This window comes from Microvirga sp. GN3, from assembly GCF_055792825.1.
On record NZ_JBVVAK010000011.1, the window covers coordinates 1 to 54,915 of the forward strand.

A 54,915-nucleotide genomic window follows, 5' to 3' on the forward strand; every position below is an offset into this window, starting at 1 on the left:
TACGCACTCTCGAAGCCTTGGAAGCCGAACTCAAACCAGCCCTCGACACCATCACCGCAAACGATGCCAAAGGCTGGATCAGGCACGCCGGCTATGTCCTACACTGAAACCAAAAACGCTTTAGGTGCTCAGGTATAGGCATTGCGCAGATCGAGCGTGCTTTCCTGCCCGATGAACCGGTAGTTCTTGGCAAGCCATGTGCGGGCAGCATTTCTGCCAAGATCCTTGAGCTCCTTGAAGAAACTCCATTGAGCACTGAGGCGGGACGCGGCGGTGAACTCATCAAGCTCCTGCCCGCCATGGATCCGGTGCATGAAGACGTGCTTGTAATCCTTGGTCGAAAGCTTTCCCTCATCGATCAGCCGCGTCACGAACTCGACCGATCTGAGCTGCTGCAGCAGATTGGCATTGAACGTGATTTCGGTCAGCCGGTTCTGGATTTCCTGCACGGTTCGCGGCGTCGTCCGGCGCTCGATCGGATTGATCTGCACCAGTAGGATATCGTCCGTTTGTGTTTCATAGAAAAGCGGGAAGAGCGCCGGATTGCCCGTATAGCCGCCATCCCAGTAAGGCTCTCCGTCGATCTCGACTGCCTTGAAGAGCATCGGCAGGCAAGCTGAGGCGAGCACATGGTCCACGGTCAGCTCAGGACCGGTAAAGATTCGGATCTTTCCGGACCAGACGTTGGTCGCGGCGATGAACAGCTTTGCATCCTTGCAGGCCCTCACCCGCTCGAAATTGATCAGGCTGTTGAGGGCATCGCGCAGAGGATTGATGTCGAGCGGATTTAGGTCGTAGGGACTCGCGACGCGCGACCAAGCATCGAACCAAAGATGAGACGAGGAGCCATTGAAGCTCCAATAGCTCAACAGGCGATCGAACAGTGAACGCTGGAGCGGCGAGAGCACACCGTCGAGGCTCACGCGCTTCCAGAACTTGCGCAACTGCTCGCGCGCCCCGTCACGTCCGCCCTCAAGCCAGCCTTCGAAAAGCACTACCGCATTCATCGAACCGGCGCTCGCGCCCGTGATCGCCTCGATGGTGAGCCGGCCATCTTCAAGAAGATAATCGAGAACGCCCCAGGTGAAGGCACCATGCGCGCCACCGCCCTGCAGCGCCAGCGAGACGGATTTCTCGGCATTCGGGCACACCAGCCCACGCACAGGGTTTTTACGGCTCTCTGTTCGACCAGTCATTCCGGGCTCCCGTCATCGCTTGGGAGATTACCATGACGGAAGCTTCGGAGCGCAAGTCGGAACGTTACGCCGTGAATGCGACGAGGGCCGCGATCATGCTGTCCCGAGAAGCGATCCGGATAAGCTTGGCTTTGCGCCCAAGGCGCATTATTTGTGACATAGAGGCGAGGGCCACCGCCGATGGGCCAGTATTTTACCGACCTGATCACCTTGTGGGTCGTGATCGACCCGATTGGAACACTTCCGGTATTTCTGGCCGTCACGGCCGGCATGAGCGCCGTCGCGGCGAGGCGGACCGCCTTCAGGGCAACAGTGGCGGCCTTCTTCGTCCTCTTGTTTTTCGTCGTTGCGGGCCAGGCGCTGCTTCAGGCCCTGGAGATCGACCTCGATGCCTTCCAGATCGCCGGCAGCGTGGTTCTCTTCCTGTTCGCACTGACGATGATTTTCGGGGAGCCGAAGATCGAAGCCGAGGAGAAGGATATCGAGACCTCGGATATCGACCGGTCGATCTACCCGCTTGCCATTCCCTCCATCGCGAGTCCGGGCGCCATGCTGGCCGTCGTCTCGCTCACGGATAACACCAAGTTCAGCATTGCACAGCAGGCTGAAACCGTAGCTCAGATGGCTCTCATCCTGCTCATCACGCTGATCCTCATGCTTATGGCCTCCCGGATCATCAAGATCATCGGCGACGCCGGCGCCAGCGTCATCAGCCGGGTCATGGGCCTCATCCTCGCCAGCGTGGCCGTGAACGGCATCGTTCTGGGCATCAAGCATGCGTTCAACCTCCCGCCGTAGTGCGGGCTGAGTTGCCACTGAAAACCAACGCATTGGAGAGTGGTGGGCCTGGCAGGACTCGAACCTGCAACCAGACCGTTATGAGCGGCCGGCTCTAACCATTGAGCTACAGGCCCTTCCGAGGAAGGCAAGGGAACCTCTAACGGAGGGAAAGCCTTTCGTCACCCCTTGTCGTGGCGGAAGGCTGCGCCCTTTTCCGGGAATCGAAGCTCAGAGAGAGGGGCAGTCCGGGACAAACCTGGACCCTTCATGTTCCTGTAATACATCTCAAATCCCGTCAAGCCGGTTTTGCCCTCCTCTTCCGGGCCGGCTGTCGCATGCGCTCTCGAGGCATCGGAGATCCAGGATGCCTCTTGACCCCTGCCGGGTTCGACCATCTGTCTGCTTTCACGCTCGAATCGGGTCTCCCGGACGAGATTGGAGATGGAGGATGGGATGGGGTTGCTGATCAACGGCGTCTGGCAGGATCGATGGTACGACACCAAGAGCACCGGCGGGCGCTTTGTGCGCAAGCCTTCCGCCTTCCGGAACTGGGTCACCATCGACGGATCTCCTGGTCCGACGGGAGGTGGCGGGTTCAAGGCGGAGCCCGGGCGCTACCATCTCTATGTCTCGCTCGCCTGCCCCTGGGCGCATCGCACGCTGATCATGCGCAAGCTCAAAGGCCTGGAGAGGATGATCGGCATCTCCGTCGTGCACTGGCGCATGCTGGAGCATGGCTGGACCTTCGAGGACGGCCCCGGCGTCATTCCGGATCCCATCAACAACGCGCAGTATCTCCATCAGGTCTACACCGCGGCCGAGTCCGATTACACCGGCCGCGTGACGGTGCCTGTGCTCTGGGACAAGGCGACCGGCACCATCGTGAACAACGAATCCGCCGAGATCATCCGCATGATGAACTCCGCCTTCGACGACCTCGGGGCGAAGCCGGGCGATTACTGTCCGGAGGAACTGCGGGACGAGATCGACAGCCTGAACGCGCGCGTCTACGACACTCTGAACAACGGCGTCTACAAGGCGGGCTTTGCGACGACGCAGCAGGCTTATGAAGAAGCGCTCCATCCGCTTTTCGAAACGCTCGATTTTCTCGACGAGCGCCTGTCGTCACGCCGCTATCTCTGCGGCGACAGGATGACCGAAGCCGATATCCGTCTCTTCACCACGCTGCTGCGCTTCGATCCGGTTTATGTCGGCCATTTCAAATGCAACCTGCGCCGCGTCGCGGATTATCCGCACCTTGCAGACTATGTGCGTGATCTCTACCAGACGGACGGCATCGCCGAAACGGTCAGCATGGCTCACATCAAAGGGCATTATTACGAAAGCCACAGGACCATCAATCCCAGCGGCATCGTGCCGCTCGGGCCGATCATCAATCTCGACGCGCCGCATGGACGCGATAGCTTTTAAGGCTTGTAGACCTCGACTGCCTCGGCAAAACCCTGGACCGCGTGCGCGCCGAGCGGCGAAGGGTTGCCCCACAGATGTTCGACGAAGGGCTTCGACATGAGCAGCGGCTCGCCGAGGCTCTTGTTCAACTCCGCAATGCGGCTCGCAAGATTCACGTCGCGGCCGATCACCGTGAAATCCAGGCGCTGACCGGAGCCGACATTGCCGTAGGCCGCATCGCCATGATGGAGCGCGAAGCCGACATTGATCGGCACGGGAAAGCGTCCTTCATTGTTGGCCGCCTCGATGCGACGCAGAGCCTTGGTGGCGGCGGTGAGCGCCGATTGCGCCGCACCGCCCGTATCGTCGCCCTTGTCGCGCACGATGGCGAGAAGCCCGTCGCCCAGATACTTCAGCACCTCTCCGCCCTCATCCTCGATGGGCGGCACGAGGCAATCGAAATAGTTGTTCAACAGCTCGACCGCGTTTTCAGGGCTCAGCGTCGAGGAGATATGCGTGTAGTCGCGCATGTCGGCGAACAGAATGGCCGAGCGTATCCGCGTCACCTGTCCGCGCTGGATGGCGCCCGACAGAATCGCCTTGTGCGGATCGTCCCCCACATAGATGCGCAGCACCTCGTCGAGCCGGTTGCTCGTGGCACGCAGCTCGGTCACGAGCGCGAAGGACGGCATGACCATGCGCAGGATCGTCAGTTCACGCATGCCGAATCCTTCCGGCGACCTCGTTGCAAACGAGATCGCGTTCTCGGCCCCGTTGGTGAAGCGGATCGGGATGGTGACGTAATGACGGTAGCCCGCTTCCTTCAGCTCCGGGACGATCGGAAAGAGATCGTCGGGCGTGATCGCGAGATCGAGGATCAGCCACTCGCCGGTGCGGTTGACATGGGCGAAGGGGCTGGTCTGATAAATCGCCTCGCGACGGTCCCCGTGAGGAAGGTAGCGCACGATGGTGCCCTCCTCCCGGGTCCAGAAGCGGCCGATCCCGGCATATTCCGAATGCAGCGTCTCGATGGCCGAGACAGCCCGGTCAATCGGCAGGCCAAGATCGATCAGACGGGTGAGAAAGCCGGCCAGGACCTCGTTCGAATCCTCCATCTGGCCTGCGGCCGTGATCAGCCAGTCCCGCAGAGCGATGACACGTGCGAGGCTTTCGGCATCGAGGCTTCGAGCCATGGTCAGAAGATCGCTTGAAGCGGTCGGGACGAGGGAGGACGACATCATGAGGCCAAGGTGTGTTGCCCTCATGGATCCTTCAAGCCATGAGGAAACTTTCCAACATGAAAGCTGGGATGCCCGTCCCGAAAGAGCAATGGCTTTGACAGAAACCGGCTGCCGGAATAGAGCCAAGCTATGGCAAGTATCGACACGCTTTTCGTCACCAAAGTCTACCGCGCCGAGCTGACCGGCGCCAAGGCCGAGAGCCGCAATGCGGAGCTCGAAGCCGCCTGCCTGTCCATTGCCGAGGATGACGAGGCGGGCCAGCGCTGGTGCGCCAAGCATGGCTATCCGGGCTACACATCCTACGCCTCCCTGAACGACCTGCCTTGGCGGGTGCCGGTCTTCGGCGAGCTTCTGAAGGAGCTCGACAAGCATGTGGCGGCCTTCGCCAAGGAGCTGGAATTCGATCTCCAGGGCCGCAAGCTTGTCCTCGACAGCCTGTGGATCAACATCCTCCCGCCCGGAGGCATCCACACCTCGCACATCCACCCGCATTCGGTGGTGAGCGGCACCTATTACGTGACAATTCCGGAAGGCGCGAGCGCGCTCAAGCTTGAGGATCCGCGCCTCGGCTTCATGATGGCCGCCCCGCCACGCAAGGCCAAGGCCAAGCAGGAGAACCGGCAATTCGCCTATATGAAGCCTGCCACCGGCACGGTGCTGCTCTGGGAAAGCTGGCTGCGCCACGAGGTGCCCCTGAACGAGGCCGAAAGCGAGCGCATCAGCATCAGCTTCAACCACTCCTGGCAGTAGGACTCAGCGGGTCCAGGCAAATCCGACTCCATATCAACCTGCACCTCCTCAGGATGGGAGCGGAGTGATAGCCGGACTGGGAAGCCGGACACTTACACCTCCGCCCACATCCGAAAAAGATTGGCGGTGCTTTTCGCCAGGAGGTCGAATTCCGGTGTCTTGCCGGATTGAGCGAACAGACTGCGCTTGGCGGTTTCGAGATCGAACAGAAGCTCGCGCCGGGCGCTCTCGCGGACATAGCTCTGCGCCCAGCCGACCGCCACCAAGCGCTCGCCGCGGGTGACCGGTGCCACCCGATGCAGGCTCGTCGAATCATAGGCGACGAGGTGGCCCGCGGGCAGCTTCACCTCCTCCTCGCCGGCGACGGATTCGATGACGAGTTCGCCGCCATCGTAAGATTCCGGATCGGCCAGGAAGAGCGTGAAGGACACGTCCGTGCGAATACCGTTCATCAGCGGATTGTCCACATGGGAGCCGTATTCCTTGCCTTGTCCATAACGGGCAAAGGTCAGCAGCGTCAGCGCTTTCGGGCGCACGGCGAGGCTGAAGACCTCGTTGCCGAGAATGGCCTTCGACACCTTCTCCCGAAGCAGCGCCAGAGTGGCCCCCTCGCGGGCCTGCTCGTTGTCCTTGACGAGTCTGGCGCTCCAGCCCGCCGTCGCGCGGCCATCCTCAAAGCGCATGGAGCCCAGCATTGTGCGGACTTCTTCGAGTTCACCTTGGGGCAGGACGTCCGCAATCGTGATCAGCATGGGAAGACCCCTTCAGGCTTGTCAGAAATCCCCATAAGATGTAGCTAAATCCTTGTAAAGAAAGACAGTTTTTAATTTTTCTAAACTGGCCGCGGCGACCTTGTCCTGCCGAGGGGAGATGTCATGAAGAAACGGAAGATTTGGGCGGGCCTGAGCACCGCCGTCCTGGTCGCAGCACCCGCAGCTTCTCAAGCAACGATCCTGCACGCTCCTCCCCAGGCCGGGATCGAGGCCAAGGCCGATCAGCCCCTGCTTCACCTCGCCCAGCACCAGGGCCACGCCGCGTCTGCCGCCACGGCTGGTGGCGAGGGAGAAGGCGAAGGTGGAGGCGCCGCGCAGCTGGAGCCTTCCCTCCATCTCTATCGCGGCATCGAGATGATCCGCGGCCATCTCCTGGTCGGCGCCGAGCTCATCGAGGCCGGGCGTTGGGCAGATGCCCTGCCCCATTTCCTGCATCCGGAAGAGGAAATCTATGCCAGCATCCGCGATCAGCTGAAGACCTTCAACGTCGCGCCGTTCCAGGTCGCCCTGAAGGCCCTTTCGCAGACCGTGAAAGCCAAGAACAAGGAGGCCTACGCGCGCGCCCGCGCGGCTCTCGACGAGCGTCTGGCTGCGGCCGAAACCGCCGTGAAGGCGAAGGAAGAGAACGGCCCCTATTTCGTACTCGAAACGGCTCTCGAGGTGCTGCAGCAGGCGGCCGACGAATATGAAGAGGCCGTCGAAAAAGGCCGTATCGCCAACGTGGTCGAATATCAGGATGCACGCGGCTTCGTGCTGGAAGTGGACCGCCTCGTCGGAACGGTCATGCCCGCCGCCACCGCGAAAAATGCCGATGCGGCCAAGGCTCTGCAGGCGAGCCTCAACGAGCTGAAGGCGACCTTCCCGTCCGTGACGCCGCCGAAGCAGGCCGTCAAGGATTCGGGAGAGTTCCTGAGCAGCGTGTCGAAGTTCGAGCTGCAGCTCGGGAATCTTCGCTAACATTCATGACGCGTGAAGGTTTTGCCAAAGCCGGCCGAGTGCTTGCGAGCCTTCTGCTTGCAAGCCTCGTCGGCGGAGCAGCGGACAAGCCCGCTCCGTTCGACACGGAACATTGGCGAAAAGTTTTCGCGCGTCCCGATCATACGCCGACGCCTGCAGACAATCCCACCACCCCGGAAAAGATTGTTCTCGGGGCGAAGCTGTTTGAAGATACGCGCCTGTCGGGCTCCGGCGATATGGCGTGTTCGACCTGCCATCAGGCTGACCTGTCGTTCTCCGATGGCGTCGACCGGCATATCGGCCACGACGGACAACCTCTCGACCGTCGCACTCCTGCCCTCTGGAACCTGGCCTGGGGCCTGTCCTTCTTCTGGGACGGCCGGGCATCGAGCCTGGAAACGCAGGCCATGGTGCCGATCGAGAACGAGCGCGAGATGGCCGGCAATCTGCAGACGGCCTTGCGTGCGCTTGGCTCAGATCCGCAGATGCGCCAAGCCTTCGCTGCTGCCTTCCCGGACGATCCCGCGGTGAAGCAAGACAATCTCGCAAAGGCGCTTGCCGCCTTTCAGCGAACGCTCGTATCACCGGAAACCCGCTTTGATCGCTGGGTGAAGGGCGACGACAGGGCTCTGGAGCCGGACGAGATGGCAGGCTTTGCGCTCTTTGTCGGCAAGGCCGGCTGCATCGCCTGCCATCAGGGCTGGCGCTTCACCGATGAAGCGTTCCACGACATCGGCCTGCCGAGCGAGGACAAGGGCCGCGGGCCCATTCTCGGTTTGAAGACCGTCAACCATGCCTTCAAGACGCCGAGCCTGCGCGAGCGCGTCTGGTCCGCGCCCTATATGCATGACGGTTCGCTCGCAACCTTCGAGGATGTGGTGGATCACTACGCGAAACGCATCGTGCAGCGCCCTACCCTTTCAGCGGATCTGCCGCAGCGGATCGAACTCAGCACGACGGAGCGGGCGCAGCTCGTCGCGTTCCTCAACACCCTCTCCAGCGATGATCCTCCCCGTCCGGCAAGCCTGCCTCCGAAGACGATGGTCTGGGGCACGAGTTCGGAGGCGGTCGCCATCTCCACCGTCAGCCAGAAGGACCGGCGCTTCACGCCCGGTGCCGTTCTCCTGAAGGTGGGCGAGGCCCTGCGCATCCTCAACGATGATACGCGCGTCCACAACGTCCGTCTCGACGGGCCCGGCAAGAGCTTCAACTCGGACGCTCAGAATCCCGGCGACACCGTTGCCATTGGTTTCGACCAGCCGGGCCATTACGACGTGATCTGCGGCATTCATCCGGAGATGCGCCTGAGCGTGGACGTTGCCCAGATCCCTTGAACGGGGTTCTGCGAAAAGAAAAATACACGCCTCGTTTCCGGCGACAGGGGCCTAAGGGTTGCGCTAAAACAGGGTCATGCCGATGCTCCGTGACGACGACACCCTCTTTGCCGCCCTGATCGCCCGCGATCCTTCCTATGAGGGGTTCGCCTATGTGGGCGTGAAGACGACCGGCATCTTCTGCCGCCTGACCTGCCCGGCCCGCAAGCCGAAGCGCGACAATGTGGTGTTCTTCTCCTGCAGGGACGCGGCGCAGGATGCAGGCTTTCGCGCCTGCCTACGCTGCAAGCCCCTCGACATCAAACGGCCGACGAGCGGCGCGTTTGATGCCTTGAAGGACAGGATCAGGGCCGAGCCGGAACGGCGGTGGAGCGCCGAGGATGTCAAAGCTCTCGGCTACGATCCCTCCACTGTCCGCCGCGCCTTCCAGCGCGAATACGGCATCACCTTCGCGCAATACGCGAGATCGCAGCGTCTGGGGCTCGCGGTGAACACATTGCAACAGGGAGGCTCCGTGATGGATGCCCAACTCGATGCCGGCTATGAGTCCGGTAGCGGCTTTCGCGATGCGATCAGCAAGCTCATCGGCGACGCACCGATCCGCATGACGACGCGCCAGATCCTGACTGCACAATGGCTCGACACGCCCATCGGCGCGATGCTCGCGGTGGCGGACGATGCCGGTGTGCATCTGCTCGAATTCGCGGAACGCAAGGCACTTCCAACCGAGATCGAGCGGTTGCGTAAACGCGTCGGGCCAATCTGTTTCGGGCAGCATCCGATGCTCGACACCCTCGCCCGTCAGGTGGAAGAGTATTTTGCCGGCCGGTCGATCTCCTTTAATGTGCCCATCGTTCAGAAGGGCACGCCGTTCGAAGCAACGGTCTGGGATGCCCTGCGCCAGATTCCGACCGGGGTGACGCGCAGCTACGGCGAGATCGCGCGCCTCCTCGACCGTCCCGATGCGGCCCGCGCCGTGGCGCGGGCAAACGGCGCCAATCAGGTCGCCATCATCGTGCCCTGCCATCGTGTGATCGGTGCGGATGGATCTTTGACCGGCTATGGTGGCAAGATCTGGCGCAAGCAGTGGCTGCTCGAACACGAGCGCCGCCTCGCAGCGACATTCTCCAAGGGGTGAAGGACATGACCGATCAAGTCACGAAGGCCAAGACGTTCAGGGCTCTCAACATTCCCGGACAACCGATCATCCTGTTCAATGTCTGGGATGCGGGCAGCGCCAAGGCCGTAGCGGCCAGCGGCGCGAAGGCCCTTGCGACCGGCAGCTGGTCGGTTGCGGCGGCGCATGGCTTCGAGGACGGTGAGTTCATGCCGTTCGATCTTGCCATCGCCAATCTCGAACGCATCGTGGCGGCCACCGATCTTCCGGTCACCATCGATCTGGAAACCGGCTACGGTGCCAACCCGGATGAGGTCGGCGCAACGATTGCCCGCGCCATCGAGGCCGGCGCCATCGGCTACAATATCGAGGACAGCTTTCGCGAATCCGGACCGTTGCGCGAGATCTCCGATCAGGCTGCGCGTCTCAACGGCGCCAAAAAAGCGGCCGACCGGCTCGGCATCCCCGCGTTCCTCAATGCGCGCACCGACGTGTTCCTGCTCGCGGCTCCGTATCAGCACGACGAGAGCCATGTCGCGACAGCCCTGGAGCGCGGCCGCGCCTATGCCGATGCCGGTGCGGATGGCTTCTTCGTCCCGGGCCTTGTCGACGAAAAGCTCATCGCGCGTGTCGTCGAAGGTTCGCCTCTGCCGGTGAACATCATGGCAAGCAAATCAACGCCTTCGGTCGCGCGCCTCGCCGAACTCGGCGTCGCCCGCATCAGCCACGGGCCGGGACCGTATCGCATGGCGATGAAGGCTCTGGAGGACGCCGCAAGGGCGGCGCTGGGCTGACGAGCCGTTCAAGGTCTTCAAGAGCGAACTCATCTGCTGTCGTGAAGCGCGGACATGTCGCCCTCCCCTTGTGGGGAGGAAGGCTCAGGTGGCGCTTCACTCTTTTACGACCCCAACCTTCAAACCCGCGGCTTTTCGATCTTCGGCAGGAAATACGCGAGAAGCCCGAGCGCCGGCAGGAACGAGCAGATCGTATAGACGGTCGCGATGCTCGTGATGTCGGCGAGATGTCCGAGCGCCGCGGCGCCGAGGCCCGCCATGCCGAATGAGAAGCCGAAGAAGAAGCCGGCGATCATGCCGACGCGGCCCGGCACCAGCTCGATGGCATAGACCAGGATGGACGAGAAGGCGGAGGCCAGGACCACGCCCACGATGACGCTCAGCACGGTCGTCCAGAACAGGTCGGCGAAGGGCAGCGCGAGGGTGAAGGGCAGGACTCCCAGGATCGAGAGCCAGATCACGTAACGCCGTCCGATCCTGTCTCCGATGGGCCCGCCGAGCAGCGTGCCGACGGCCAGCGCTCCGAGGAAGATGAAGAGGTGGATCTGCGCGTCCTGCACGGACAGCTGGAACTTGGAGATCAGGTAGAAGGTGAAATAGTTGGTGAAGCTCGCGACGTAGAAATCCTTCGAGAAGATCAGCAGCATCAGGATTCCGATCGAGACCACAACGCGCCGCTTCGAGAACATCGATCCAGCCTCGCTCATGCGCGGCTTGGCGCGCAGATCCGCGAGCTTGGCCTGATACCACCGCCCCACGACAAACAGGATCAGCATCGCCAGCAGAGCCACTGCGGAAAACCAGGCGATGCTCGGCTGCCCGAAGGGAACGACGATGAAGGCGGCAAGCAAGGGCCCGAGCGCACTTCCGGCATTGCCGCCGACCTGGAACACCGACTGCGCCAGTCCGTGCTGTCCGCCGGAGGCCAGGCGTGCGACACGGGAGGATTCCGGATGGAACACCGAAGAGCCCATGCCGATGAGCGCCGCCGCCAAGAGCAGGACCGGATAGGATCCCGCCTGCGACAGCGTCAGCAACCCGATCAGGGTGAAGCCCATGCCGACCACGAGGGAGAACGGCTGCGGCCGCCGGTCCGTGAACGTGCCGATCATGGGCTGGAGCAGCGATGCGGTGCACTGGAAGGTCAGCGTGAGCAGCCCGATCTGGCCGAAATCGAGGTGAAAATTGCTCTTGAGGATCGGATAGATCGCCGGCAGCAGCGATTGGATGAGATCGTTCAGCAGATGCGAAATGCTGATGGCAACCAGGATCGGGACCGCGACCCTCTCCGCCGAGACGGGACGGGACGCAACGGACATGGCGGACGTTTGGTTGGTCATCGGCATTCTTCGTTATGCTGCCAAGCTTGGCATAAGGCGTTTCCGGGTTCCGCTATAGACCAGAATGCGGCCCCGATCTCCATCTCATGCTGCAGAGCAGGGTTACAGCGCAGGTAGGGCAAAGTTCCTCTCGACCATACGTCAATAGGCGCGCCAGACAGCCCGAAACTCTATAACGATCGAGCCACAACTTCTTCCCATTTAGCCTCTAAGCCCCAGGCCATTAGCCCGGACAACGGGAGAACGAATAAACACCAAGGGGTATCTGATGTCGCAAGCCACGGCCTATGAGCAGTTCATGCTCGAGCTGGTGAACCGTGAACGGGCGAAGACGGGCGCCCAGCCGCTCACCTTCAACGGCGACCTCAACGAATCGGCGGATTCGCACAGCAATTGGATGATCGCGACCGACACGTTCTCCCATACGGGAGCAGGCGGGTCTTCCCCGCACCAGCGGATGATTCAGGCGGGCTACACCTTCTCGGGCTCCTGGACCTCGGCGGAGAATATCGCGTGGGCCAGCATGCGCGCTCCTGCGGGCCTCCAGGACGAGGTGGAGCTGCTGCACACGAACCTGATGAACAGCCCGGGCCACAAGGCGAATATCCTCAACGGGACCTTCCGCGAGATCGGCATCGGCTTCGACACCGGTCCGTACCAGACCTGGGACGGGGCCTTCGTCACGCAGAACTTCGCCAAGTCCGGCACGAAGGTGTTTCTGACCGGCGTCAGCATGGACGACAAGGACGGCGATCTTTTCTACGACATCGGCGAGGGCCTCGGTGGATTGACGGTGACGGCCGTGAGTTCGACCGGCGTCCGATACAGCACGACGACGGAAAGCGCCGGCGGCTACGGCCTGGCGCTGGCAGCCGGCACCTATGCGGTCACGTTCTCCGGCGGCGGCTTTGCCGCGGTGACCAAGCAGGTGACGATTGGCGCCTCGAACGTGAAGCTCGATCTCATCGACCCGACGACGGGGACTTCCTCCACGCCGACCTCGACCACGATCAGTGGCACCGCGAGCAACAACACCCTCAAGGGAACGTCCGCAGCCAACACGATCAAGGGCAATGGCGGTAACGACAAGCTCTACGGCAACGGCGGCAACGACAAGCTCTATGGCGGAACCGGCAATGATGCCCTCACCGGCAATGCCGGGAACGACCGGCTCTATGGCGACAGCGGAAAGGACACTCTTTCCGGCAGCAGCGGCAACGACATCCTGACCGGCGGCACGAACACGGACACGTTCCGCTTCTCGAGCCAATGGGGCAAGGACAAGATCACCGATTTCAGGAACGCCAGCGACCGCATCGATCTGCGCGCCACCGATCTGAGCTTCAACGATCTCAGCATCCGCAAATTCAACGCGGACAGCGACGGCAAAGTTGACGACGTGCTGATCAACGCCGACGGACAGTCGATCACGCTCATCAACGTGAAGCTCTCGCTGATCGGTGCTTCGGACTTCCTGTTCTGAGCCGGGACGAAATCAAAAAGAAAGGCGGGCCCGACGGTCCGCCTTTTTGTTTGCTCGCTTGCAGCGAATGATTATTCGGCGGCAACCAGAACCGCCTCACCAGCCGGCGTATGAGTCTCGACGTTGCCGTCATAGACGGCCTGATCGAGAATGCGCTCCTCCTTCGCGACGATCACCGGCACGAGGATCTGGCCTGTCACGTTGGTCATGGTGCGCATCATGTCGACGACGCGGTCGATGGCGATGATGTAGCCGATACCTTCGAGCGGCAGACCTGCGGTGCTTAAGGTCAGCGTGAGCATGACGATGGAGGTGCCGGGCACGCCTGCCGTGCCGAGCGAGCCCAGAACCGCCGTCAAGCCGATGAGTACGTACTGCGTCAGCGAGAGATCGAGACCGAAATACTGCGCGATGAAGATCGACGCGATGGCGGGATAGATCGCGCCGCAGCCATCCATCTTCACGTTGGCGCCAAGCGGCAAAGCGAAGCTCGCATAGCTCTGCGGCACGCCGAGCTTCTCGACCGCGACGCGCAGGGACATCGGCAGCGTGGCAAGGCTCGACGAGGTGGCGAAGGCCATCTGCATCGCCGGCGCAGCGCCGCGGAAGAAGCGTCCGACCTTCAGGCCGTGCAGTTTCAACAGGCCGCCATAGACCACGACGATGTGGAACAGGCAGGCGAGATACATGGCCACGATGAACTTGCCGAGCGGCAGCAGCGAGGCCAGGCCGTAGCGCCCGACAACCCAGGCAATCAGGCCGAAGGTGCCGATGGGGGTGAGTTGCAGCACCCAGCGCGTGATGCGGAAGACAACGGTCGCGCCCTGATCGACGAGGGTGCGGATGCCGGCCGTCTTCTCGCCGAGCGAGACGAGAGCAGCGCCGACGATGCCGGCGAAGAAGAGAACCTGCAGCACGTTGGTATCGGCCATGGCCTTGATCGGGTTCGTCGGCACGATGCCGATCAGCACCTCGAGCGGCGTTGGGATCGTGCGCGGCTTCACCTCGCCGAGCGGCAGGTTCGACAGGCCAAGGCCGGGATCGATGAGATGCCCGAAGGCGATGCCCACGAGCACGGCGATGGCCGAGGTGGCAATGAACCAGAACAGGGTGCGCAACCCTAAGCTCGCCACGTTACCTGCTTCGGCAAGCTTCGCCACGCTGGACGTGATGGTGAAGAACACCAGCGGGATCACGATCATCCGCACGAGGTTCAGGTAGAGGTCGCCGAGCGGCTTGAACCATACGGCCGCCTGCTCGCCGGCCAGCACGCCGGCAAGGATGCCGAGGGCAAAGCCTACGGCGACCCGCTGCCAGAGCGGGCGGGTAAACCACGATTTCAACATGTTGATTGCCTTAGATTTACAAATTTATCTGCAAATAAGAGATTGGCGGCAAGGGCACCAATGCCGCCGGCGCAGGGCTGGGGGCGAGCTGCCGCATGGATGGCCGATGCTCACAATGGCGTGTGAGGTGTTGCCCCGCCGGAACGCCCGTCCATCTCGGTTCTTGTCCGACAGCAACACAATGTCAGAACTCTCTATGCTCTGCCTCTCAAGCTTCACCCTCCCCAAAGCCGGTTTGGCTTTTCTCCTGATGCTGACCAGCGCCGTTGGCGCATTGGCCCAGCCCGCCTCCCCTCCACCGGCGCCGGTACCCGATGCGAAGCTGATCGAAGAAGCGGCCACGCGCGCCAGCGACCTTCCGAACCTCCGTTCCCTGATCGTGTCCCACAATGGAAGCGTCCTGGTGGAGCGGGGATTCAGCGGTGCACGGCTTGACCGTCCGACAAACATCAAGTCCGCCTCGAAGACCATCATGTCGGCTCTGGTCGGCATCGCTATCGAGCGCGGCGTTCTCAAGGGTGTTGACCAGCCGGTTGCCTCGATCCTCGGGCAAAGCATTCCCTCCGATGCCGATGCGCGGATCCGGCAGGTCACCATCGGCCATCTGCTCTCCATGCAGGCCGGGCTGGGGCGCACCTCGGGCCGCAACTACGGCGCATGGATCAGCAGCGACAATTGGGTGCGCTACATTCTCTCGCGCCCGTTCATCGACGAGCCCGGTGGGCGCATGCTCTATTCGACCGGCAGTACGCATCTCTTGTCGGCTGCGCTGACACGGGCCTCGAAGCGCAGCACGCTGGAGCTGGCGCGCGACTGGCTCGGCGAGCCGCTCGAAGTCGATGTCGCACCCTGGACGCGCGATCCGCAGGGCATCTATCTCGGCGGCAACGAGATGGCGCTCTCACCGCGCGCGCTTTTGCGCTTCGGCGAGATGTATCGTCAGGGCGGCATGATCGACGGCAAGCGCGTCGTGCCGGAAAACTGGATCAGGGAATCCTGGACGCCGCGCACCTCCTCGCCCTTCACCGGCAATGCTTACGGCTATGGCTGGTTCATGCGCGAGATGCACGGGCACAGAGCCCATTATGCTTGGGGCTTCGGCGGACAGATGCTCTACGTCATCCCGAGCCTCGGGCTCACGGTTGTCATGACCTCCAATTCGACCGAGCCGTCGCGTGAAGACAATTATGTCGGGCAGCTTCATGCCCTCGTCACGAACGGCATCGTTCCGGCGTTCCTGCCGAGACAAAGCGAGACGACGGGCAGCTTGGGGACGAACGGTTCGCAGACGGAGAAGCCACTTTAGGCAAAGGCGTGTTGTCCGAGGAACTGCGGGTCAGGATCGGAGAGTGGACCCTGTTATTGGACTCACCAAGGAAGCAGCGGCCAGATTGTAACAGACTTCATTTCTGCATAGCATCGGCCCAAGCCTTTTTTGAGGAACTTAGGGAGATCCTGCAGCATGGCGAAGCTGGTGTTCGCTTTGAACCAGTCCTTGGACGGCTATGTCGATCACATGGAATTTGCGCCTGATCCTGCGCTCTTTCGTCATTTCATCGACGACGTGCGCGGCCTGGCCGGCAGCGTGTACGGTCGCCGCATGTACGAGGTGATGCGATATTGGGACGAAGACCATTCCGAGTGGGACGAGGCGCAACGCGACTATGCAGCGGCGTGGCGGAGCCAACCGAAATGGGTCGCATCGCGCTCGCTGAAGTCCGTCGGCCCGAATGCCACTCTTATTGGGGAAGACATCGAGGCGGCGATCCGCGGGCTGAAGGCCCAACTGGACGGGGAGATTGAAGTTTCCGGACCTGAGCTAGCGCAAAGTCTGACCGAACTTGGTCTGGTCGATGAATATCGACTGTACATCAATCCCGTCGTGCTTGGTCGCGGCAAGCCTTTCTTCGCCGGCCCGCGGCCGCCGCTGCGCCTCATGGCAAGCGATCGCATTGGTGGGGACGTGATCAGGTTAACATACGTTCCTGCATAGTCGCGGACTAACCCGACGTTCGTACGTGGTGCGACCTGCCAGAGTCCTATGGCCCCCGCACATCTGCTCCACCTCGCATGAGGGAAAAGCGGTGCCTGCGTTTTTATGTTTCAGCCGCCGACTTCCCTTTACGGCTGCCCACCTTCTTCGCCACGTTCAGCGCCACAGCCGCACGAATGAGCGCCTTCAATGCCTCTTCATCGATCGCATCGCCTTCATGAAAATCGATGGCGCGCCGCGTATTGCCCTCAAGGCTCGCATTGAAAAGGCTGGATGGATCATCGAGCGAGGCCCCTTTCGCAAAGGTCATCTTCACGGCGCTCTTGTAGGTCTCGCCGGTGCAGATGATGCCGGCATGCGACCACACCGGAACGCCCCTCCACTTCACCTCCTCGATCACATCGGGATCGGCCTGCTTGATGAGGGCGCGCAGGCGCTTGAGCGTCTCACCACGCCAATCGTTCAGTTCCTTGATCTTCGCATCGATCAGCTGAGAGGCAGAGGCGCCTTTATCGGCGTCCTGCGAAACGGTCTTCATCGTCGTCATGATTGTTGCCGCCTACATTTTCTCGCCGGGCAATTCGCTGGCCTGCTTCACCCAGGAGACGAATTGCGCTTCGTCCAGTTGGTCGTGCTCATGGATGTGGAAGTAGCGCACATCCTTGTGCTTGGACGCTTCGGGAGGGACAGGATTCAGCGACGCGCCGCGGAAGAAAGCCACCTTGATGTATTTCGCGAAGCAATGGATGCTGAGGATCCATCCCTGACCTTCGACGCCGTACAACGGCGAGTTCCATTTGACCGCATTGTGCACGCCGGGAACGGTGCGCACGATGAGCGCATCGAGCCGGCGCCCGACATCGCTCTTCCAGCCCGGCATCGCCGCGATATAGGCCTGCACGGGCGCATCGCCGTATCCCTTCGCGATCTGAGGGTTGCCGCCCGAGAGAAGAACCAGCTCCCCGGCGTTCACAGCGACTGGCTTCGCCTCGGCTGATTTTGCGTCCTTCGCTGGCTTCTTAGACGTCCTCTTGAGCGCAGGATCGGTCATTGGTCCATTCCCCATTGGCGACATGCTATCGCGCTCCATGGTACTGCTATTGTGTAAACAAGGCCTAATCCAGCAAAAGCCTCAGCACCAGCGGCAGAAGCAGCGCGGTGACGAGCGCGTTGAGGCCCATGGCGATGCCGGCAAAGGTGCCGGCAAGCGAATTGGCCTGAAACGCGCGCCGTCCCGATGCCATGCGAGGCAAGTCCCACTGCAAAACCGCGCGCACGCCAATCCTTCATGCGCAACGCATTCATCAGGGGCGTGACCATGATCGAGCCGGTGACGCCGGTGAGCATCACCAGGATAGCGGTGAGCGCCGGATCGCCGCCGAGCGCTTCCGTGATGCCCATGCCCACGGGAGCGGTGACGGATTTCGGCGCGAGCGCAATGAGGATGGGATTGGGAATGCCGAAGAGCTGCGCGACGGCGACGGCCGACACAATGGCCGTGACGGACCCCACGACGAGCGACACCACCATCGGCACGATGGAGCACAGCACGATGTGCCGGTTCTCGTAAAGTGGAATGGCGAGCGCGGCCGTCGCGGGACCGAGCAGGAAATGCACGAACTTCGCGCCTTCGAAATAGACCGGATAGGACGTACCCGTGACCCACAGCACGAGGGCGACCGTCACCACGGAGATCAGCACCGGATTGAAGAGCGGATGTCGCTTGAAGGTAAGCGAGATGCGATCCGCGATGACATAGGCACCGAGCGTCACCACAAGCCAGAGCAGCGGGGTCTGCGAGAGATAGACCCAGAGGGAGAAGGCCTGATCAGTCACGGGCTTTGCCCTCCTCGGCCGTTTCCATCGCGGAGCCGCTGAGGCGCGACACCACCACGAAGGTGACGACGGTCACGACGAGCGTGACGAAGGTGGAGACCACGAGAGCGACGGCAAGGCCGACGCCGTAATCGGCCAGCACGTCGAGTCGCTGGATCACGCCGACGCTCGCCGGAATGAACAGCAGCGAGAGATGGGCCAACAGCCCCTTCCCTGTCGCGTCGAGCGTCCTGCCGAACTCCGGCACCTTCGTCCTGATCCGATCCCGTAGGTTCAGGAACACCAACAGAATCAGCATGCCGAGCACCGGCCCCGGCAACGACCAACCGAAGCCGCGGGCGACCACCTCACCAAGCAACTGGCAGAGGAGGATAATGGTCAGACTGACGATCATGAGCAGGCCTCGAGAGCGGAACGCCCACCACAGGTATCGCGGCAGAGGGCCCATGCAAAGCATCGATGGGCGCGTTTGAGAAAGCTAGACTGTTGCTCGAAAGTTGCCCGTGCTAAACAATCAAGGAACGGTCGGTAACCGCGATCTGTCAGGCTGGCCGGCCGAGTGACTCAAGTGCCATGAACGACACGTCTCTGCTTTTCCGTCTTGTCGTTGCTCTGGCCATCGGGCTGCTCATCGGCCTGGAGCGGGGCTGGAAGCAGCGCGAGGAGGCGGAGGGAGAGCGCACCGCCGGCCTGCGGACCTATACGCTGATCGCCCTTCTCGGCGCCCTGTCCGCTATCCTGACGACCCACACCAATGTCGTCTTTCTGGCTCTCTCCTTCCTCGGCTTCTCGCTCGCCTTCAGCGCCTTCTCCTGGCTGGAAGCAAAGGCGGAGGAGAACTTCAGCGTCACCGGCGTCATCGCCGGGCTCATCACCTTCTCTCTCGGCGCCTATGCGGTTCTCGGTAATCTTGAGATCGCAACGGCGGCCGGCGTCGTCGTCACGCTCATCCTGGCTCTCAAGCAGCCGCTGCACAGCTGGGTCAGGCGTCTGACATGGCTGGAGATCCGCTCCGCGCTCATTCTTCTCGCGATGACGTTCCTCGCCCTGCCCCTGCTGCCGGACCGGACCGTCGATCCTTGGGACTCCGTCAATCCGGCAGAGATCTGGCTGCTTGCCATCATCATCGCGGCGATCTCCTTTGCCGGTTACATCGCCGTGAAGATCATGGGGAGCCAAGCGGGCGTCGCGCTCGCGGCGCTTGCCGGCGGTCTGGCCTCCTCCACCGCAACCACCGTCACCCTCGCCCGCATGGCGCGCGAGCATCCGACTGCGAGCCCGCTTCTCGCTGGCGGCATTCTTCTCGCCGGATCGGTGATGGTCGGGCGCGTGCTCGTCGTGGCGAGCGCTTTGAACAACGCGCTGCTTCTTCCGCTCGCATGGCCACTCGGCGCGACGGGGATCGTCATGATCGCGGTCGCAGGGCTGCTCTTCTTCACCCATGGGCGGGGCAGCACGGAGAGTCCTCAACTCACCATGAAGAGCCCCTTCGAGCTTGGCACCGCATTGAAGCTCGCTGGCCTGATCGCCGTGATCAGCCTGCTCGCGAAGATCATCAGCACCTACGCGGGCGATGTCGGCATCACCATCCTGGGCACCCTCTCCGGCATAGCCGATGTGGACGCGATCACGCTTTCCCTCGCGCGTCTCGCCAACAGCGGCGGCATTGCGGTCCACACGGCGGCGCTCGGCATCGCCATCGCGGTTGCGGTGAACACGGCGGTAAAGGCGGGCATGACGTTCAGTCTCGGCGGCACCCAAGCGGGCTGGATCGTCTCGGCCGCGAGTGCCGCGGCGATAGTGGCGGGCGGCGCGGCTTTCATGTTCTTCGGCTGATAATTAAAGCTCGATATTCAGGGATTGCTCTCGCAACGAGGGCATGAAACGGAGCGGCGCGCGAAGTAGCGGACAGTGCATTGAGGGCAGTTGGCAAGAACATCCTTCTGAGCCCAGAAACTATCCCAATCCATCTTCTCCTCATGAATCTCGACAGCAGTCTCAAGAGACTCGGCCTGGATTTGATGAAGAAAAACCGGTTCCTTCAACCAATACCCGATAGACTGCAACCGACGAATTTCGCTTAAGGGAAGCAAGGCAACGCTGTTGTCAGCAAGATCATACCACGCTTCGAACGTGCTCTCGTCCACACACTACCCTCAACAAATAACAATCAATGAAAAAGGCGGGTCCGAAACCCGCCTTTTCAATTCGTTTAGTTGTCGAGGAAGCTCCGGAGCTTCCGGCTCCGCGAGGGATGCTTCAGCTTGCGCAGGGCCTTCGCCTCGATCTGGCGGATACGCTCGCGGGTCACGGAGAACTGCTGACCGACCTCTTCGAGGGTGTGGTCGGTGTTCATGCCGATGCCGAAGCGCATGCGCAGCACGCGCTCTTCGCGCGGCGTGAGCGAGGCGAGAACGCGGGTCGTCGTCTCGCGCAGGTTCGACTGGATTGCCGCATCGATGGGCAGGATCGCGTTCTTGTCCTCGATGAAGTCGCCGAGGTGCGAATCCTCCTCGTCACCGATGGGCGTTTCGAGCGAGATCGGCTCCTTGGCGATCTTCAGGACCTTGCGCACCTTCTCCAGCGGCATGGCGAGTTTCTCGGCCAGTTCCTCCGGGGTCGGCTCGCGGCCGATCTCGTGCAGCATCTGGCGCGATGTGCGGACGATCTTGTTGATCGTCTCGATCATGTGCACCGGAATGCGGATCGTGCGGGCCTGATCCGCAATGGAGCGCGTGATCGCCTGACGGATCCACCACGTGGCATAGGTCGAGAACTTGTAGCCGCGGCGGTACTCGAACTTATCGACCGCTTTCATGAGGCCGATATTGCCCTCCTGGATCAGGTCCAGGAACTGCAGGCCGCGGTTCGTATACTTCTTGGCGATCGAGATCACGAGGCGCAGGTTCGCCTCGATCATTTCCTTCTTCGCCTGACGGGCCTCGCGCTCGCCCTTCTGCACCATCATGACGATGCGGCGGAATTCCTGGATCTCCAGGCCGGTCTCGCTCGCCAGGTTATGGATGTTCTCGCGCAGGTCGTGGATGCCGTCCTTCGCCTTGGCGACGAAATCCTTCCACCCCTTGCCACCGAGCTTGGAGACGCGCAGCACCCATTTCGGGTCGAGTTCCCAGCCCTGGTAATGCTTGAGGAATTCCTCGCGGGCGACGCCGTGGCTCTCGGCCAGGCGCATCAGGCGGCCCTCATGGGAGATGAGGCGCTTGTTGATGTCGTAGAGCTGCTCGACCAGGGCCTCGATGCGGTTGTTGTTCAGCGACAGCGACTTCACCGCCGTGACGATATCCGCCTTGAGTTCCTTGTACTTGCGCTCCTGGGCCGGGGTCAGCTGCTTGTTCTGCATGCGCTGCTCCACATGCTCGACCTGCAGGCGGCGCAGCTTCTTGTAGTTGTCGGCGATGGAGTCGAAGGTCTCGAGCACGCGCGGCTTCAGCTCGGCCTCCATGGCCGAGAGCGACACGTTGTTCTCCATGTCGTCGTCGTCGAGGTCGCCCTCGGGCGGGGTCATGCCCTCCTCGCCCTCGGCGGCTTCTTCGGCTTCGGCTTCGCCTTCACCGAGAGCATCGACCTTGGGCGCGCCCTTGCCGTCCGGGCCGGCATAAGTCGCCTCGAGGTCGATGATGTCGCGCAGCAACACCCGGCCTTCGACGAGTTCGTCGCGCCAGATGATGATGGCCTGGAAGGTCAGCGGGCTTTCGCAGAGACCTGCAATCATGGCCTCGCGGCCGGCCTCGATGCGCTTGGCGATCGCGATTTCGCCCTCGCGGGAGAGAAGCTCCACCGAGCCCATCTCGCGCAGATACATGCGCACCGGATCGTCCGTACGGTCGGTCGGCTCCTTGGTCGTGGTCTCGCGCACCACGACGGCGCGGGTCTGCGAGGCCTCGACGAGGTCGCCGCCTTCGGCCTCCTCCTCGTCCGCTTCCGGCTGGGCGCCCTCGTCGGTCTCCTCGGACTCGACGACGTTGATGCCCATCTCGGAAAGCTGGCCGAGCACGTCCTCGATCTGCTCCGAGGAGAACTCCTCCGGAGGCAGAACCTCGTTCAATTCGTCATAAGTGACATACCCGCGCTTCTTCGCGAGCTTGATCATCCGTTTAACGGCGGCATCGCTCAGGTCGAGCAGGGGCCCGTCGCTCTGCTGCTCCGGAGCTGCCGTCTCGCCTTCGTCCCGTTCGGTTGCCTTCGTCGCCATGCTTTGCTCAACTCCAGCGCCCGCTCATCCCCCCTACAGGACCCGCGATGCGCGAATGGGCGGCCAAGCCTTTAGAGCTCCGCCACCCGAAATTCATTTCCGACTATAAACAGTGAGTCGCTTGACTAACCGTTAACCATCCCCTGCTCAAACTGCCGCAACCGCCTGGCTTGCCGCACTCTGACGTATAAGGACATCAGTGACCCCCGGGGATCCCTGCCTTGTCCATGTCGGCCTCGGCACCCTCGACGGAGGACAGTTGGTTTTGGACCTCTCGCAGCCAGGCGAGATTGGCCTCGTTGTCCTCTTCGGCGAGTGCGCGCTCAGCAGCTCGAAGTTCGCTATGTAACGTGCGTGCGCGGCGATGCAAGGTGATGGCTTGCCTCAATGCGTCCTCAAGCCGCAAGGGATCCGCATGCGGATCCAGCATCCATCGGTCGCCGGGACGGACCAGAACCGTCAACCGATCCGCCGCCGGCGTCAGGCCGGCCCGTTCGAGGCGGGCCTTCATGACCGTCAGATCAGTTGGTTCGCCGCTCGCCGCTCCATCGAGCAGGAGACTGCGCACCATTTGGGTGGAGCGACCCTCAAGTTCAAGATCTGCAAGGGTTTCTGCGTGATTCTGGATGAGTTCCGGATGCACCAGGAAGGTGCAGAGGATCATCGCCTCCCGCGGACTCTCGGCCGTGCTGCCGGCAAAAAGCGGGTTGCGGGCGAGCAGAGGCGAGACGCTCAGGCGGGCGCTCGGCGTCATCGGCTGGGGCTTCTGAAAGTCCCGCCGCCCGCCCCCACCCTGGCGGTTGAAACGGCCCGGCCGGGTGTCGGGGCTGAGGGCCGCGAGGCGGCTTTCGACCTCCTCCCGGTAGTATTTCTTGAGAGTTTCGTCGCGAATCAGTGCCAGTGATTCGCGTAGGCGCCGCTCCCGGGCTGCCCGCCGCTCGGGCGTATCGAGGGGGCCCGCCTCGAACTCCCGCGTCCAGAGAACATCAACCAGAGGCCGCGCCGAGGCGAGCACCCGCTCCACCGCAGCACTTCCGCCCGCACGCGCCAGATCGTCCGGATCCTGCCCTTCCGGCAGCATGGCGAAGCGCAGGGATTTGCCCGGCATCAGATTGGGCAGGGCGACATCGAGCGCCCGATAGGCCGCCCGCTGCCCGGCCTTGTCGCCGTCGAAGCAGAGGATCGGCTCCTCGGCGAGGCGCCAGAGCAGCGTAAGCTGGTCCTCGGTGAGCGCAGTGCCGAGCGGCGCGACCGCATGGGGAAAGCCCGCCGCGCTCAACGAGATCACGTCCACATAGCCCTCGACCGCGATCACCGTGCCCCGGTCGTGGGCCGGCTGACGGGCGAGGTGGTAATTGTAGAGAAGCCGGCCCTTGTTGAAGAGCGGCGTATCGGGCGAGTTGAGGTATTTCGCCGGAACGTCGGCGCTCATGGCCCGGCCGCCGAAGGCGATGACCCGGCCGCGCACGTCGCAGATCGGGAACATGACCCGGTCGCGGAAGCGGTCGGCGGGGATCTTCCCCTCCTCGCCCGCATGAACCAAGCCTGCCTCCACCATCATCTCGACCGGCGCGCCCTTGCCGGCGAGATGGTCCCTCAGGGCATAGCGCTCGGACGGGGCATAGCCGATACGGAAGCGGACCTGCGTGTCGCGACTTAAGCTGCGCCCGGCGAGATAATCCCGCGCCTTGGCGCCGGAGCGGTCCTGGAGCGAAGACTCGAAGAACTTCGCCGCCAGCTCCATGACGTCATGGAGGTTCTTGCGCTTGACCTCCTCCTGATGGTCCTCGCGGGAGAGCTTCGGCAGCGGCACCCCCGCCTCCCCGGCCAGCCGCTCCACGGCCTCGGGGAAGGAGAGCCCCTCCGTCTCCATCAGGAAGGTGAAGATGTCGCCGTGCTTGCCGGAGGAGAAGCAGTGATAGAACTGCTTCTGGTCGTTCACGTAGAAGGACGGCGTCTTCTCCGCGTTGAAGGGCGACAGCCCCTTCCATTCCCGCCCCGCTTTTTTAAGGCGCACGCGCTTACCCACGACGGCCGAGGTCGGCAGCCGGGCGCGGATCTCTTCGAGGATTTGAGGCGGGTAGCGCACGAGGCGTGAATCTCCAAACCTGTTCCATAAACTAGGGCGGTCACGGCGGAGTTAAAAACAGAAAGGCCACGCTTTCCTGTGCCCGCAATCCACAGGGGGCGCGTCTGTGGGACACGTCTCAACCGGGGTCGATGGAACCACGAAGCGTGGCCTTCGCTTGATTAGATAGAAGCCTTTCACGGGAAAGGATTTTCAAGCTCGAGGCTACCCATGCCGCTCACTCAAAACCCCATCGTCGAATGGCCAGCGGAGTTCCAGCACCTTCTGGCCGGCTTCGAAGTAGCAACCGGTGGGGATGGCAAACGCTACGGTCACATCGATATCGACATCGATCCCGAGACCCTGTTCCTCCTCAACGACTTCGAAGCGCGGGTGCGGCACCGCCAAGTCCGGCTCAGATCTGCGGACGGTGCCGGGTGTCTCGTGGGCGAGATGAACGTGCTTATCGGTCTCGGGGCCGCGGCCAACCAAACCCAACACGCCAGCAGGATTCGAATCAGCTTTCACGACCTTCTGGATGACGAGCGCGTTGATCGCTCCTCTCGCGTGGGGGCTTCGAAGGATCCCTGACGGGACCGGCCGCAGCGGAAGAGCCGTCATGGCGAGACGATATTCGAGTGGATAAGACAAAGGTCCTTGTTCATCGAGAACCATGAACGTTCCAATCTGCGTCAGTGGAGGTGGGTGGAGCGTCATGAACCAGGGTATCGCGCATATTGCCATCGTCGTTCGTGACTACGACGAGGCCATCGACTTCTATGTCAATAAGCTTCGGTTCGAACTGGTCGAGGACACCTACCAGCCGGAGCAGAACAAGCGCTGGGTGATCGTCCGGCCGCGGGGCAGCGGAAGCACGTCGTTGCTTCTGGCGCGTGCATCCTCCGCCCATCAGGAGACCTTCATCGGCAACCAAGCCGGCGGCCGCGTCTTCCTGTTCCTGCGGACCGACGATTTCTGGCGTGACCACGCCGCCATGATCGAGGCAGGAATTCAATTCATCCGGGAGCCGAAGCACGCCTCCTACGGCATCGTTGCCGTGTTCAAGGATCTGTACGGCAATCTGTGGGATCTCGTTCAATTCACGGATGGCCGCCCATAAAGTTCATCCCTGGACGGCCATAAGCGGGCCCGAAGCCAGACGACCGGTGGCCTCCGGTATCGCGACTTGAGCTTAAGCGCTGCGCCGGCGCGTATCCGACTTGCTCGCCCGCTTGGCGCGTTCGGCCTTGGTCTTCTGCAAGGCAACCTGGCTTTCCTTGGCCATCTGCTCGCAGCGCTCGTGGAGAACTTCCAGTTCCTTATCGGTCAGCTTCTCGATTCCCATGAACACGTCGTCCGCATTCGACGTCCGGATCAACTCGTCCAGCTTGGTTTGAAGAGCAGCACTGTCGCGGTTCTGCGTGTTCTGGATGACGAAGACCATCAGGAAGGTCACGATGGTCGTTCCGGTATTGATCACCAGCTGCCAATCCTCCGAGAAGCCGAAGAAGGGGCCTGACATCCCCCAGACCAACACGACGACGACGCAGGCCAGGAACACTATCGGGGTTCCCGCTATGTGGGCCGTCGCGTTGGCGAACTTGGCGAAGAATTTATCCATCGCGACTCCGTGGCGTTTGCGGAATCACAACGGTCGAGGTGGCTTTTCCGTTCAATACGGGGGCGTCGCTCGCGACCTCTAGCGCATCGTGCGGACCCAGAGGGCCGCGTCAGCGAAAAGTGGATCCGGTTTTCCGCGCCAACGATGCGCCAGCCAAGAAAAGGAGCATCGGAATTGATCCCAAAAGTGGGTCCACTTTTGGGTCCGATGCTCTAACGACTCGCCGTCGTCAGCGCCGCGCCGATGCCGACGAAGGTCGCGCCCGCGCCACGGTTGAACCACCGCCCATGACGGGTCAGCCAGGGAGCGATGCGCTGCGCCATGATGGCGAGAAGTAGCTCGTAGACGATCTCCACCACCACGAAGGTGCCGCCGAACACCGCAAGCTGGATGGGAAAGGACACGCCCGGGACCATGAATTGCGGGAGGAAGGCCGCGAAGAAGATCAGCGCCTTTGGGTTCGACACCGCCACCAGGAAGCCCTGGTTGAACATCCAGAGCGGCCTCGCCCTGCGTACACCCTCGTCCTGCGCGGCAACGTCCAGGACGGAAGCGGGCGCCCGCCAGATGCGGATGCCGAGATAGACGAGATAGGCGGCGCCGATCCACTTGGCGATCGTGAAGGCCTGCTCGGAAGCTGCGAGCAGCGCCCCCATGCCGGCCAGCGATGCCGCAATAAGGATGAAGAAGCCGAGCGCACCACCCAGCACCGTATAGATCGTGGGCCGGAAGCCGTAACAGACGCCGTGCGTCAACGACAGCAGACCGTTCGGCCCCGGCGTCAGCGAAAGGCCGATCGCGGCAACCAGATAGATCAACCAGAGTTCAAGGCTCATGGGTCACCGACGCTCATTCGTGTGGGCGCATCGTCGGATGCGGGAAGGGAGCTGCCTTTTAGCACGATACGCAGGAAATCTCCGAACGGAATGTCTGTCCCGATCAAATCACATTTTCCCGTGTTTTTTGGCTCTGCCCTCAGGAGGAAGGCCGAGAAATCCACGATGGGACTCGCCGCAAATAACGCCTCTCACGTCATTATCGGCCACGTGCCGGTGACCCCGATGGGAAAGCACGGCGCTTCCCGCATCGGAATAGCTGGTGCCATCCCCGGCGAGCAATCGAGGGAGGGGATCCACTCAGACGCGCAGTGCCATGGATTCCCTTCCCCTCCGCTGTGCTCCGGTCGGGAATGACGCTGGAGCCGCCCCTCCGCCGTCATCCCCGTCCCCGGACTTGATCCGGGGATCAGTCCCGGGGATCCACGCCTTGGGAACCGCAACGCGGCAAAGACGGGGATGGCCGGCACGAGGCCGGCCATGACGCGATGAAGGCGAGTGCAATGTTCCCTCTTTGTTCTTGACATCATTCCCAATCTTGGCTATATCATTGCCTCAGATCTGCTCCTGGCGAGGGGCGCGCTCGCGAGGCGTCGCAGTGTGGGAGCAGGCACGGTCCCGTGCACGCACTGAACGCAGGTGCGGGTGACGGGAGGCCCAGGATGTGGGTTGGTGGTCGGGATCGGTCGCAGGCCGCCGTCGCGCAGACGGTCACCGCCTGCGGCGGTTGACTGAGCCGGCCTCTCCTGTCCGCCTCAACAAGCCGTGCGCGAAGAGACAGTTCGGCTCTTCCCTTCACCATCAGACATCGAGCCGGGCTGCCTGTCGCGCCACCCTCGATCACCACTCAGGCTCGCAGCGCAGACTGCGGGCCCGAAAGCGCTGGCTCTTTGACAGGCCCATCGTCACCCGCGCCCGTCATGGCCGGCCTTGTGTCGCCATCAATGTGGGAAGCGCCCTGCCCCAACCCATCGGGATCACCGGCCCAAGGCGGGTGATGACAAGCGAAAAGCCGTCATGGGGCTGACGGGAGCGACTAATCCCGTGCCCATTCCGTTGCGAGAACGATATGGGTCGTGGCGGTAGCCACACCCTGCACGGATGCCACCACGTCCCTGATCCGGTTGAGAGCGGCGTTCGAGTCGCAGGACACGTTGACCATCAGGTCGATGGAGCCCGTCAGGGAATGGCAGGCGACGATTTCCGGAATTCCGGCGAGACGGGGCACCACCTGCTTGCAGCGAAAGCCGGGTTCGAAGGTGACGGCGATCATGGCGCGCACGGCCGGATCGTGCTCCGAGGCGAGCTCGACCGTGTAGGCCTTGATGATCCCTTCCCGCTCCAGGCGACGCATCCGCTCCTGCGTGGCACTGCGCGACAGCCCGACGCTGCGGGCAAGGCCCACGAGGCTTTCTCTCGCGTTCCTCCGCAGGGCGGCGATCAGGATCTTGTCTTTGTCGTCCAGTACCATTCCGAAAAGATCCGCCTCGCAGGTCCTACGACCGGCATTTCGTCGGTCGGCCGGTCATCTTGTCGAGCGAAACCGGCAGAGAAAAGCGCGAAGACGAGGGCACAAGGAGATGTCCCATGACTTTTGCCGATACCGTTCTTCTACCGGTGGATATGCAACGAGCCTTCGACGAGCCTTCCTGGCCGCGTCGCTGGAACGACGCCTGCGACCGCAATGGGCAAGCCGTCCTAGGCTCATGGCGGTCAGCGGGACTTCCCGTGATCCATGTGAAGCACGATTCCGTCACGCCGGGATCGACCCTCGCGCCGGATCGGCCCGGCAACGCGTTCCGGCCGGGCTTCGAGCCCCGCGACGGAGAACCCGTGATCTCGAAAGGCGTCAATTCAGCCTTTATCGGAACGGATCTCGACCTGCGCCTGAGGCGGCTCGGCATCCGCACAATCGTGGTTTTCGGCATCTCGACCGATATGTGCGTCTCGACGACGGTGCGGGTCGGGGCCAATCTCGGCTATGACATGATCCTCGTCGAGGATGCCTGCGATTGCTTCGACCTGCCTGACGGCGCGGGCGGGATCATCCCCGCCCGAGCAATCCATCAGGCTCACGTGGCAACGCTGGGCTTCGAGTTCGCCAAGATCGTCACCACCCAGGACCTGTTGGCCACGCTGGCACTGGCCAACCCGGCCGCCGCTTGAATCAGCCCTTCGGCAACATGTCCTTCACGAGGCCGCTTGCCTTGGCGAAGTCCATGCGGCCGGCATATTTTCCGCGCAGGGCGCCGACGACCTTGCCCATGTCCTTCATGGAGGCGGCGCCGGTCTCAGCGATGGCGGCCTCGATGGCCGTCTTGGTCTCGGCTTCGTCCATCTGCTGCGGCAGGTAGGAGGAGATCACCGCGACCTCGTTCTTCTCCTGATCGGCGAGCTCGGTGCGCCCGCCCTGCTCGTACATGGCGATCGATTCCTGGCGCTGCTTCACCATTTTCTGCAGGAGGGCCAGGATTTCCTCGTCGGACAGCGGCTCCTTGCCGTTGCCCCGGGCCTCGATGTCCTTGTCCTTGAGGGCCGCCTGAATCAGGCGGATGGCACCGAGCTTGCCCTTTTCGCCAGCCTTCATGGCTTCTTTCATCTCGGCGGTGAATCGTTCGCGCAGCATGGAGTTCTCCTTGGTTTCAAGTCACTTGAGCGTTGACGGAACGCGAACGGCCCCTTAAGTCACGGGGGTAGTTCAAGGGCGGCCCGGGTATGGCCTGCTCAAGTACGGCCTGTTGGCCCCGGACTTACAAGAGATCATGACGATGCTGCAAGACAAAGACGCCACCGGGTCCCTCTCGGGTGGCTGGGCCGAGCCGCGCGCGACCGCGGTTCTCGTGCTCCAGGACGGAACGGTTCTCGAAGGCTTCGGCATCGGCGCCGTCGGCGAAGCGACCGGCGAGGTCTGCTTCAACACCGCGATGACGGGCTACCAGGAGATCCTGACCGACCCGTCCTATGCCGGCCAGATCATCACCTTCACCTTTCCGCATATCGGCAATGTGGGCACCAACGAGGAAGACATCGAGAGCGTCAACGCCGCCTCGTCCTCGGGCGTGCGCGGCGTCGTGCTGGCGGCGACCATCACCGAACCGTCCAACTGGCGCGCCTCCCGCGATCTCGACGCCTGGCTCAAGGCCCGCAGCATCGTCGGCCTCTCCGGCATCGACACAAGGGCGCTGACCGCGCTCATCCGCGACAAGGGCATGCCGAACGCGGTCATCGCCCACAATCCGGAGGGTCAATTCGACATCGACGCCTTAAAGGCCAAGGCCGCCGCCCTCCCCTCCATGGACGGCCTCGACCTCGTGCCCCTCGTGACCAGCGCCCAGCGCTTCGACTGGGACGAGACCACCTGGACGCGCGGCGAAGGCTACGGCCACCAGGATGGCGCACCGAAGCACCACGTGGTCGCCATCGATTACGGCGTGAAGCGCAACATTCTGCGCCTTCTCGCTCGCGCCGGCTGCAAGGTCACGGTGGTTCCCGCGACCGCCTCGGCGGAAGACGTGCTGGCTCTGAAGCCCGACGGCGTGTTCCTCTCCAACGGCCCCGGCGATCCCGCAGCGACCGGTGAATACGCCGTGCCCGTGATCCGCAAGGTGCTCGACGAGAAGATCCCGACCTTCGGCATCTGCCTCGGCCACCAGATGCTGAGCCTGGCTGTCGGCGCCAAGACCAAGAAGATGCACCAGGGCCACCATGGGGCGAACCATCCGGTGAAGGACAAGACCACCGGCAAGGTCGAGATCACCTCCATGAACCATGGCTTCGCGGTGGATCCGGAGACCCTGCCGAAGAACGCCGTGGAAACTCACGTCTCCCTGTTCGACGGCTCCAATTGCGGCATCTCGCTCACCGACCGCCCGGCCTTCTCGGTGCAGTACCACCCGGAGGCCTCGCCCGGCCCGCAGGACAGCCATTACCTGTTCGACCGCTTCGTTGAGCTGATGGATGAGAAGAAGGCTCGCGCCTAACAAATTTGTGAAGGCTGGCGCCGCGACAAACGCATCGGTTGCGCCAGCCTCCCAAATCACGGTAACCGATCATTAACCATAAAAACAAAATGATTCCGGTTATTGCTTTGGGGGTTTTACGATGGATTTCGATGACGATTCCGGCGAGTTCAGCCGACTGCACAACCTGTTCACGTTCCATCTCGGCATCGCCGTCACGCTGTCCTGGCTGACCTCGCTTTACGCGGCCATCTACGCTCCGTGGGTGCGCAACATCCGCCCCCTGATCGACCCGACCAATATCGGCACGGTCGAGAGCACCTGGTCCTATCTCTTTATCTTTCCGGTGGTGCTCACGACGGCCTGGCTGATCTCGATCTTCGGTCAGAACCTCTTCGCCCAGTTCCGCATCTTCAAGAACCAGATCATCGAGTTCGCCATCGCGGCGGCCGTCGCCTTCGGGATGTTCTACCTGTCCATCGACCGCGCCGTCGCGGCCATGCTCATCGGCATGTAAGGCAGCAGGTTTCGAACAGCCCCGCTCGATCTTTCGCCTGGACCAAGCGTTCCCTCCCCGATTTGAAGGGAGAGAAACATGGCTCAGGCGAAAGGATATGGCGATCCGCAGGGCTACAACGCGCCGCTCGGCACGGAGACTTACGTCTTCCGCAACAACGGCATCGTCCCGAATTCGTCCCTGCCGCTGATCGTGCGACGCGGGGCGATTTCGCCCTCCGACCACGATCCGGTCAGGACCTTCAAGACGACCTTTGCCAAGAACGGCTGGACGAATGCCTGGCTCAACGGCATCCACGACTATCACCACTACCACTCCAACACCCACGAGGTACTCGGCATCGTCTCGGGCACGGCCCAGGTCCGCTTCGGCGGCGAGGACGGCGATCTCGTGGCCGTGAGTGCCCGTGACGTGGTGATCATCCCTGCCGGCGTCGCCCATGCCTGCATCAATGCAAGCGACGACTTTTCTGTGGTTGGCGCCTATCCGGGAGGTGCCGATTACGACACCATCCGCGACGATCCAGGCACCCTCGCCATATCGCAGCAGCGCATCGCGCAAGTGCCTCTGCCGGATGCCGACCCGGTGGACGGAGCCGATGGGCCGCTTATGAAGCTCTGGAGCTGAGGGGAGCGGACAGCCTCCTGCCCGGCGCCCCACGGCGGGAGGTTGCTAAATCGCGTGGCTGGCCCCATGACTCGAAGCTCGCTTTCAGCGACATCTTGAACTTCGTGGGGCATTTCTTCCGATGAACTGGCGCGATTACTGGAACCAGGACACGCCGATCTATACGAGCGAGCGGCACAAGCTCCTGCATTATCGCCTGATCGCCAGCGACATCATCGGGCTCATCCCCTCCCCGGATGCGGTGATGCTCGATTACGGCTGCGGCGAGGCGCTGTTCGCCCACAAGATCGCGGCCAAATGCGGCCGTCTCTATTTGAGCGATGCCGCGCCACTGGTGCGTGAGCGCTTGAACGAACGTTTCAAGGGCAATGAGCGGATCGTTATTCTGTCCACCGACGACGTCACCGACATTGCCGACGCTTCCCTCGATCTCATCGTGGTGAACTCGCTCGTCCAGTATCTCTCCCTTGACGAGTTCCGCGCGCTTCTAAAGCTCATGCACGAGAAGCTGAAAGCCAATGGCAAGCTCGTTTTGGGCGACATCATCCCGCCGGACATCAGCCCGCTCACCGATGCGAAAGCGCTGCTCTCCTTCGCTTGGCAAGGCGGCTTCCTGCGGTCGGCCGTGACCGGCCTCGCCCGCACCGCCTTCTCGGAATACCGCAAGATTCGTGAGGAAGTGGGCCTTTCTCAATACAGCGACGAGGAGATTGTCGATCTTCTCAACGATGCCGGATTCGAGCCCGAGCGCGCCGAGCGGAACCTCGGACACAACCAGGCCCGCATGACCTTCGTGGGACGGCCTGCTCAGGCTCGTGAGACGGAAGACCTCACCGAGCGCTGATCGCTCACCAGCGACAGGCCGAACACCCCAAGACCCGCAACGGCCAGAGCCGTGCCGACCCATCCGGTTGAGGCAAAGCCGTAACCTGCCGCAATCGCCAGGCCGCCGAGCCAGGCGCCGAGCGCATTGGCAATGTTGAAGGCCGAATGATTGAGGGCGGCCGCCAGAGTCTGCGCATCGGCAGCAACATCCACCAGACGGGTCTGTAGGGCCGGCCCGATAGCAACGCTGCAGCCGACCAGGAAGACACAGGCCGAGAGCATGTAGGGGTTCTCGGCCGTCAGCCAGAGCATCGTCATCACCACGGCGCTGCAAGCGAGCACCCCGCCGATGGTCGCCATCAGGTTCCGATCCGCGAACCAGGCGCCGACGAGATTGCCGACGATCATGCCGGAGCCGAACAGGGCCATCATGACTGGTACGGCGCTGTCCGGCATTCCGGCGACTTCCGTCGCAGTCGACGCGATGTAGGAGAAAACGGAGAAAAGACCGCCGAAGCCAACCGCGCCGATGCCAAGGGTGAACCAGACCTGCTTGCGCCTGAAGGCGCCCAGTTCCCGCATCGGGCTCGCGCCCTCCTGCACCTTGTCCTTCGGCAGGAAGAGCCAGATCAGCACCACGGTCAGCGCGCCCATGAAGCCGACGGCCCCGAAGGCGAGCCGCCAAGTCAGGATTTGGCCGAACCACGTGGCCACAGGCGTACCCAGTAGGGTGGCGACGGTCAGGCCCATCATGACACGGGCGACCGCCTGGGTGCGCTTGTTGGGCGGAACCAGGGAGGCCGCCACCAGCGCCGCCACGCCGAAATAGGCGCCGTGCGGCAAACCGGTGAGGAAGCGCAGGAGCACGAAAGATTCGAAGGTCGGCGCAATGGCGCTGACAGCATTGCCGACTGCGAAGACCGCCATCAGGAGCAGGAGGAGCGTCTGGCGCGCGAGTTTGGCCGCGAGGACAGCAATGATCGGAGCACCCACCACGACCCCAAGCGCATAGGCGCTGATCGCATATCCTGCCTCGGGCGTCGTAATGTTGAATTCCTGCGCGACGTTCGGCAGCAGGCCCATGATCGCGAACTCGCCAGTGCCGATGCCGAAGCTGCCGACCGCAAGCGCCAGCTCGGTCAGGGCGACGGCGAGGCGGGAATGCGGAACGGCAGGGGCCTTGTCCTGTGCAAGACAGACGTCTTCGGCAATGACCATATCGGACATGGAGCCCCCAAGATTTTCATGCGATGCGGCGATGGATGGAGCGACGGAGTCCGTTAAGCCGCTCCGATGACGATTATATTGCACCGCAAAAAGATTCGCGGGATGTATCGGAATGCAGGCCAGGGCTGCACTGGAAGACTGGAACGTGGCGGATCCGCCTCAGATCTGCTGATGGCCTATGCAAATGTCCACTTTTTGTGCGCCATGAAGCTCCACAGCATCACAACACCCGTCGTGATGATCTGCGAGGGAAGGTACGGTCCGTCGAGCCAGACCGTGAACGCATGCATGAGGAACCAAGTCACGAGGAAGCCGACGAGGGCCACAAGAGCAAAGCGCCATGTGGCCTCGCGATGGGGCCGATCGCTCTCATAAGTATGCTTGCGGTTGAGCATGTAGGACAGGAGGCCTCCCGCCACATAGCCCGCAAGCGTTGCCGGAACGGGATCGATGTCTGCGCCTTCGACGAGGGCGATGAGGAGCCCGTAATGGGCGACAGCAGCCGCGAGGCCAACTCCGAAGAAGGCGGTGAACTGGCGGGCAAGGCGCTGGAAGGAACGAGACGCGATCACGTCCTCTCGATAGCGGCTTCCCACCCGCCCGTCACCTCATTCCCTGAAGAAGCCCTGCGATCCTGCGAGATATGAAGCGTGGAGCAAATTTGGCCCCTATGGCCCCGACCCGGTTCCTAGCGCCTGGAATGACGATGGCCTGCCCGGCCTCGTAGCCCTCTACGCCGACGCGTGCGACCTCGGCGGAGGACATCACATCCGCCTTGAAAAGTCGCGAATCCTTTAAGCCGGCCGTCTCGGAAAACTCGCTCTCGGTCGGCCCCGGGCAGAGGGCGGTCACGGTCACGCCGTGTGGCTTGGCCTCGTCATGCAATGCCTCGGAGAGAGACAGGACAAAGGCCTTCGTCGCGTAATAGACCGCCATGTAAGGCCCGGCCTGGAAGGCCGCGATGGAAGCGACGTTCAGGATCCCTCCCCGCTTCCGCTCGATCATGCCCGGCAGCATCAGGCGGCAGAGCGAGGCAAGCGCCGTGACATTGAGGTCGATCATGGCGAGTTGCTTCTCGTGCGGAAGAGAGGTGAAATATCCCCGCAGGCCGAACCCGGCATTGTTGACCAGGGTATGGACCGTGATCCCCCGTTCCCGGAGCATTTCATGCAGATCCCGAGGCGCTTCCCGATCCTCAAGGTCGATCGCCATAATCTCGACAGGAACGCCATGAGTCCGGCCGATCTCCGCGCTCAAAGCCTCGAGCCTCTCATGGCGCCGGGCGGCTAGGACGAGCGGATAGCCCCTGCTGGCGAAGACGCGGGCCAGTTCCGCGCCTATCCCGCTGGAGGCTCCTGTGATCAATGTCCAGCGCGGCTCTCCGGTCGTGTCCATGTTTTCCCAACCCCTTTCATTATTCAGCCCGACGGATCGTACCGCATGGGCATTGCCTGTCTAAATCATGGCTCAGGCCTTTGAATTTGCTCAAGGTCCGTGTAAGAGCCTCTCTCAACCTACAATCCGATCACATCCCGGCTGCGCTTGAAGCGCCGTAGCTTTACGGCCGCGCGGCTGGACACGCCTGGGTGGCCCAATGCCAAAGCGGACAGACATCTCCTCCATTCTCATCGTCGGCGCCGGCCCGATCATCATCGGCCAAGCCTGCGAGTTCGATTATTCGGGCACACAGGCCGTAAAGGCCCTGAAGGAGGAAGGCTACCGCATCGTCCTGGTAAATTCGAACCCCGCGACGATCATGACCGATCCCGATCTCGCGGATGCCACCTATGTCGAGCCGATCACCCCCGAGATCGTCGCCAAGATCATCGAGAAGGAGCGCCCGGACGCGATCCTGCCCACCATGGGCGGCCAGACGGCGCTGAACTGCGCCCTGTCGCTCAAGAAGATGGGCGTGCTGGAGAAGTTCAATGTCGAGATGATCGGCGCGACGGCGGAAGCCATCGACAAGGCCGAGGACCGGCAGCTCTTCCGCGAGGCCATGACCAAGATCGGCCTCGACACGCCGAAATCCCGCCTCGCCAACGCCTCAGCCCTCAAGAAGGGCGACCGGGACGCCTATCTCGCCGAGCTCGCGCGCATGGAAGCCATGGACATGCATCCGGGCGACAAGAAGCGCCACATCGCAGCCTACAAGCTGAAATGGGATGCGGCCGAGAACGACCGCCGCAAGCGCTACCAGGAGCACGCCATGGGCGAGGCCCTGATCGCGCTCTCCGAAGTGGGCTTGCCCGCGATCATCCGCCCCTCCTTTACCATGGGCGGCACCGGTGGCGGCATCGCCTATAACCGCGACGAGTTCCTCGACATCGTGGAGCGCGGCCTCGACGCCTCCCCCACCAACGAGGTGCTGATCGAGGAGAGCGTGCTTGGCTGGAAGGAGTACGAGATGGAAGTCGTCCGCGACAAGGCGGATAACTGCATCATCATCTGCTCCATCGAGAACTTCGACCCGATGGGCGTGCATACGGGCGATTCCATCACCGTTGCCCCGGCGCTCACGCTGACCGACAAGGAATATCAGATCATGCGCGACGCCTCGCTGGCGGTCCTGCGCGAGATCGGCGTCGAGACCGGCGGCTCGAACGTGCAGTTCGCGATCAATCCGGAGAACGGGCGCATGATCGTGATCGAGATGAACCCGCGCGTCTCGCGCTCCTCCGCGCTCGCTTCCAAGGCCACGGGCTTCCCGATCGCCAAGGTCGCGGCGAAGCTCGCCGTCGGCTACACCCTGGACGAGATCGCCAACGACATCACCGGCGGCGCAACGCCCGCCTCCTTCGAGCCGACCATCGACTACGTGGTCACCAAGATCCCGCGCTTCGCCTTCGAAAAATTCCCCGGCGCCGAGCCGACGCTTACCACGGCCATGAAATCCGTGGGCGAGGCTATGGCCATCGGCCGGTCCTTCCCGGAATCGCTCCAGAAGGCTCTGCGCTCGCTGGAAACCGGCCTCACCGGCCTCGACGAGATCGAGATCGAGGGTCTCGGCAAGGGCGACGACCGCAACGCCATCAAGGCGGCCATCGGCACGCCGACCCCGGACCGGATCCTCAAGGTCGCGCAGGCTCTTCGCCTCGGCATCAGCCATGACGAGGTCTACGAGAGCTGCAAGATCGACCGCTGGTTCCTGGAGCAACTTCAGGACATCGTCGACCTGGAAGCCAAGGTGAAGGCTCACGGCCTGCCGCAGACGCCGGGCGCCTTCCGCCAGCTCAAGGCCATGGGCTTCTCGGACGCGCGCCTTGCGGTGCTGGCCCATAAGACCGAGGCCGAGGTACGCGAGGCACGCCGCGCTCTGTCCGTGCGCCCGGTCTTCAAGCGCATCGACACCTGTGCTGCGGAGTTCGCCTCCCCGACCGCCTATATGTACTCGACCTATGCCGCCCCCTTCGCCGGCCAGCCCGCGGACGAAGCCACGCCCTCGGACGCCAAGAAGGTCATCATTCTCGGCGGCGGCCCGAACCGGATCGGCCAAGGCATCGAGTTCGATTATTGCTGCTGTCATGCCTGCTTCGCGCTGAAGGATGCAGGCTATGAGACCATCATGATCAACTGCAACCCGGAGACGGTCTCGACCGACTACGACACCTCCGACCGGCTCTATTTCGAGCCGCTGACGCAGGAAGACGTGCTGGAAATCATCGAGACCGAGCGTTCCAGGGGCACGCTCCACGGCGTGATCGTCCAGTTCGGCGGCCAGACCCCGCTGAAGCTCGCCCGCGCGCTGGAAGAAGCGGACGTGCGCATCCTCGGCACCTCGCCGGACGCCATCGACCTCGCCGAGGACCGCGACCGGTTCAAGCGCCTCCTCGACAAATTGCACTTGAAGCAGCCGAAGAACGGCATCGCCTATTCGGTGGAGCAGGCCCGCCTGATCGCCGCCGATCTCGGCCTGCCCTTCGTGGTGCGTCCGTCCTATGTGCTCGGCGGCCGGGCCATGGCGATCATTCGCGACGAGACCCAGTTCGAGGATTACCTGCTCGGCACCCTGCCGAGCCTGATCCCCTCCGACGTCAAGGCGCGCTACCCCAACGACAAGACGGGCCAGATCAACACGGTTCTGGGCAAAAACCCCCTCCTCTTCGACCGCTACCTCTCGGATGCGATCGAGGTGGACGTGGACTGCCTCTGCGACGGCAAGGACGTGTTCATAGCCGGTATCATGGAGCACATCGAGGAAGCGGGCATCCATTCGGGCGATTCCGCTTGCTCGCTGCCGCCCCGCTCCCTCTCGCCGGAGATCATCGCCGAGCTGGAGCGCCAGACGAAGGCTCTCGCCCTGGCGCTCGACGTCGGCGGCCTGATGAACGTGCAATACGCCATCAAGGACGGCACGATCTATGTGCTGGAGGTGAACCCCCGCGCCTCGCGCACGGTGCCGTTCGTGGCCAAGGTCATCGGCGAGCCCATCGCCAAGATCGCGGCTCGGGTCATGGCGGGCGAAAGCCTGGCCAAGTTCGGCCTGACCCCGAAGGAACTGCCGCATATCGGCGTCAAGGAAGCCGTCTTCCCCTTCGCCCGCTTCCCGGGCGTGGACGTGCTGCTCGGGCCGGAGATGCGCTCGACCGGCGAGGTGATCGGCCTCGACCGCGGCTTCGGGGTGGCCTTTGCCAAGAGCCAGCTCGGCGCCGGCAGCCAGGTTCCCAAGACTGGAACCCTCTTCGTCTCGGTCCGCGACTCGGACAAGGCCCGCATCCTGCCCACCGTCCGGATGCTCGAGGAGATCGGCTTCCGGGTCATGGCGACCGCCGGCACCCAGAAGTTTCTTGAGGAAAACGGCGTCAAGGCGACGCGGATCAACAAGGTGCTGGAAGGCCGCCCCCACGTGGTGGATGCCATCAAGAACGGGGATATCCAGCTCGTCTTCAATACCACCGAAGGGGCTGGTGCCCTCTCGGATTCCCGCTCCTTAAGACAAGCTGCCCTCTTGCATAAGATACCTTACTACACCACTCTTGCAGGAGCGATTGCCGCAGCCGAGGGCATCAAGGCATACCTCAGCGGCGATCTCGAAGTCCGGGCGCTTCAGGAATACTTTGCCTGAGGCATCCGGCCTCACATTGGAACTGCGAAGCTTCTGGTAAGTTTTCGTTGATATGCGAGGGCGCTGGAAACAGCGGCCTCGTACCTCTTTTTGGACGAGACAAACGATGGACAAGGTCCCTCTGACGATCAAGGGTTTTGCGGCGCTCGAGGACGAACTCAAGCACCGGCAGCAGGTTGAACGCCCCCGGATCATCCAGGCGATTGCGGAAGCTCGTGCGCTTGGCGACCTGTCGGAAAATGCCGAATACCATGCCGCCAAGGAAGCCCAATCCCTCAACGAGGGCCGGGTGCTCGAGCTCGAAAGCCTGATTTCCCGTGCCGAAGTCATCGATATTGCAAAGCTCTCGGGCGATCGGATCAAGTTCGGCGCCACGGTGAAGCTCGTTGACGAGGACACCGAGGAAGAGAAAACTTATCAGATCGTCGGCGAACCCGAAGCCGACGTGCGCTCGGGCCGTGTCTCGGTCGCCTCCCCCATCGCCCGCGCTCTCATGGGCAAGACCATCGGCGATACGGTGGAGGTCTCGACCCCCGGCGGCGGCAAGTCCTATGAGGTCGTCGGCGTCCGATTCAGCGCCTGATCGATAGAGAGGGGCAGGAAAGATGAGCAATCCCATGATGTCCCTCTCCTCCCGGCGTACCATCCTGAAAACTCTCGCCTGTGCCGGCCTTGCTGGCGCAGGCTTTGCCGCGCCTGCTTATGCTCAGGGCTTCCCACCGGCCTTCTCGTCATTTTCGGTGGATGTGAGCGTCCTGAAGACCAAGGGCCTCGGCCCCTTTGCCGACCTTGTTGGCGCGGCCGCGCTCGATGAACTCCAGCGCTCCTTCGCCGATCGGGTCGATCCCCGTGGCCCCCGCCTGGTCCTGCGCTTGACAAGTGTCTTTCTCACCTCCTCCCCCGACAACAGCAGCGGATACAAAGGCAGGAGCGGTGGCGGCAACAGCGGGCACGATGCCGTGGAGGGCGAGGCCCTGGTCGTCGGTCGCAGGGGCGAGGTCCTGGCAAGCCACCCGATGCTGGCCGTGCGTGACGTCAATACGAGCCCTCTGACCCCGAACGAGCAGGGTCGCGCCGTCGTGATCGCACAGCATTACGTGCGCTGGCTGAGGCGACAGATCTAAAGATTCTCAGCTGCTCATAACGGATCGCGCCGGAGAGACGTGCCCGCGCCTCAAGCCACGCCACGCTATTGTAATCTAATATCTTTACATTAAGCTTGGCCGGAAAGCATGCGGGGGCCAGCCATGCCGTACAATATCGTCCGTCTGGGCGGAGGGACCCGGATCAATACGTCCACGGAACAACAGCAAAACCAAATGCAATGGGTGAGGCTCCCTGACGGGCGTTTCGTCATGTTCTGGTTCGGCAACGGCACTCAGCAGGGACAGGTGGACTCGAGCGGGTATTTCCAACAGATCTTCGACGCCAACGGCCAGAAGATCGGGGCTGAGACCCGCATCAACGCGACAATCGATGGCGATGTCGAATCGCTTCTGCCGATCAACTTCTTCGACGGGCGGTGGGGCGCCATCTGGGCCTCACCTTCGGGCCAGCCAACCGGTTCAGACATCTATTACCGTCCATTCTCTCCCGACGGCACGCCAGGGGAACAGGTCGCCATCAACGAAACACCGGGCGGCAAGACAGGCACTTGGCGAAACGTGTTTCTGCGCAACGATATCTCCGTCGTCATCTGGACCGGCCAGAGTTCTCAAGAGGGCCAGCAGGACGACGCCGGCGTCTACTTCCGGCTCATGGGTCCGAATGGCGAGTTCATCGGCGGGGAAACGCGCGTCAATGCTGCCGTGGAGGGGCGGCGTGAATCGCTGATCACAGCCACCGCGCTCAATGATGGCGGCTTCGTCATTACCTATAAGGCCTTCCTGGGAGGAACCTACCAGCAGGCCTTCTATGCCAATGGCGAAAAGCGCGGCGTGGAGGTGATGCTCAAGTCCGAAAACGTGAGCGTCGCCCCTTTCACCCGCAACCTGGCCGACGGAAAATGGGCAACTTTCTGGCACGAGGAAAAAGGCGACGAGGAATTCAACTTCTACTACCGGGTCTTCAATGCCGATGGCACCTCTGCCGGCGAGACTGCACTTGTGAGCTCATTCACCGCGGGCCCTCAGACCCGTCTAGGTTCCGCAGGTACCGACGATGGCGGTGCCATCTTCTTCTGGCAAGGGAATGGGACGCAGGAAGGTCAGGAGGACGATTCCGGCATCTTCTATCAGCGCTTCAATGCCAATGGTGTGAAAGTTGGCTCCGAGACGCGGCTGAACACAACCGTAGCAAACGATCAGTCCAACCTCCGCTACTTCCTCAGTTATCAGCTGGACTCGGAAAGCGGGCGATACGCCATCAAGCATTACGTCACTGTCTGGACGAACTCACGGGTGGAAGAGGTAGAGGGCGAGGAAGTTTCGGTGCATCTCGGCCATTCCTTGCAGGTGCTTGACGCCTCAGGTCGCAAGATCGGCCCGGAGATGCGACTGCGGACGGACGAGTTTCCCGCACTGACCTTCGAGTATTTTCCGACTAGCGGACGCTCCGTTTTCCTCTGGACCGGGAAAAGCACTGTTGCGGGGCAGGAGGACGATGGCGACATCTTCATGCAGATGTTCGACAGCGGCGGCAACCGAGTGGGCTCTGAGATCCGCGTCAACACGACAACGGCGGGCGTCCAGAGCGACGCTCTGGTCAGGGTTCTGCCGAACGGCAGCTTCGTGGTGGCCTGGAGCGCCCCCGATGGCGACAACACCGGCCTCTTCATGCAGGCCTTCGATGCCAACGGCCAACGCATCGGTGGCGAGATCCTGGTCAATACCTCGGTGACGGGTGTTCAGACAGGCACGTTCCTGGATTTCACAACGGACGGGACCCTGATCGTCGGGTGGGAGGGGGTCGGTAACCAGCCGGGCCAGGAAGACAGCGATCCGATCGGGGGAGTCTATCTTCAGCGCTTCAAGATCAACGCGGCGCCGGAATCGATCTCTGTCAGCGGTTCGATCCAGGAGACGGCTGCGGCGGGCACGACGGCGGGCACCCTTTCGACCTTCGATCGCGACGAGTCCGACAAGCATACCTTCACACTCGCCGACGCATCTAACGCTCTCTTCGAAATCTCCGGCAGCACGATCAAGCTCAAGGCCGGCGCCAAGCTCAATTATGAGGTGGCCTCATCCCACAATCTGCGCATAAAGGTCGAGGATGCCTTCGGCGGCAGCCATGTCCAGGACGTCACGGTAAGCGTCGCCAACGTGCGCGAGAAAACGCCGCTGCGGAAGAACGGCACCTCGGGCAACGACATCCTGCGTGGCGAGCTCGGTAACGACACGCTATCGGGTGCGAGCGGCAATGACCGGCTGCACGGCGATCTCGGGCGCGACCGGATCTCCACCGGCAGCGGCAAGGATGTGGTGGTCTTCGACCAGCGCCCATCGAGCAGCAACCGCGATACGATCACCGATTTCGATCCGCGCAAAGACACGCTCTATTTCGACAACGCATTCTTCACCAAGCTCGGGAAGAAGGGCTCGCTCGAGAAGCCGGCCAAGCTGTCCAAGACCTATCTCGAATTCGGTGCGCCGAACGACAGCAACGATTATCTCGTCTACAACCGGAAGACCGGCGTGCTGTCCTACGATGCCGATGGCAACAAGGCAGGAAAGGCCATCGAGATCGCGGTCTTCACCAACAAGGCAAAACTCACGGCCGCCGATTTCTTCGTGATCTGAATGCGCTGCGGGAATCGCGAGCCGACTCTCCCGGCAATGCCGGGCAGGTCAGGCCTTCTCCGGCTCGACTTCCTCGATCGGCACGAGCGGCTCATCCTTGATGAGATCGAGGGTCAGCGCCGTGCGGACGTTGCGCACGTTCGGAAGGCTTGTGAGTTCGGAGACGAGGCTCTGGAAAGAGGCGAGGTTCGGGGCCACGCATTTCATGATGAAGTCAATGTCGCCCGAGAGTGTCCAGCACTCGCGGACCATGGACCAGTCCTTCACCCGCTGCTCGAATTCCTGCAGCTCCTTTTTGCCCTGGATGTCGAGCTGCACCATGGCGAAGCAGACGATCTCGAATCCGAGATTCTTCGGGTCGAGGATGGCACGGTAGGCCTTGATGATGCCGGCGCTTTCAAGCGCCCGCACCCGGCGCAGGCATGGGGGTGCCGACAGGCCGACGCGGCGCGCCAGCTCCACATTGGTGATGCTGCCGTCGGCCTGCAGTTCTTTCAGGATGGCCCAGTCGATGGAATCGAGGCGTCCGCGCACGGTAACTCCGCTTATGCATGATCGGGCAAGAAAAGCCGGCTGGCTGCCCCGACCATGCTGCATCAGGTCAAAAAATCTCGTCTTGGCTGAGTAGACCGTGTAGAGGGTCTGCACAAGAAGGACAGGCGATTAAGTCGCAACGAACTTCATGAACTCCACAGGCTCGTTGATCGAATGTTGCGCAATGATACCGGCCTTATCACCTGGGTTCTGACCGATGGCAAGGCCGGGGACGAGCTGCAGGCGCTGAGCGTGACTGAGGCTCTCGGCCTCGATCCCGAAATTCGCCGGATCGATCCGAAACCACCCTTCAGCTGGTTCATGCCCTGGGGGGCCATCGATCCGCGTGAGCGTCCCGGCGCGCCCAACAGCCCTATTGCCCCGCCCTTCCCCGATCTGCTCGTGGCCTCCGGCCGCCGCGCCGTGGCCTATCTGCGCTTCATCAAGAATGCCACTGGCGGGCGCACCTACACGGTCTTCCTCAAGGATCCCCGCACCGGACCGAAGACAGCCGATTTCATCTGGTCGCCGGACTACGACCGCCTGCGAGGCCCGAACGTTCTCAACACCCTCACCCCGCCCCATCGGATCTCGGCCGAGAAGCTCGAAACGGCCCGCGCCCACCCTGATCCACGCCTTGCCCACCTCCCCCATCCCAGGGTTGCCGTGCTGGCAGGCGGCGACAGCCGACACCACCGGTTCACGGATGAGGACATTGCCTGCTTTATCCGCCACCTGACCGCCTTGGCCGAGATGGGAGCCGGATTGACGATCACGGCTTCGCGCCGCACACCCCCGGCCCTTCGGGAGGCCCTGATCGGGCTGGCTGCCCGGCATAGTGGCTTCTTCTGGGATGGCACGGGCGAGAACCCCTTCATCGCCCTGCTGGCCCTCGCCGATTTCGTGGTGGCCACGGGGGATTCCTTCAACATGATCGGCGAGGCCACCGTGACCGGCAGGCCGATCCTGGTGTTCGAGCCCTCGGGCGGACACCCGAAACTGGATGTTTACATGAGCGCCCTTAAGGCCCATGGAATTGTGCATCCATTCGAGGGCCGTCTTGAAGGACTGCCCTATGAACCACTAAATTCAACTCCCAAGGTCGCGGAGGCCATAGCCGAGGGCTTTAGCCGCCACCGCCGCGCTCTCGGCTTGCCGGACATCGCCTTTTCACTGGAGACCCCCTGATGGCCCATTCTCACGCCAAGCTCATCATCATCGGCTCGGGGCCGGCGGGCTATACGGCAGCGATCTACGCGGCGCGCGCCCTGCTCGAACCGGTGATGATCTCCGGTTTCCAGCCCGGCGGGCAGCTCATGATCACCACCGATGTGGAGAACTATCCGGGCTTTGCCGACGTGATCCAGGGCCCCTGGCTCATGGAGCAGATGCGCCTGCAGGCCGAGCATGTGGGCACCAGGATGGTCTCCGACCACATCGTCAAGGTCGACCTGAAGCAGCGTCCCTTCCGCCTGGAGGGCGATTCCGGCAACACCTATACCTGCGACGCGCTGATCGTTGCGACTGGCGCCCAGGCCAAATGGCTGGGCCTGCCCTCGGAGGGCCAGTTCCAGGGCTTCGGCGTCTCGGCCTGCGCCACCTGCGACGGCTTCTTCTACCGCGGCAAGGAGGTTGTGGTGGTGGGCGGCGGCAACACGGCGGTCGAGGAGGCGCTCTACCTCGCCAACCTCGCCTCAAAGGTCACCCTGATCCATCGCCGGGATTCCCTGCGCGCCGAGCGCATTCTCCAGGACCGCCTGTTCAAGCACCCCAAGATCGAGGTGATCTGGAACTCGGCCGTCGAGGAAATTTGCGGCAGCGAGAACCCCTCCTCCGTCACCCATGTGCGGCTCAAGAGCCTTGTTTCGGGCCAGAGCTTGGACTTCAAGACCGACGGCGTCTTCATCGCCATCGGCCACAAGCCCGCGACGGAACTCTTCACCGGGCAGCTCGACATGAAGGCCGGCGGCTATCTGCTGATCAAGCCGGGCTCGACCGAAACGAACATCCAAGGGGTGTTCGCGGCCGGCGACGTCACCGACGACATTTATCGTCAGGCCGTCACCTCGGCAGGCATGGGCTGCATGGCCGCTCTCGACGCGGAGCGCTATCTCGCTGCCTTGGAGGCGACGCAAGAAGCTGCCGAATAGAATTTGTTAACAACTGGTTAGCCCTCAGGCCGATTTCCTGTTGCATCAAACCCCGGCTCATAAGAGATAAGGAAGCCTTGCGTTCTGAGCATGCGAGGCATGAGGGGAATGCCGTGGACTGGGACAAGATCCGGATTTTCTACACCGTCGCCGAAGCGGGCAGCTTCACGCGGGCCGGTGACGATCTGGGCTTGAGCCAATCGGCCGTGAGCCGCCAGATCAGCGCTCTCGAGCGCGAACTGAAGGCGCCTCTCTTCCATCGCCATGCCCGCGGGCTGATCCTGACCGAACAGGGCGACCTGCTGTTCCGGGCCGCCCGCGACATGCGTATGCGGCTGGAGACCACCAAGGCCCGCCTTGTGGAAACCAGCGAGCGGCCGTCGGGTGAGTTGAAGGTCACGACCACCGTCGGCCTCGGCTCGATCTGGCTGGCCCAGCGCATCGCCGAGTTCCTCGATCTCTATCCCGACGTGCGAGTCGAATTGATCCTCTCCAACGAGGAACTGGATCTCGCCATGCGCGAGGCCGACGTCGCGATCCGGCTGCGCCGTCCGGCTCAGCCGGATCTGATCCAGCGTCGCCTCTTCACGATCCATTTCCACGTCTATGCCTCGGCCGACTATATCAAGCGGTTCGGCGAACCGAAGACCCTGGAAGAACTGGATGAGCACCGCATCGTCTCGTTCGGTGGCGACCAGCCTTCCTATCTCATGGCCGTGCACTGGCTCTCGACGGCCGGACGCGAGGGGCGCGAGCCGCGTCAGTACCATTACGTCGTCAACAACATCACGGCCCTGAAGCTCGCCGTCGAGACCGGGGCCGGCATCGCCGTGCTGCCGGATTATGCAGTGGTGGGCAATCCGGACCTGGTTCAGATCCTGCGTGACGTGGAAATGCCGTCTCTCGACAGCTATCTCGTCTATGCCGAAGAGATGCGGTCGGTCGCCCGCGTACAAGCCTTCCGCGACTTCCTGATCTCCAAGGCCCAGCGCTGGACATTCTGAGGGTCCGAATCCGCTCCCAACCTCAATGGGTTAGGAGAATTTGTCTCAGAGATGACAAAAGCCATGCGCTCAGCGCAGCCCTTTTATGAGGCATGCTGCATTGCAAATAAGCGCCATGCAGCCGATATCACCCTTGGCTGATTTAAACGCGGCACCGCTTTCTTCCTCCCGGCGTTGCCGTGTCGGCCGTTCCCTCTGGAAGGTTTTGACTTTTGTCGGACCTCTACTTTAGCCGGGCTTCGAGCCCGGCTTTTTTCTTCTCAGGGGGCTTAGCGCATCGGATTGACCCCCAAAGTGGGTCCACTTTTGGGATCGATGCTCTAGCGAGGTAGGCCCTGCTCCACCTCTTCCTTGAGCGCGCGGCGCAGGACCTTGCCCACATTGGTCTTCGGCAGAGTGTCCCGAAACTCGATCCGGCGCGGCACCTTGTAGCCGGTCATGTTCTCCCGGCAGAACTGGCGCAGTTCGTCGCTGGTCAAAGCCTGGTCTTTCCGGACCACATAGGCCACCACCGTCTCGCCCGAATGCTCATCTGGCAAACCGATGACAGCGACTTCCATCACGCCCGGATGTTTGACGATTACGTCTTCCACTTCGTTCGGGTAGACGTTGAAACCGGAGACGAGGACCATATCCTTCATCCGGTCCACGATCTTCACCTGCCCATCGGGCAGGATCACCGCCACGTCGCCGGTACGGAACCAACCATCCGGGGTCATCACCTTGGCGGTCTCGTCAGGCCGCTGCCAGTAGCCAGCCATGACCTGCGGTCCCTTCACACACAATTCTCCCCGCTCGCCGGGCGGAGGGACCGTGCCGTCGCTTGCGCGCACGGACACATCCGTCGATGGCAGCGGATAGCCGATGGTGCCGGTGAATTCCTCGATATCGAGCCGGTTGGCGCAGACCACCGGCGAGGTCTCGGAGAGGCCATAGCCTTCGACGATGGGCTGCCCGGTTACTTCCTTCCATTTCCTCGCGACGACTTCCTGGGTCGCCATGCCGCCGGAGACGGCAAAGACCATCTGCGAGAAATCGACCTTCTCGATGCCGGGTGCGTTGGCCAGGGCATTGTAGAGCGTGTTGAGGCCGGACATGAGCGTGAACGGACTCTTCTGCAGCGTCTTGACGAAGCCGGGAATGTCGCGCGGATTGGCGATCAGCAGCTGGCACCCGCCGATCCGCGTCATCAGCATGGCACAGACGGTGAGAGCGAAGATGTGATAGAGCGGCAGGGCCGTGACCATCACGTGATCTTCGCGATCGCCGAAGAACGGCAGCATCCAGGCTTCGCACTGGAGCACGTTGGCGACCACGTTGCGATGGAGCAGAGTTGCGCCCTTGGCGACCCCCGTCGTGCCGCCCGTATATTGCAGGAAGGCGATATCGTCGGGCGACACAGTCACCGCCTGAGCTTTCCGCTTGGCGCCCTCGGCAACGACAGTCTTGAAGGCGATGGCCTGCGGCAGGCTGAAGGGTTTGACCGCCTTCTTCACATGACGCGAGACCAGATTGACGATAGCACCCTTGAGGCCGAGGAGGTCGCCGGGCGTGGCGAGAACCACGCGATCGAGCGTCAGATCCGGCAGCGATTCCTGGACCGTCGCGGCGAAGTTTTCCAGCACGAACAGGAAGCGCGCGCCGGAATCCTTGAGCTGATAGGTCAGCTCCCGCGGGGTGTAGAGCGGATTGACGTTGACGACCGTACCGCCAGCGAGAAGCACCCCGAACAGGATGGGCGGGAAGGCCATCACGTTCGGCAGCATGATGGCCACCCGGTCACCCTTCTTCAGTCCCTGCGCCTGGAGCCAGGAGGCGACCGCATCGGCCTCGCGTCCCAGGGCGCCATAGGTCATCCGCTTGCCGAAACTCTCGATGGCGGCCCGGTTCGAATAGTCCATGACGGCCTTGTGGAAGATGTCGTTCAGCGTGCCGATGCTGGCCTCGTCGATCGTCTTGGGGACCTGCGCGGGATAGGAGCTGAGCCAGGGTCGGGCGGCATAGGGATCCGAAGCGTCTGCCGTGGCAGGCACCGGGGTCGAGGCGGTCATCGTTGTCCTCCGCTTTGCGGCGAGGTTTGCTTCATGGGAGATGGCGTCTCCATCAAGCCTAACTTGGCGCGGAAGAGCCCATTTGTCGATGGAAATAGTTTAGACCTGAACGATCATCTAAGGACCGTTCAGGTCTGACGATCGTCAGTGAGCCTTGTGCAGGACCTGCTCCGCCGGCCGGCCGCTCAGCTCCGCCATGTGGTCGAACCGGGTTGAGAAGGTCCCCACGCCCGCCGTCGCCGAACGGAGTTCGACGATGAGATCGCCGATCTCCGATTCCGGAATGGTGGCGCTGAGCACCTGCCAGCCAGCCCATCCTGGCCGCTCGTCATAACCGAGGATCTGCCCCCGCCGTCCGGTGACAAGAGCGGTTGCCTTGGAGAGCGCCTCAGACGGCATCGTGATCTCGACCGATAGGACCGGCTCCAACAGCACGGGCTTAGCCTTCGGCAGGGCCTCCGCCAGCGCGAGCTTCGCCGCTGCCTGGAAGGCTGCGTCCGAGGAATCCACCGTATGGTAGGAGCCGTCGGTGAGCGTCACCGTGAGATCGACGACCGGGAAGCCGAGGGGCCCGCATTTGAGCGCATCCCGGACGCCGGTCTCGACGGAGGGGATATACTGGCGCGGGACCACCCCGCCGGTGATCTGATCCTGGAAGGCAAAGCCCTCCCCGCGCGGCAGCGGCTTGATCTCGATCATCACGTCGCCGAACTGGCCATGGCCGCCGGTCTGCTTGCGGTGCCGTCCGCGGGCCGAGGCCGGGTGTTTGATCGTCTCGCAATAGGCCACCTTGGGCTTTGTCGTCTCGACGCCGACCTGAAAGCGCGAGGCGAGCTTTTCCACGGCCACGCGTAGATGCATCTCGCCCTGCCCATGGAGCCGGATCTCACCCATCTCGGGCCGGGTTTCCACTGCGAGGGACGGGTCCTCCTCGGTGATCTTGGCAAGCGCGCTCGAGAGGCGCACATCGTCCTTGCGGTCCTTGACCTTGAGAGCCAGCACATAAACCGGCTCCGGCGGCGCCGGCGAAACAATGGCCTCGGGCCTTGCCTTACCGGATGCGAAGCTGTCGCCCGTGGCGATGCCCTCCAGCCGACCGAAGCCGACCGCATCGCCGGCCACAGCCTCTGTCTTGCGATTCATCGTGCTGCCCACGAGCGTGGCGAGGCTGCCGATCCGCGCCTCGGCCCCACGCGAGCCGACCACCGTGTCGCCTTCATGGAAAGCGCCGCGCATGACGCGGGCGACGGAAAGCTTGCCACCCTGGCCCATATGCAGGGTCTTCATGGCCTGGGCGAGAGGCGTGCCCTCTTCGGGAATACCGAGACGCACGCGGGTTTGCGTCAGACCCGGCGCCTCGTGGCGCAGCGCTTTCAGAAGCCGCGTGACGCCGTTGCCGCGCTCGGCCGAGCCGATCAGGGCCGGCACCACATGCCGTTCCTTCAGCTCCCGCGAAAGATCGTCGAAGATCTGGTCGCGCGGCGGCTCGATCTCGGAGATCAACTCCTCCATGAGCGCATCGTCGTAATCGGCCAGACGCTCGAGCATGGCGAAGCGCGCTTCCTTCTCCCGCGGCAGTTCGCCTTCAGGCAGATCCACGATTTCGCTCGGCGCGTGCTCGCGATAGATGAAGGCACGCTCAAGCGCGAGATCGATGAAGCCGATGGCGATGCCGTCCTTCCAGAGCGGGATCTGGCGCAGAAGCAGCGGCGTGCGCGAGGCCTGCTGCAGCAGTGCCAATGTCTCACGTATGCGCTGAGTAGCCGTGTCGATCTTGTTGATGAAGAGGAAGCGCGGAATGTCGGCCTCTTCCAATTCGCGCAGAATGATTTCGAGGGCCGGGATCTTGCGTTCGTCCGCCTCACAGACAACGATCGCCGCATCACAGACCGGCATGACGTTGCGCATCTCGTGCAGGAATTCCGTCGAGCCAGGGCAATCCACGAAGGTAATGCTCTCGCCCAGAAACTCGACCGTCGCCACATTGGGCTCGATGCTCATGGCATGGGCGCGGGCCTCCGCGCTCGCATCGCCGACGCTGTCCCCATTCGCCACGCGGCCCGCCCGGGAGACGGCTCCTGTCCGCTCCAGGATTGCCTCAAGCAGGGTGGTCTTGCCGCTCTGGAACGGGCCTACGATCGCGATGCATCGCGGGCCCGCATCTAGTCTGCCGTTGGGTGCCATTGGACGTCATCCTTCCCTGCCCCCATCGTTGGCGCGCTCTTCACGGGCGCGTTATCGCGAATGCTCTGCCTCTGATGGGAAGTTGGCAAGAGATCTTTTGCAGTTGCCCTTCGAGCGAAAGCGGCCAAGCTTGCGCTTGACCGTTCTCAAGGAAGAAGCTACCGCGCTCGGCGCAATTCGAAATCGGCGACCCCAAGGGCGAAGTTGAAGCCGGTCTGTCCACCGACGGAGAGAGGCTGAAGGGAAATGCTCCGGTTCGAGCCGCCGACCAGGACATTCGCTCCGACGCCGGAACCGACCGTCGCCTCGGCTGTCCCACCGACATAGCTGCCCGCCAGGGCGCCGGGCGCCACGCTGCCCTCCGAGAAAACAACCCATGTCAGGATCCCCCCTCGGGTCGCGCCGATATCGAGCCCGAACCGGCGGATCATGCCCACATAAGGTTCGTTTGGGCCGCGTCTCGGGTTGAACGTGCACAATGTCGTCTTCCGCGACGTGACGATGAGACCGATTCCGCCCGATACGCTGCAGGACAGGACTCCGATCCGCCCTCGGTTCTGAGCCTGCGCCTCCGTGGCACCCAACGACGCAAGAAGGGCAAGAGCGGCAACGGGGAGAGCGGCGCAACGCATGGTGATCTCCTAAGCTTATCCAAGCTTAGCGATTAACGGCGCAGGAGCAGTGCCGTTCCATGGTGAGGATATCAATCCTGAACTGGTAAGGCCGAATCCTGATGCTCGCCGCGCCGGACGATGCGCATCGCCGTGATCGTCACGGGGCCGGCGCGCAGCAGGTTCATGGCCGAGACGATCATCTCGGCCAGCCGTTCGGGCGCGATGCTGTCGCCCTCGATATCGAGGAGAAAACCCTTCGCCTCCACATAGCCGCCATTGGTGAAGTCGACCCGGGCGTCGAATTTTACGCGGTGCGTGGAGGCGGGATTGGCCCTGTAGGGCTCTGCCGCGGGATCCGGATGGAATGTCCGCGGCAGGGTCATCAACGCAAGGACCCGCAGAAGCGCTGGATGCGGTGGCAGGCATCCTCCAGCAACGCGTTCGACGTGGCATAGGAGATGCGGAAGTTGGGTCCGAGGCCGAAGGCCGAGCCATGAACTGCAGCGACACCCTCGGCTTCCAGCAGTTCCGCGACGAAGTCCTCATCCGTTTCCAGCACCTTGCCCGATGGCGCGGTCTTGCCGATAGCCTCGGCGCAGGACGGATAGACGTAGAACGCACCTTCCGGCATTGGGCACTTCAGGTACTTCGTCTGATTGAGCATGGAGACGACGAGATCGCGGCGCTCCTCGAAGGCTCGTCTGAACACCTTCAAGTGATCCTGCGGACCGTCGAGTGCCTCGACCGCAGCCCATTGCGAAATCGCGCTCGTGCCCGAAGTCTGCTGGCCCTGCACGAAGTCCATCGCCTTGATAAGATGCTCGGGGCCGCCGGCATAGCCGATACGCCAACCGGTCATCGCATAGGCCTTCGACACGCCGTTCATGGTGAGCGTGCGCTCGTAAAGGTTCGGCTCAACTTGAGCCGGCGTGACGAACTCGAAATCGCCGTAGGTCAGGTGCTCGTACATGTCGTCGGTGAGCACCCACACATGCGGATGGCGCATCAGCACGTCGGTGATCGCCTTCATCTCGGCGCGGGAATAGGCCGCGCCCGTCGGGTTCGAGGGCGAGTTGAGGATGATCCACTTCGTCTTCGGCGTGATCGCGCGCTCGAGCGGCTCCGGCTGGAGCTTGAAGTTGTGCTCCATGGTGCAGTCCACGAAGACGGGCTTGCCGCCGCACAGCGCCACCATCTCAGGATAGGACACCCAGTACGGCGCCGGGACGATCACCTCGTCGCCCGGGTTCAGGGTGGCGAGCAGCGCGTTGTAGATCACGTGCTTGCCGCCGGTGGACACGATGGTCTGCGAGGGCTTGTAGTCGAGGCCGTTCTCGCGCTTGAACTTGCGGGCGATGGCCTCGCGCAGCGGCACGATGCCGGAAACGGGCGTGTACTTCGTCTCGCCGCGGCGGATCGCTGCGATGGCGGCTTCCTTGATATTGTCGGGCGTGTCGAAATCCGGCTCGCCGACGGAAAGGCTGATGACGTCCCGCCCCTGGGCTTTCAGATCCCGCGCTTTCTGCGTGATGACGATGGTTGCAGACGGCTTGATGCGGGAAAGGGCGTCAGACAAAAAGCCCATGGGAATCCTCCGATCGGGGCGTTAAGAAGGGAACCGTGACGGCGGCGGACCCTAATGCGGTCAAGCCGCTCAAGCAAGCAAAACAGCAAGCAGAAATAGCCCTTCCCGAACGGGTTTTTGAGGAGCCGCCTTTTCCGATGACCACATCCGTCACCCGCCGCCTCGCGCTCGGCCTCGTCGCCGGCGCGGCCCTCTTCGCCACCGCAGCCTCCGCCCAGGACTTTCCGAACCGCGTCATCAAGATGGTGGTGCCCTACCCGGCCGGCGGCCCGACCGACGTGATCGCCCGCATCGTGGCGGAGGAGATGGGCAAGTCTCTCGGCCAGAACGTGCTGGTCGAGAACCTGGCCGGCGCGTCCGGCGCGGTCGGCACCCGCGCGGTCGCCAAGGCCGAGCCTGACGGCTACACCATCGTGTTCGGCAACAACCAGACGCACGGGAACAACATGTTCCTGCTGAAAGAGCCGGGCTACGACGCGGTGAAGGATTTCGCCCCGCTCGCGGGCGCCGGCGCCTTCGAGCACGTCTTCGTGGTCAAGAACGATCTGCCCGCCAAGACCATTCCTGAACTGATCGAGCTCGCCAAGAAGGACCCCGGCAAGCTGAATTACGGCTCGACCGGCGTCGGCTCCGGCTCGCATCTGGCGACCGAGCTCTTCATGACCCGCACAGGCATCAAGATGACCCACGTGCCCTTCCGGGGTGCGGCACCTCTGGTGACCGAGATCATGGGCGGGCGCATCGACGTGTCGAACTCGACCCTGCCCAGCGTGCTCTCCCAGTTCCAGGCCGGTCAGATGCGCGCCATCGGCATCGCGAGCCCCCAGCGTAACTCGCAGGCTCCGGACGTGCCGACCCTGCGTGAGCAGGGCATCACCGATGCGGACGCGGAATCCTGGGCCGCCTTCTTCGCGCCGGTGAATACGCCGAAGCCCGTTCTCGACAAGCTGTCCGGCACGATCATCGCGATCCTCAACAGGCCCGACGTGAAGGAGCGCATCACCAAGCTCGGCTTCACCCTGAACGTGCGCGATCCGGAAGCGTTCAAGCCCTATCTCGCCAAGGAGATCCAGACCTGGGCCGAGATCATCAAGGCGGCCGGCATCAAGGCCGAGTGAGCTTGCTTGGAACCACATCGTCATGGCCGGGCTTGTCCCGGCCATCCACGTCTTTGAACCGCGGCGCCACAAGACGTGGATCCCCGGCACAAGGCCGGGGATGACGCAAGGAGGAGGAGCAAACGCCATGCAATTCCACCAAGGCCGCCTGATCGATCACGTCCACCTGCGCGTCTCCGACCTCGAGGCGAGTCGGCGGTTCTATCGCGCTGTGCTGAGGGCCATGGGGCGGGACCTCACCTCGGAGAGCCCGAAGCATTTTTCCTGCGACGAATTGTGGGTGGATCAGGCGGATGGGCCGGTCTCGCGGGTTCATCTCGCCTTCCAGGCGCGGGACAGGGAAGCCGTTCATGCTTTCCACGCAGCGGCGCTCGCCAACGGGGGACGCGACAATGGCGGGCCGGGAGAGCGGTCCTATCACCCAGGCTATTATGCCGCCTTTGCTTTCGATCCGGACGGCCACAACATTGAGGCGGTCCATCACGGGCCTGCGGATCGCTCTGCGGAATCCGTCATCGTCAGCCCCAAAGCCTAAGCAACCCTGCCACAATCGTTAATAATTAGTTAATACCGACACTTAGCCAAGAAACCGGAAGCGGCACTTTCGGACAGGGCGGGAACTTTCTT

The 54,915-nt window shown here is 62.7% G+C and carries 51 protein-coding genes, 1 tRNA gene and 1 pseudogene; 26 read left to right on the plus strand and 27 right to left on the minus strand.

Going from position 1 to position 54,915, the window contains the following annotated elements:
* Window positions 1–128: 128 nt before the first annotated feature.
* Window positions 129–1,196 carry a patatin-like phospholipase family protein gene (locus ACS5Q1_RS07735; protein ID WP_473097614.1) on the minus strand — a complete coding sequence of 356 codons (1,068 nt, stop codon included), beginning with the start codon at window positions 1,194–1,196 and terminating at the stop codon, window positions 129–131.
* Between the two features lie 180 nt (window positions 1,197–1,376).
* Here ACS5Q1_RS07735 and ACS5Q1_RS07740 point away from each other — a divergent pair, with 180 nt between their 5' ends.
* Complete coding sequence (locus tag ACS5Q1_RS07740) at window positions 1,377–1,994, plus strand: MarC family protein (protein ID WP_473097615.1); 618 nt, start codon at window positions 1,377–1,379, stop codon at window positions 1,992–1,994.
* 40 nt (window positions 1,995–2,034) lie between these two features.
* On the opposite strand, the gene ACS5Q1_RS07745 is transcribed toward ACS5Q1_RS07740, so the two are convergent.
* Window positions 2,035–2,110: transfer RNA gene (locus tag ACS5Q1_RS07745), tRNA-Ile, on the minus strand.
* Window positions 2,111–2,429: 319 nt separating this feature from the next.
* Between ACS5Q1_RS07745 and ACS5Q1_RS07750 the strand changes: the two genes are divergently transcribed.
* Window positions 2,430–3,407, plus strand: a complete 978-nt coding sequence (locus tag ACS5Q1_RS07750; protein ID WP_473097616.1) for a glutathione S-transferase family protein — start codon at window positions 2,430–2,432, stop codon at window positions 3,405–3,407.
* Here the strand turns inward: ACS5Q1_RS07750 and ACS5Q1_RS07755 are convergent.
* Window positions 3,404–4,651, minus strand: a complete 1,248-nt coding sequence (locus ACS5Q1_RS07755) for an adenylate/guanylate cyclase domain-containing protein (RefSeq protein ID WP_371826843.1) — start codon at window positions 4,649–4,651, stop codon at window positions 3,404–3,406. The genes ACS5Q1_RS07750 and ACS5Q1_RS07755 overlap by 4 nt on opposite strands.
* Window positions 4,652–4,756: 105 nt before the next feature.
* Here ACS5Q1_RS07755 and ACS5Q1_RS07760 point away from each other — a divergent pair, with 105 nt between their 5' ends.
* Complete coding sequence (locus ACS5Q1_RS07760; protein ID WP_473097617.1) at window positions 4,757–5,377, plus strand: TIGR02466 family protein; 621 nt, start codon at window positions 4,757–4,759, stop codon at window positions 5,375–5,377.
* Between the two features lie 92 nt (window positions 5,378–5,469).
* Here ACS5Q1_RS07760 and ACS5Q1_RS07765 read toward each other — a convergent pair whose 3' ends face one another.
* Window positions 5,470–6,129 carry a Fe2+-dependent dioxygenase gene (locus tag ACS5Q1_RS07765; RefSeq protein WP_473097618.1) on the minus strand — a complete coding sequence of 220 codons (660 nt, stop codon included), beginning with the start codon at window positions 6,127–6,129 and terminating at the stop codon, window positions 5,470–5,472.
* 123 nt (window positions 6,130–6,252) lie between these two features.
* On the opposite strand from ACS5Q1_RS07765, the gene ACS5Q1_RS07770 reads away from it, so the two are divergent.
* From ACS5Q1_RS07770 to ACS5Q1_RS07785, 4 genes are all read left to right on the plus strand, one after another.
* Complete coding sequence (locus ACS5Q1_RS07770; protein ID WP_473097619.1) at window positions 6,253–7,107, plus strand: hypothetical protein; 855 nt, start codon at window positions 6,253–6,255, stop codon at window positions 7,105–7,107.
* Between the two features lie 5 nt (window positions 7,108–7,112).
* Window positions 7,113–8,441 (plus strand): cytochrome c peroxidase, encoded by a 1,329-nt coding sequence (locus tag ACS5Q1_RS07775; RefSeq protein ID WP_473097620.1) that lies wholly within the window; start codon window positions 7,113–7,115, stop codon window positions 8,439–8,441.
* An 82-nt stretch (window positions 8,442–8,523) separates the two neighbouring features.
* The gene (locus ACS5Q1_RS07780) at window positions 8,524–9,579 is read left to right on the plus strand and encodes a bifunctional transcriptional activator/DNA repair enzyme AdaA (RefSeq protein WP_473097713.1); all 1,056 of its coding nucleotides are present in this window, start codon (window positions 8,524–8,526) and stop codon (window positions 9,577–9,579) included.
* Window positions 9,580–9,584: 5 nt separating this feature from the next.
* On the plus strand, window positions 9,585–10,352 hold the full coding sequence (locus ACS5Q1_RS07785; protein WP_473097621.1) for an isocitrate lyase/PEP mutase family protein: 768 nt from the start codon (window positions 9,585–9,587) through the stop codon (window positions 10,350–10,352).
* 119 nt (window positions 10,353–10,471) lie between these two features.
* Here the strand turns inward: ACS5Q1_RS07785 and ACS5Q1_RS07790 are convergent, their stop codons facing one another.
* Window positions 10,472–11,692, minus strand: a complete 1,221-nt coding sequence (locus ACS5Q1_RS07790) for an MFS transporter (RefSeq protein ID WP_473097622.1) — start codon at window positions 11,690–11,692, stop codon at window positions 10,472–10,474.
* A gap of 268 nt (window positions 11,693–11,960) precedes the next feature.
* On the opposite strand from ACS5Q1_RS07790, the gene ACS5Q1_RS07795 reads away from it, so the two are divergent.
* Window positions 11,961–13,175 (plus strand): CAP domain-containing protein, encoded by a 1,215-nt coding sequence (locus ACS5Q1_RS07795; RefSeq protein ID WP_473097623.1) that lies wholly within the window; start codon window positions 11,961–11,963, stop codon window positions 13,173–13,175.
* Between the two features lie 71 nt (window positions 13,176–13,246).
* On the opposite strand, the gene ACS5Q1_RS07800 is transcribed toward ACS5Q1_RS07795, so the two are convergent.
* Window positions 13,247–14,521, minus strand: coding sequence for a dicarboxylate/amino acid:cation symporter (locus tag ACS5Q1_RS07800; protein ID WP_473097624.1), 1,275 nt, complete (start codon window positions 14,519–14,521; stop codon window positions 13,247–13,249).
* A 181-nt stretch (window positions 14,522–14,702) separates the two neighbouring features.
* Here ACS5Q1_RS07800 and ACS5Q1_RS07805 point away from each other — a divergent pair, with 181 nt between their 5' ends.
* Together ACS5Q1_RS07805 and ACS5Q1_RS07810 are read left to right on the plus strand one after the other, a co-directional pair.
* A complete protein-coding gene (locus ACS5Q1_RS07805; RefSeq protein WP_473097625.1) occupies window positions 14,703–15,827 on the plus strand; it encodes a serine hydrolase domain-containing protein in 1,125 nt (374 codons plus the stop codon).
* 156 nt (window positions 15,828–15,983) lie between these two features.
* Complete coding sequence (locus ACS5Q1_RS07810) at window positions 15,984–16,514, plus strand: dihydrofolate reductase family protein (RefSeq protein WP_473097626.1); 531 nt, start codon at window positions 15,984–15,986, stop codon at window positions 16,512–16,514.
* A 103-nt stretch (window positions 16,515–16,617) separates the two neighbouring features.
* Here ACS5Q1_RS07810 and ACS5Q1_RS07815 read toward each other — a convergent pair whose 3' ends face one another.
* The 4 genes and pseudogenes from ACS5Q1_RS07815 to ACS5Q1_RS07830 form a co-directional block, all read right to left on the minus strand.
* The gene (locus tag ACS5Q1_RS07815; RefSeq protein ID WP_473097627.1) at window positions 16,618–17,061 is read right to left on the minus strand and encodes a DUF1801 domain-containing protein; all 444 of its coding nucleotides are present in this window, start codon (window positions 17,059–17,061) and stop codon (window positions 16,618–16,620) included.
* Window positions 17,062–17,073: 12 nt separating this feature from the next.
* Window positions 17,074–17,565: a DUF1801 domain-containing protein gene (locus ACS5Q1_RS07820; RefSeq protein WP_473097628.1), complete on the minus strand. Its 492-nt coding sequence runs from the start codon at window positions 17,563–17,565 to the stop codon at window positions 17,074–17,076.
* A gap of 64 nt (window positions 17,566–17,629) precedes the next feature.
* A pseudogene (locus tag ACS5Q1_RS07825) lies at window positions 17,630–18,350 on the minus strand (LrgB family protein).
* Window positions 18,343–18,744, minus strand: a complete 402-nt coding sequence (locus tag ACS5Q1_RS07830; protein ID WP_473097630.1) for a CidA/LrgA family protein — start codon at window positions 18,742–18,744, stop codon at window positions 18,343–18,345. Before ACS5Q1_RS07830 ends, ACS5Q1_RS07825 begins: the two are co-directional and overlap by 8 nt.
* Window positions 18,745–18,923: 179 nt before the next feature.
* On the opposite strand from ACS5Q1_RS07830, the gene ACS5Q1_RS07835 reads away from it, so the two are divergent.
* Window positions 18,924–20,186, plus strand: a complete 1,263-nt coding sequence (locus ACS5Q1_RS07835; RefSeq protein ID WP_473097631.1) for an MgtC/SapB family protein — start codon at window positions 18,924–18,926, stop codon at window positions 20,184–20,186.
* Between the two features lie 17 nt (window positions 20,187–20,203).
* On the opposite strand, the gene ACS5Q1_RS07840 is transcribed toward ACS5Q1_RS07835, so the two are convergent.
* The 4 genes from ACS5Q1_RS07840 to ACS5Q1_RS07855 all read right to left on the minus strand — a co-directional run bounded on the left by ACS5Q1_RS07840 (window position 20,204) and on the right by ACS5Q1_RS07855 (window position 25,306).
* Complete coding sequence (locus ACS5Q1_RS07840) at window positions 20,204–20,497, minus strand: hypothetical protein (protein WP_473097632.1); 294 nt, start codon at window positions 20,495–20,497, stop codon at window positions 20,204–20,206.
* Window positions 20,498–20,562: 65 nt separating this feature from the next.
* Window positions 20,563–22,563, minus strand: a complete 2,001-nt coding sequence (gene rpoD / locus ACS5Q1_RS07845; protein WP_473097633.1) for an RNA polymerase sigma factor RpoD — start codon at window positions 22,561–22,563, stop codon at window positions 20,563–20,565.
* Window positions 22,564–22,759: 196 nt separating this feature from the next.
* Window positions 22,760–24,652, minus strand: coding sequence for a DNA primase (gene dnaG / locus ACS5Q1_RS07850; RefSeq protein WP_473097634.1), 1,893 nt, complete (start codon window positions 24,650–24,652; stop codon window positions 22,760–22,762).
* A gap of 204 nt (window positions 24,653–24,856) precedes the next feature.
* Entirely contained in the window at window positions 24,857–25,306 is a 450-nt protein-coding gene (locus tag ACS5Q1_RS07855; RefSeq protein WP_473097635.1) for a hypothetical protein, read from the minus strand.
* Between the two features lie 40 nt (window positions 25,307–25,346).
* Between ACS5Q1_RS07855 and ACS5Q1_RS07860 the strand changes: the two genes are divergently transcribed.
* Window positions 25,347–25,751, plus strand: coding sequence for a VOC family protein (locus ACS5Q1_RS07860; RefSeq protein ID WP_473097636.1), 405 nt, complete (start codon window positions 25,347–25,349; stop codon window positions 25,749–25,751).
* Between the two features lie 72 nt (window positions 25,752–25,823).
* Here ACS5Q1_RS07860 and ACS5Q1_RS07865 read toward each other — a convergent pair whose 3' ends face one another.
* The 3 genes from ACS5Q1_RS07865 to ACS5Q1_RS07875 form a co-directional block, all read right to left on the minus strand.
* Window positions 25,824–26,252, minus strand: a complete 429-nt coding sequence (locus ACS5Q1_RS07865; protein WP_473097637.1) for a low affinity iron permease family protein — start codon at window positions 26,250–26,252, stop codon at window positions 25,824–25,826.
* Window positions 26,253–26,464: 212 nt separating this feature from the next.
* Window positions 26,465–27,088: a LysE family translocator gene (locus ACS5Q1_RS07870; RefSeq protein WP_473097638.1), complete on the minus strand. Its 624-nt coding sequence runs from the start codon at window positions 27,086–27,088 to the stop codon at window positions 26,465–26,467.
* Between the two features lie 1,036 nt (window positions 27,089–28,124).
* The gene (locus tag ACS5Q1_RS07875) at window positions 28,125–28,559 is read right to left on the minus strand and encodes an Lrp/AsnC family transcriptional regulator (RefSeq protein ID WP_473097639.1); all 435 of its coding nucleotides are present in this window, start codon (window positions 28,557–28,559) and stop codon (window positions 28,125–28,127) included.
* Window positions 28,560–28,675: 116 nt separating this feature from the next.
* Between ACS5Q1_RS07875 and ACS5Q1_RS07880 the strand changes: the two genes are divergently transcribed.
* Entirely contained in the window at window positions 28,676–29,254 is a 579-nt protein-coding gene (locus ACS5Q1_RS07880) for a cysteine hydrolase family protein (protein ID WP_473097640.1), read from the plus strand.
* A 1-nt stretch (window position 29,255) separates the two neighbouring features.
* Here the strand turns inward: ACS5Q1_RS07880 and ACS5Q1_RS07885 are convergent, their stop codons facing one another.
* Window positions 29,256–29,714: a GatB/YqeY domain-containing protein gene (locus tag ACS5Q1_RS07885; RefSeq protein WP_473097641.1), complete on the minus strand. Its 459-nt coding sequence runs from the start codon at window positions 29,712–29,714 to the stop codon at window positions 29,256–29,258.
* A 142-nt stretch (window positions 29,715–29,856) separates the two neighbouring features.
* Here ACS5Q1_RS07885 and carA point away from each other — a divergent pair, with 142 nt between their 5' ends.
* The 4 genes from carA (at window position 29,857) to ACS5Q1_RS07905 (ending at window position 33,035) form a co-directional block, all read left to right on the plus strand.
* The gene (gene carA, locus ACS5Q1_RS07890) at window positions 29,857–31,068 is read left to right on the plus strand and encodes a glutamine-hydrolyzing carbamoyl-phosphate synthase small subunit (protein WP_473097642.1); all 1,212 of its coding nucleotides are present in this window, start codon (window positions 29,857–29,859) and stop codon (window positions 31,066–31,068) included.
* 121 nt (window positions 31,069–31,189) lie between these two features.
* Entirely contained in the window at window positions 31,190–31,564 is a 375-nt protein-coding gene (locus ACS5Q1_RS07895; protein ID WP_473097643.1) for a hypothetical protein, read from the plus strand.
* 78 nt (window positions 31,565–31,642) lie between these two features.
* Window positions 31,643–32,191 carry a cupin domain-containing protein gene (locus ACS5Q1_RS07900; RefSeq protein WP_473097644.1) on the plus strand — a complete coding sequence of 183 codons (549 nt, stop codon included), beginning with the start codon at window positions 31,643–31,645 and terminating at the stop codon, window positions 32,189–32,191.
* A 121-nt stretch (window positions 32,192–32,312) separates the two neighbouring features.
* Complete coding sequence (locus ACS5Q1_RS07905; protein WP_473097645.1) at window positions 32,313–33,035, plus strand: class I SAM-dependent methyltransferase; 723 nt, start codon at window positions 32,313–32,315, stop codon at window positions 33,033–33,035.
* On the opposite strand, the gene ACS5Q1_RS07910 is transcribed toward ACS5Q1_RS07905, so the two are convergent.
* The 3 genes from ACS5Q1_RS07910 to ACS5Q1_RS07920 all read right to left on the minus strand — a co-directional run bounded on the left by ACS5Q1_RS07910 (window position 32,999) and on the right by ACS5Q1_RS07920 (window position 35,638).
* Complete coding sequence (locus tag ACS5Q1_RS07910) at window positions 32,999–34,234, minus strand: MFS transporter (RefSeq protein ID WP_473097714.1); 1,236 nt, start codon at window positions 34,232–34,234, stop codon at window positions 32,999–33,001. The genes ACS5Q1_RS07905 and ACS5Q1_RS07910 overlap by 37 nt on opposite strands.
* A 185-nt stretch (window positions 34,235–34,419) precedes the next feature.
* On the minus strand, window positions 34,420–34,839 hold the full coding sequence (locus ACS5Q1_RS07915) for a GtrA family protein (RefSeq protein WP_473097646.1): 420 nt from the start codon (window positions 34,837–34,839) through the stop codon (window positions 34,420–34,422).
* A 7-nt stretch (window positions 34,840–34,846) separates the two neighbouring features.
* Window positions 34,847–35,638 carry an SDR family NAD(P)-dependent oxidoreductase gene (locus ACS5Q1_RS07920; RefSeq protein ID WP_473097647.1) on the minus strand — a complete coding sequence of 264 codons (792 nt, stop codon included), beginning with the start codon at window positions 35,636–35,638 and terminating at the stop codon, window positions 34,847–34,849.
* Between the two features lie 199 nt (window positions 35,639–35,837).
* Between ACS5Q1_RS07920 and carB the strand changes: the two genes are divergently transcribed.
* The 4 genes from carB (at window position 35,838) to ACS5Q1_RS07940 (ending at window position 43,048) form a co-directional block, all read left to right on the plus strand.
* On the plus strand, window positions 35,838–39,308 hold the full coding sequence (carB, locus tag ACS5Q1_RS07925; RefSeq protein ID WP_473097648.1) for a carbamoyl-phosphate synthase large subunit: 3,471 nt from the start codon (window positions 35,838–35,840) through the stop codon (window positions 39,306–39,308).
* Window positions 39,309–39,414: 106 nt separating this feature from the next.
* Complete coding sequence (greA, locus tag ACS5Q1_RS07930; protein WP_203442967.1) at window positions 39,415–39,891, plus strand: transcription elongation factor GreA; 477 nt, start codon at window positions 39,415–39,417, stop codon at window positions 39,889–39,891.
* Between the two features lie 34 nt (window positions 39,892–39,925).
* A complete protein-coding gene (locus ACS5Q1_RS07935; protein WP_473097649.1) occupies window positions 39,926–40,432 on the plus strand; it encodes a hypothetical protein in 507 nt (168 codons plus the stop codon).
* A 195-nt stretch (window positions 40,433–40,627) separates the two neighbouring features.
* Complete coding sequence (locus ACS5Q1_RS07940) at window positions 40,628–43,048, plus strand: hypothetical protein (RefSeq protein WP_473097650.1); 2,421 nt, start codon at window positions 40,628–40,630, stop codon at window positions 43,046–43,048.
* 48 nt (window positions 43,049–43,096) lie between these two features.
* On the opposite strand, the gene ACS5Q1_RS07945 is transcribed toward ACS5Q1_RS07940, so the two are convergent.
* On the minus strand, window positions 43,097–43,582 hold the full coding sequence (locus ACS5Q1_RS07945) for an Lrp/AsnC family transcriptional regulator (protein WP_203442964.1): 486 nt from the start codon (window positions 43,580–43,582) through the stop codon (window positions 43,097–43,099).
* 174 nt (window positions 43,583–43,756) lie between these two features.
* Between ACS5Q1_RS07945 and ACS5Q1_RS07950 the strand changes: the two genes are divergently transcribed.
* From ACS5Q1_RS07950 to ACS5Q1_RS07960, 3 genes are all read left to right on the plus strand, one after another.
* Window positions 43,757–44,770, plus strand: a complete 1,014-nt coding sequence (locus ACS5Q1_RS07950) for a mitochondrial fission ELM1 family protein (RefSeq protein WP_473097651.1) — start codon at window positions 43,757–43,759, stop codon at window positions 44,768–44,770.
* Window positions 44,770–45,732: a thioredoxin-disulfide reductase gene (trxB, locus tag ACS5Q1_RS07955; RefSeq protein ID WP_473097652.1), complete on the plus strand. Its 963-nt coding sequence runs from the start codon at window positions 44,770–44,772 to the stop codon at window positions 45,730–45,732. Before ACS5Q1_RS07950 ends, trxB begins: the two co-directional genes overlap by 1 nt.
* 113 nt (window positions 45,733–45,845) lie before the next feature.
* Window positions 45,846–46,736, plus strand: a complete 891-nt coding sequence (locus tag ACS5Q1_RS07960) for a LysR family transcriptional regulator (protein ID WP_203442961.1) — start codon at window positions 45,846–45,848, stop codon at window positions 46,734–46,736.
* 320 nt (window positions 46,737–47,056) lie between these two features.
* On the opposite strand, the gene ACS5Q1_RS07965 is transcribed toward ACS5Q1_RS07960, so the two are convergent.
* From ACS5Q1_RS07965 to ACS5Q1_RS07985, 5 genes are all read right to left on the minus strand, one after another.
* Entirely contained in the window at window positions 47,057–48,787 is a 1,731-nt protein-coding gene (locus ACS5Q1_RS07965; protein WP_473097653.1) for an AMP-binding protein, read from the minus strand.
* Between the two features lie 144 nt (window positions 48,788–48,931).
* A complete protein-coding gene (locus ACS5Q1_RS07970) occupies window positions 48,932–50,971 on the minus strand; it encodes an elongation factor G (protein ID WP_473097654.1) in 2,040 nt (679 codons plus the stop codon).
* Between the two features lie 158 nt (window positions 50,972–51,129).
* Window positions 51,130–51,603: a DUF992 domain-containing protein gene (locus ACS5Q1_RS07975; protein ID WP_473097655.1), complete on the minus strand. Its 474-nt coding sequence runs from the start codon at window positions 51,601–51,603 to the stop codon at window positions 51,130–51,132.
* 71 nt (window positions 51,604–51,674) lie between these two features.
* Window positions 51,675–51,968 carry a hypothetical protein gene (locus ACS5Q1_RS07980; RefSeq protein ID WP_473097656.1) on the minus strand — a complete coding sequence of 98 codons (294 nt, stop codon included), beginning with the start codon at window positions 51,966–51,968 and terminating at the stop codon, window positions 51,675–51,677.
* On the minus strand, window positions 51,968–53,170 hold the full coding sequence (locus tag ACS5Q1_RS07985) for a pyridoxal phosphate-dependent aminotransferase (protein ID WP_203442956.1): 1,203 nt from the start codon (window positions 53,168–53,170) through the stop codon (window positions 51,968–51,970). Before ACS5Q1_RS07985 ends, ACS5Q1_RS07980 begins: the two co-directional genes overlap by 1 nt.
* 137 nt (window positions 53,171–53,307) lie before the next feature.
* Here ACS5Q1_RS07985 and ACS5Q1_RS07990 point away from each other — a divergent pair, with 137 nt between their 5' ends.
* Both ACS5Q1_RS07990 and ACS5Q1_RS07995 read left to right on the plus strand, forming a co-directional pair.
* Window positions 53,308–54,288, plus strand: coding sequence for a Bug family tripartite tricarboxylate transporter substrate binding protein (locus tag ACS5Q1_RS07990; RefSeq protein WP_473097657.1), 981 nt, complete (start codon window positions 53,308–53,310; stop codon window positions 54,286–54,288).
* Window positions 54,289–54,415: 127 nt separating this feature from the next.
* On the plus strand, window positions 54,416–54,823 hold the full coding sequence (locus ACS5Q1_RS07995; protein ID WP_473097658.1) for a VOC family protein: 408 nt from the start codon (window positions 54,416–54,418) through the stop codon (window positions 54,821–54,823).
* Window positions 54,824–54,915 lie beyond the last annotated feature (92 nt).

What these genes read in the sequence shown, in the direction of transcription:
- rpoD (WP_473097633.1), bottom strand. Translation starts at nt 22,563, where the DNA reads ATGGCGACGAAGGCAACCGAACGGGACGAAGGCGAGACGGCAGCTCCG.
- greA (WP_203442967.1), top strand. Translation starts at nt 39,415, where the DNA reads ATGGACAAGGTCCCTCTGACGATCAAGGGTTTTGCGGCGCTCGAGGAC.
- ACS5Q1_RS07995 (WP_473097658.1), top strand. Translation starts at nt 54,416, where the DNA reads ATGCAATTCCACCAAGGCCGCCTGATCGATCACGTCCACCTGCGCGTC.
- ACS5Q1_RS07740 (WP_473097615.1), top strand. Translation starts at nt 1,377, where the DNA reads ATGGGCCAGTATTTTACCGACCTGATCACCTTGTGGGTCGTGATCGAC.
- ACS5Q1_RS07870 (WP_473097638.1), bottom strand. Translation starts at nt 27,088, where the DNA reads ATGAGCCTTGAACTCTGGTTGATCTATCTGGTTGCCGCGATCGGCCTT.
- ACS5Q1_RS07790 (WP_473097622.1), bottom strand. Translation starts at nt 11,692, where the DNA reads ATGACCAACCAAACGTCCGCCATGTCCGTTGCGTCCCGTCCCGTCTCG.
- ACS5Q1_RS07910 (WP_473097714.1), bottom strand. Translation starts at nt 34,234, where the DNA reads ATGGTCATTGCCGAAGACGTCTGTCTTGCACAGGACAAGGCCCCTGCC.
- ACS5Q1_RS07735 (WP_473097614.1), bottom strand. Translation starts at nt 1,196, where the DNA reads ATGACTGGTCGAACAGAGAGCCGTAAAAACCCTGTGCGTGGGCTGGTG.
- ACS5Q1_RS07900 (WP_473097644.1), top strand. Translation starts at nt 31,643, where the DNA reads ATGGCTCAGGCGAAAGGATATGGCGATCCGCAGGGCTACAACGCGCCG.
- ACS5Q1_RS07865 (WP_473097637.1), bottom strand. Translation starts at nt 26,252, where the DNA reads ATGGATAAATTCTTCGCCAAGTTCGCCAACGCGACGGCCCACATAGCG.
- ACS5Q1_RS07875 (WP_473097639.1), bottom strand. Translation starts at nt 28,559, where the DNA reads ATGGTACTGGACGACAAAGACAAGATCCTGATCGCCGCCCTGCGGAGG.
- ACS5Q1_RS07750 (WP_473097616.1), top strand. Translation starts at nt 2,430, where the DNA reads ATGGGGTTGCTGATCAACGGCGTCTGGCAGGATCGATGGTACGACACC.
- ACS5Q1_RS07805 (WP_473097625.1), top strand. Translation starts at nt 14,703, where the DNA reads ATGTCAGAACTCTCTATGCTCTGCCTCTCAAGCTTCACCCTCCCCAAA.
- ACS5Q1_RS07770 (WP_473097619.1), top strand. Translation starts at nt 6,253, where the DNA reads ATGAAGAAACGGAAGATTTGGGCGGGCCTGAGCACCGCCGTCCTGGTC.
- ACS5Q1_RS07760 (WP_473097617.1), top strand. Translation starts at nt 4,757, where the DNA reads ATGGCAAGTATCGACACGCTTTTCGTCACCAAAGTCTACCGCGCCGAG.
- ACS5Q1_RS07990 (WP_473097657.1), top strand. Translation starts at nt 53,308, where the DNA reads ATGACCACATCCGTCACCCGCCGCCTCGCGCTCGGCCTCGTCGCCGGC.
- ACS5Q1_RS07800 (WP_473097624.1), bottom strand. Translation starts at nt 14,521, where the DNA reads ATGTTGAAATCGTGGTTTACCCGCCCGCTCTGGCAGCGGGTCGCCGTA.
- ACS5Q1_RS07780 (WP_473097713.1), top strand. Translation starts at nt 8,524, where the DNA reads ATGCTCCGTGACGACGACACCCTCTTTGCCGCCCTGATCGCCCGCGAT.
- ACS5Q1_RS07815 (WP_473097627.1), bottom strand. Translation starts at nt 17,061, where the DNA reads ATGACGACGATGAAGACCGTTTCGCAGGACGCCGATAAAGGCGCCTCT.
- trxB (WP_473097652.1), top strand. Translation starts at nt 44,770, where the DNA reads ATGGCCCATTCTCACGCCAAGCTCATCATCATCGGCTCGGGGCCGGCG.
- ACS5Q1_RS07810 (WP_473097626.1), top strand. Translation starts at nt 15,984, where the DNA reads ATGGCGAAGCTGGTGTTCGCTTTGAACCAGTCCTTGGACGGCTATGTC.
- ACS5Q1_RS07920 (WP_473097647.1), bottom strand. Translation starts at nt 35,638, where the DNA reads ATGGACACGACCGGAGAGCCGCGCTGGACATTGATCACAGGAGCCTCC.
- ACS5Q1_RS07980 (WP_473097656.1), bottom strand. Translation starts at nt 51,968, where the DNA reads ATGACCCTGCCGCGGACATTCCATCCGGATCCCGCGGCAGAGCCCTAC.
- ACS5Q1_RS07905 (WP_473097645.1), top strand. Translation starts at nt 32,313, where the DNA reads ATGAACTGGCGCGATTACTGGAACCAGGACACGCCGATCTATACGAGC.
- ACS5Q1_RS07880 (WP_473097640.1), top strand. Translation starts at nt 28,676, where the DNA reads ATGACTTTTGCCGATACCGTTCTTCTACCGGTGGATATGCAACGAGCC.
- ACS5Q1_RS07985 (WP_203442956.1), bottom strand. Translation starts at nt 53,170, where the DNA reads ATGGGCTTTTTGTCTGACGCCCTTTCCCGCATCAAGCCGTCTGCAACC.
- ACS5Q1_RS07775 (WP_473097620.1), top strand. Translation starts at nt 7,113, where the DNA reads ATGACGCGTGAAGGTTTTGCCAAAGCCGGCCGAGTGCTTGCGAGCCTT.
- ACS5Q1_RS07950 (WP_473097651.1), top strand. Translation starts at nt 43,757, where the DNA reads ATGTTGCGCAATGATACCGGCCTTATCACCTGGGTTCTGACCGATGGC.
- ACS5Q1_RS07970 (WP_473097654.1), bottom strand. Translation starts at nt 50,971, where the DNA reads ATGGCACCCAACGGCAGACTAGATGCGGGCCCGCGATGCATCGCGATC.
- ACS5Q1_RS07765 (WP_473097618.1), bottom strand. Translation starts at nt 6,129, where the DNA reads ATGCTGATCACGATTGCGGACGTCCTGCCCCAAGGTGAACTCGAAGAA.
- ACS5Q1_RS07795 (WP_473097623.1), top strand. Translation starts at nt 11,961, where the DNA reads ATGTCGCAAGCCACGGCCTATGAGCAGTTCATGCTCGAGCTGGTGAAC.
- ACS5Q1_RS07965 (WP_473097653.1), bottom strand. Translation starts at nt 48,787, where the DNA reads ATGACCGCCTCGACCCCGGTGCCTGCCACGGCAGACGCTTCGGATCCC.
- ACS5Q1_RS07785 (WP_473097621.1), top strand. Translation starts at nt 9,585, where the DNA reads ATGACCGATCAAGTCACGAAGGCCAAGACGTTCAGGGCTCTCAACATT.
- ACS5Q1_RS07755 (WP_371826843.1), bottom strand. Translation starts at nt 4,651, where the DNA reads ATGAGGGCAACACACCTTGGCCTCATGATGTCGTCCTCCCTCGTCCCG.
- ACS5Q1_RS07975 (WP_473097655.1), bottom strand. Translation starts at nt 51,603, where the DNA reads ATGCGTTGCGCCGCTCTCCCCGTTGCCGCTCTTGCCCTTCTTGCGTCG.
- ACS5Q1_RS07820 (WP_473097628.1), bottom strand. Translation starts at nt 17,565, where the DNA reads ATGACCGATCCTGCGCTCAAGAGGACGTCTAAGAAGCCAGCGAAGGAC.
- carB (WP_473097648.1), top strand. Translation starts at nt 35,838, where the DNA reads ATGCCAAAGCGGACAGACATCTCCTCCATTCTCATCGTCGGCGCCGGC.
- ACS5Q1_RS07940 (WP_473097650.1), top strand. Translation starts at nt 40,628, where the DNA reads ATGCAATGGGTGAGGCTCCCTGACGGGCGTTTCGTCATGTTCTGGTTC.
- ACS5Q1_RS07855 (WP_473097635.1), bottom strand. Translation starts at nt 25,306, where the DNA reads ATGGTTCTCGATGAACAAGGACCTTTGTCTTATCCACTCGAATATCGT.
- ACS5Q1_RS07835 (WP_473097631.1), top strand. Translation starts at nt 18,924, where the DNA reads ATGAACGACACGTCTCTGCTTTTCCGTCTTGTCGTTGCTCTGGCCATC.
- carA (WP_473097642.1), top strand. Translation starts at nt 29,857, where the DNA reads ATGCTGCAAGACAAAGACGCCACCGGGTCCCTCTCGGGTGGCTGGGCC.
- ACS5Q1_RS07860 (WP_473097636.1), top strand. Translation starts at nt 25,347, where the DNA reads ATGAACCAGGGTATCGCGCATATTGCCATCGTCGTTCGTGACTACGAC.
- ACS5Q1_RS07935 (WP_473097649.1), top strand. Translation starts at nt 39,926, where the DNA reads ATGATGTCCCTCTCCTCCCGGCGTACCATCCTGAAAACTCTCGCCTGT.
- ACS5Q1_RS07885 (WP_473097641.1), bottom strand. Translation starts at nt 29,714, where the DNA reads ATGCTGCGCGAACGATTCACCGCCGAGATGAAAGAAGCCATGAAGGCT.
- ACS5Q1_RS07895 (WP_473097643.1), top strand. Translation starts at nt 31,190, where the DNA reads ATGGATTTCGATGACGATTCCGGCGAGTTCAGCCGACTGCACAACCTG.
- ACS5Q1_RS07830 (WP_473097630.1), bottom strand. Translation starts at nt 18,744, where the DNA reads ATGATCGTCAGTCTGACCATTATCCTCCTCTGCCAGTTGCTTGGTGAG.